38 protein-coding genes and 1 riboswitch (1 of these 39 running past the window's edge) are annotated in these 57,671 nt (G+C 59.4%); of the genes, 22 read left to right on the top strand and 16 right to left on the bottom strand.

Annotated features, from left to right (window positions below; translation table 11 throughout):
* Positions 1–63: riboswitch (Lysine riboswitch) on the bottom strand (it extends 116 nt beyond the left edge of the window).
* A gap of 234 nt (positions 64–297) precedes the next feature.
* On the top strand, positions 298–1,260 hold the full coding sequence (locus AACP59_RS08610; RefSeq protein ID WP_297317170.1) for a 3-hydroxyacyl-CoA dehydrogenase family protein: 963 nt from the start codon (positions 298–300) through the stop codon (positions 1,258–1,260).
* Positions 1,261–1,341: 81 nt separating this feature from the next.
* Here the strand turns inward: AACP59_RS08610 and AACP59_RS08605 are convergent, their stop codons facing one another.
* A complete protein-coding gene (locus AACP59_RS08605; RefSeq protein WP_297317171.1) occupies positions 1,342–2,832 on the bottom strand; it encodes an amino acid permease in 1,491 nt (496 codons plus the stop codon).
* A 339-nt stretch (positions 2,833–3,171) separates the two neighbouring features.
* On the opposite strand from AACP59_RS08605, the gene AACP59_RS08600 reads away from it, so the two are divergent.
* The 8 genes from AACP59_RS08600 (at position 3,172) to AACP59_RS08565 (ending at position 13,141) form a co-directional block, all read left to right on the top strand.
* On the top strand, positions 3,172–4,683 hold the full coding sequence (locus AACP59_RS08600) for an amino acid permease (RefSeq protein ID WP_339350856.1): 1,512 nt from the start codon (positions 3,172–3,174) through the stop codon (positions 4,681–4,683).
* Positions 4,684–4,908: 225 nt separating this feature from the next.
* A complete protein-coding gene (locus AACP59_RS08595; RefSeq protein ID WP_339350854.1) occupies positions 4,909–6,624 on the top strand; it encodes an FTR1 family iron permease in 1,716 nt (571 codons plus the stop codon).
* Between the two features lie 85 nt (positions 6,625–6,709).
* Positions 6,710–7,348, top strand: coding sequence for an iron transporter (locus AACP59_RS08590; RefSeq protein WP_297317365.1), 639 nt, complete (start codon positions 6,710–6,712; stop codon positions 7,346–7,348).
* A 151-nt stretch (positions 7,349–7,499) separates the two neighbouring features.
* The gene (locus tag AACP59_RS08585) at positions 7,500–8,774 is read left to right on the top strand and encodes a Fe-S-containing protein (RefSeq protein WP_339350852.1); all 1,275 of its coding nucleotides are present in this window, start codon (positions 7,500–7,502) and stop codon (positions 8,772–8,774) included.
* 15 nt (positions 8,775–8,789) lie between these two features.
* The gene (locus tag AACP59_RS08580; RefSeq protein WP_339350851.1) at positions 8,790–10,136 is read left to right on the top strand and encodes an ABC transporter permease; all 1,347 of its coding nucleotides are present in this window, start codon (positions 8,790–8,792) and stop codon (positions 10,134–10,136) included.
* 61 nt (positions 10,137–10,197) lie between these two features.
* On the top strand, positions 10,198–11,640 hold the full coding sequence (locus AACP59_RS08575) for an ABC transporter permease (protein ID WP_339350883.1): 1,443 nt from the start codon (positions 10,198–10,200) through the stop codon (positions 11,638–11,640).
* Between the two features lie 44 nt (positions 11,641–11,684).
* Positions 11,685–12,497, top strand: a complete 813-nt coding sequence (locus AACP59_RS08570) for an ABC transporter ATP-binding protein (RefSeq protein ID WP_297317367.1) — start codon at positions 11,685–11,687, stop codon at positions 12,495–12,497.
* A 2-nt stretch (positions 12,498–12,499) separates the two neighbouring features.
* On the top strand, positions 12,500–13,141 hold the full coding sequence (locus tag AACP59_RS08565) for an FMN-binding protein (protein WP_339350850.1): 642 nt from the start codon (positions 12,500–12,502) through the stop codon (positions 13,139–13,141).
* A 269-nt stretch (positions 13,142–13,410) separates the two neighbouring features.
* On the opposite strand, the gene AACP59_RS08560 is transcribed toward AACP59_RS08565, so the two are convergent.
* Entirely contained in the window at positions 13,411–14,700 is a 1,290-nt protein-coding gene (locus tag AACP59_RS08560) for a class I SAM-dependent methyltransferase (protein ID WP_339350849.1), read from the bottom strand.
* A 408-nt stretch (positions 14,701–15,108) separates the two neighbouring features.
* Between AACP59_RS08560 and AACP59_RS08555 the strand changes: the two genes are divergently transcribed.
* On the top strand, positions 15,109–15,492 hold the full coding sequence (locus AACP59_RS08555) for a DUF4186 domain-containing protein (RefSeq protein ID WP_339350882.1): 384 nt from the start codon (positions 15,109–15,111) through the stop codon (positions 15,490–15,492).
* 60 nt (positions 15,493–15,552) lie between these two features.
* On the opposite strand, the gene AACP59_RS08550 is transcribed toward AACP59_RS08555, so the two are convergent.
* Positions 15,553–16,620, bottom strand: coding sequence for a LacI family DNA-binding transcriptional regulator (locus tag AACP59_RS08550; RefSeq protein ID WP_339350848.1), 1,068 nt, complete (start codon positions 16,618–16,620; stop codon positions 15,553–15,555).
* A 229-nt stretch (positions 16,621–16,849) separates the two neighbouring features.
* Here AACP59_RS08550 and AACP59_RS08545 point away from each other — a divergent pair, with 229 nt between their 5' ends.
* From AACP59_RS08545 to AACP59_RS08530, 4 genes are all read left to right on the top strand, one after another.
* Positions 16,850–18,040 carry a sugar ABC transporter substrate-binding protein gene (locus tag AACP59_RS08545; protein WP_339350847.1) on the top strand — a complete coding sequence of 397 codons (1,191 nt, stop codon included), beginning with the start codon at positions 16,850–16,852 and terminating at the stop codon, positions 18,038–18,040.
* Between the two features lie 152 nt (positions 18,041–18,192).
* A complete protein-coding gene (locus AACP59_RS08540; protein WP_339352939.1) occupies positions 18,193–19,083 on the top strand; it encodes a carbohydrate ABC transporter permease in 891 nt (296 codons plus the stop codon).
* The gene (locus tag AACP59_RS08535; protein WP_297317219.1) at positions 19,083–19,895 is read left to right on the top strand and encodes a carbohydrate ABC transporter permease; all 813 of its coding nucleotides are present in this window, start codon (positions 19,083–19,085) and stop codon (positions 19,893–19,895) included. Before AACP59_RS08540 ends, AACP59_RS08535 begins: the two co-directional genes overlap by 1 nt.
* Before the next feature lie 38 nt (positions 19,896–19,933).
* Positions 19,934–22,048 carry a glycoside hydrolase family 31 protein gene (locus AACP59_RS08530; RefSeq protein WP_339350846.1) on the top strand — a complete coding sequence of 705 codons (2,115 nt, stop codon included), beginning with the start codon at positions 19,934–19,936 and terminating at the stop codon, positions 22,046–22,048.
* Between the two features lie 876 nt (positions 22,049–22,924).
* Here AACP59_RS08530 and AACP59_RS08525 read toward each other — a convergent pair.
* Both AACP59_RS08525 and AACP59_RS08520 read right to left on the bottom strand, forming a co-directional pair.
* Entirely contained in the window at positions 22,925–24,616 is a 1,692-nt protein-coding gene (locus AACP59_RS08525; RefSeq protein ID WP_339350844.1) for an MFS transporter, read from the bottom strand.
* A 227-nt stretch (positions 24,617–24,843) separates the two neighbouring features.
* Positions 24,844–25,650 carry an IclR family transcriptional regulator gene (locus AACP59_RS08520; RefSeq protein ID WP_297317216.1) on the bottom strand — a complete coding sequence of 269 codons (807 nt, stop codon included), beginning with the start codon at positions 25,648–25,650 and terminating at the stop codon, positions 24,844–24,846.
* A 262-nt stretch (positions 25,651–25,912) separates the two neighbouring features.
* Here AACP59_RS08520 and AACP59_RS08515 point away from each other — a divergent pair, with 262 nt between their 5' ends.
* Genes AACP59_RS08515 through AACP59_RS08505 form a run of 3 tightly spaced genes read left to right on the top strand, consistent with a single transcriptional unit; the run spans position 25,913 to position 31,363 of the window.
* Positions 25,913–27,202: an MFS transporter gene (locus tag AACP59_RS08515; RefSeq protein ID WP_297317215.1), complete on the top strand. Its 1,290-nt coding sequence runs from the start codon at positions 25,913–25,915 to the stop codon at positions 27,200–27,202.
* 30 nt (positions 27,203–27,232) lie between these two features.
* Entirely contained in the window at positions 27,233–30,082 is a 2,850-nt protein-coding gene (locus tag AACP59_RS08510; protein WP_339350842.1) for a family 78 glycoside hydrolase catalytic domain, read from the top strand.
* Positions 30,083–30,118: 36 nt separating this feature from the next.
* Positions 30,119–31,363: a glycoside hydrolase family 1 protein gene (locus tag AACP59_RS08505; RefSeq protein WP_297317213.1), complete on the top strand. Its 1,245-nt coding sequence runs from the start codon at positions 30,119–30,121 to the stop codon at positions 31,361–31,363.
* A gap of 98 nt (positions 31,364–31,461) precedes the next feature.
* Here the strand turns inward: AACP59_RS08505 and AACP59_RS08500 are convergent, their stop codons facing one another.
* Positions 31,462–32,355, bottom strand: a complete 894-nt coding sequence (locus AACP59_RS08500) for a 3-hydroxyacyl-CoA dehydrogenase (protein ID WP_339350841.1) — start codon at positions 32,353–32,355, stop codon at positions 31,462–31,464.
* A gap of 180 nt (positions 32,356–32,535) precedes the next feature.
* Entirely contained in the window at positions 32,536–32,931 is a 396-nt protein-coding gene (locus AACP59_RS08495) for a VOC family protein (RefSeq protein ID WP_297317211.1), read from the bottom strand.
* A 449-nt stretch (positions 32,932–33,380) separates the two neighbouring features.
* Here AACP59_RS08495 and AACP59_RS08490 point away from each other — a divergent pair, with 449 nt between their 5' ends.
* Positions 33,381–35,081 carry an anthranilate synthase component I family protein gene (locus AACP59_RS08490; RefSeq protein ID WP_339350839.1) on the top strand — a complete coding sequence of 567 codons (1,701 nt, stop codon included), beginning with the start codon at positions 33,381–33,383 and terminating at the stop codon, positions 35,079–35,081.
* Positions 35,062–35,640: an anthranilate synthase component II gene (locus tag AACP59_RS08485; protein ID WP_339350837.1), complete on the top strand. Its 579-nt coding sequence runs from the start codon at positions 35,062–35,064 to the stop codon at positions 35,638–35,640. The genes AACP59_RS08490 and AACP59_RS08485 overlap by 20 nt, the downstream gene beginning before the upstream one ends.
* A gap of 12 nt (positions 35,641–35,652) precedes the next feature.
* Here the strand turns inward: AACP59_RS08485 and AACP59_RS08480 are convergent, their stop codons facing one another.
* A complete protein-coding gene (locus tag AACP59_RS08480) occupies positions 35,653–36,051 on the bottom strand; it encodes a carboxymuconolactone decarboxylase family protein (RefSeq protein ID WP_339350835.1) in 399 nt (132 codons plus the stop codon).
* 80 nt (positions 36,052–36,131) lie between these two features.
* Between AACP59_RS08480 and AACP59_RS08475 the strand changes: the two genes are divergently transcribed.
* Positions 36,132–36,488: a MerR family transcriptional regulator gene (locus AACP59_RS08475; RefSeq protein WP_339350833.1), complete on the top strand. Its 357-nt coding sequence runs from the start codon at positions 36,132–36,134 to the stop codon at positions 36,486–36,488.
* 323 nt (positions 36,489–36,811) lie between these two features.
* Here the strand turns inward: AACP59_RS08475 and AACP59_RS08470 are convergent, their stop codons facing one another.
* The 6 genes from AACP59_RS08470 to AACP59_RS08445 all read right to left on the bottom strand — a co-directional run bounded on the left by AACP59_RS08470 (position 36,812) and on the right by AACP59_RS08445 (position 47,513).
* Positions 36,812–39,928 carry a type I restriction endonuclease subunit R gene (locus AACP59_RS08470; RefSeq protein WP_339350831.1) on the bottom strand — a complete coding sequence of 1,039 codons (3,117 nt, stop codon included), beginning with the start codon at positions 39,926–39,928 and terminating at the stop codon, positions 36,812–36,814.
* On the bottom strand, positions 39,921–41,099 hold the full coding sequence (locus AACP59_RS08465) for a restriction endonuclease subunit S (protein ID WP_339350830.1): 1,179 nt from the start codon (positions 41,097–41,099) through the stop codon (positions 39,921–39,923). The genes AACP59_RS08470 and AACP59_RS08465 overlap by 8 nt, the downstream gene beginning before the upstream one ends.
* A gap of 186 nt (positions 41,100–41,285) precedes the next feature.
* Positions 41,286–42,851, bottom strand: a complete 1,566-nt coding sequence (locus AACP59_RS08460) for a type I restriction-modification system subunit M (RefSeq protein ID WP_339350829.1) — start codon at positions 42,849–42,851, stop codon at positions 41,286–41,288.
* 291 nt (positions 42,852–43,142) lie between these two features.
* A complete protein-coding gene (locus AACP59_RS08455) occupies positions 43,143–44,432 on the bottom strand; it encodes an MFS transporter (RefSeq protein WP_339350827.1) in 1,290 nt (429 codons plus the stop codon).
* Positions 44,433–44,565: 133 nt separating this feature from the next.
* Positions 44,566–46,137, bottom strand: coding sequence for an alpha-L-rhamnosidase-related protein (locus AACP59_RS08450; RefSeq protein ID WP_339350825.1), 1,572 nt, complete (start codon positions 46,135–46,137; stop codon positions 44,566–44,568).
* An 80-nt stretch (positions 46,138–46,217) separates the two neighbouring features.
* The gene (locus AACP59_RS08445) at positions 46,218–47,513 is read right to left on the bottom strand and encodes an MFS transporter (RefSeq protein WP_339350823.1); all 1,296 of its coding nucleotides are present in this window, start codon (positions 47,511–47,513) and stop codon (positions 46,218–46,220) included.
* Positions 47,514–47,715: 202 nt separating this feature from the next.
* Here AACP59_RS08445 and AACP59_RS08440 point away from each other — a divergent pair, with 202 nt between their 5' ends.
* The gene (locus AACP59_RS08440) at positions 47,716–48,699 is read left to right on the top strand and encodes an AraC family transcriptional regulator (RefSeq protein WP_339350822.1); all 984 of its coding nucleotides are present in this window, start codon (positions 47,716–47,718) and stop codon (positions 48,697–48,699) included.
* Between the two features lie 1,413 nt (positions 48,700–50,112).
* Here AACP59_RS08440 and AACP59_RS08435 read toward each other — a convergent pair.
* Positions 50,113–52,188, bottom strand: coding sequence for an RCC1 domain-containing protein (locus AACP59_RS08435; RefSeq protein ID WP_339350821.1), 2,076 nt, complete (start codon positions 52,186–52,188; stop codon positions 50,113–50,115).
* Between the two features lie 547 nt (positions 52,189–52,735).
* Between AACP59_RS08435 and AACP59_RS08430 the strand changes: the two genes are divergently transcribed.
* Positions 52,736–53,689, top strand: a complete 954-nt coding sequence (locus tag AACP59_RS08430) for a tyrosine-type recombinase/integrase (protein WP_339350819.1) — start codon at positions 52,736–52,738, stop codon at positions 53,687–53,689.
* A 782-nt stretch (positions 53,690–54,471) separates the two neighbouring features.
* Here the strand turns inward: AACP59_RS08430 and AACP59_RS08425 are convergent.
* A partial coding sequence (locus AACP59_RS08425; protein ID WP_339352938.1) for an RCC1 domain-containing protein occupies positions 54,472–57,671 on the bottom strand: 3,200 nt, incomplete at its 5' end.

The following is a 57,671-nucleotide window of genomic DNA, read 5'->3' as shown; positions in this document are numbered from 1 at the left end:
GATGGCCGACACCACACTGTCTGACCCCGGGTACTGATAGGTTCGGCAACCTCTTCAGTGACTTGCAATCACAGGCTAGCCTAGAGTATTTCTCCGACAAGGGTCGCCCATATTCCGTATTCAGGCCCAACACTCAAAGGCGATTGTGCGGAGTGGAACCACCTTGTGGATGGCCGTGCGGCAGCCAGCCTGCCTCCGGGTGGGTTCTTTCCGTCATGCCGCCTCCCCGGCCCAAGGAACCCCGGGTCTTAGCATGAATGTGTATCTGCATAGTCCAATATCAAGGGGTGATGGTCGATGAAGGTCGAGGACATCAGGGTAATCGGCAACATAGGTGCGGGGACCATGGGGCATGCCACGGCGCTCCAGTTCGCCATGAAGGGGTATCCGGTCAGGATGGTCGACACCAGCCAGGAGTCTTTGGACCGGGGTCAGGCCCTCATCGAGCATGATCTTGGCACCTTTATCGATGCCGGTCTGGTACCGGCTGATGAGCGTGAGGCCATCCTGGCCCGCATCCATGCCGGCACAGAATACGGGGCTTTGGCTGATACCGACTTCGTCATCGAATCGGTCCTGGAGGATATGGATGTCAAACACCAGGTCTGGCGGCAGGTGGAGGCAATCGTCTCGGATCAGACCATCCTGGCCACCAATACCTCCGGTCTGAGCCCCTCCGGCATCGCCACGGTCCTCAACCATCCCGCCAGGTTCCTGGTGGCCCACTTCTGGAACCCGGCCCAACTCATGCCCCTGGTCGAGGTGGTCCCCGCCGAAGACACCGATATGGACATGGTGGATGCGACGGTCGAGCTCATGAACAGGATCGGCAAACATGCTGTGGCCCTATCCGCGGAGTCCCTTGGGTTTGTGGGTAATCGTATCCAGTCAGCGGTCATCCGCGAATGTCTGAACATCGTCAACCGCGGCATTGCCAGTCCCCAGGCCGTGGATGATATCGTCAAATACAGCCTGGGCCGTCGATGGAGCATCCTCGGCCCCATTGCCAGTGCCGACCTGGGTGGGCTTGATGTCTTCGACAACATCTCCAAGTACCTGTATGACGATTTGGATAACCAGCCCGGCGAGGATCGGACACTCAAGGCCAAGGTGGATGCCGGACAGCTCGGGGCCAAGACCGGTCAGGGGTTCTATTCCTGGGCGGGGGCGAAGAGCCGGGGCATGATTCGGGATCGCGATAGGCTGCTCCTCCAGGCTCTGGTGAGTGATGGAGAGAACCAAAGCGCCGGTCAGCATTGATTTCTGCTGAATGGAAGGCGGCTGGTCGCGCAGGGTGAATCCACTGGTGACCGGCCGGTTCTGACTCTGCTCTGTTTCCCCTTATTCGTGTCTATGTTGATGGGTCAGCCGGTAGGCCACCAGCAGGACCGCCAGCCAGATGGGCCCGGCGATGACCGCCACCCGGTAGCTGGGGGAGAAGCACATGAGCACCACCACGAAGGCCATGAAGGCCAGGACCAGCCAGGGGGTCACCCGGGCCCAGGGGAGCTTGAAGTGGAGGGCGTCCAGGGCTTCCTTCCCGGTCTTGCCGGCCAACCCGCCCGGGCCCCTGCCCTCGGCGACGGCCTTGCGGAAGTGCATCTCGGTCAGCATGATGATGGCCCAGTTGAGCATGGCCGCTATGGTGGCCACGCTCATCAGATAATTGAAGGCGAACTGGGGCCAGAGGAAGACCACCACGACGGCCAGGGCTATGACGCAGGCCGAGGTGAGGACACCGGCATAGGGCACCCCGCCCTTGGAGAGCCTGCCCAGGTAGCGGGGGGCGTTGCCCTGCTTGGCCAGGGAGTAGAGCATGCGGGAGTTGGAGTAGAGGGCGGAGTTGTAGACACTCATCACGGCCGTCAGGCAGACGAAGTTGAGAATCCCGGCCGCGGCATGGATGCCCACCGAGTCGAAGATCTGCACGAAGGGGCTGACCACCATGCCCTGGGCGTTGGGCTTGCCGATGGCATTCCAGGGAACGACGGCCATGATGACGCCGAGGGTCAGCACATAGAAGACCAGGATCCTCCAAACGACCGCATTGGTGGCCTTGGGGATGGTCCTGCGGGGGTCGGCCGTCTCGCCGGCGGTGATGCCGAGCAGCTCGGTGCCCCCGAAGCTGAACATGACCACGGCCAGGGCCATGAGCAGGCCGGTCCACTGTCCATCGGCCCCGCGTCGCATCAGTCCGTTGGGAAGGAATCCGCCGCCGACGGTGAACCAGTTCGAGAAGGAGGCCTTGAGCCCGTTTGCGGTGGGCAGGGCCAGGATGATGACCGCCAGACCTCCGATGATCATGGCGATGATGGCCACGATCTTGATGATGGCGAACCAGAATTCGAACTCGCCGAACTTGCTGACCCCCATCAGGTTGGCGGCAGTGATGATCACCAGGAAGAAGGCCGCCGACACCCAGGCCGGAATGGACGGGAACCAGAAGTTGACGAAGGTGCCCACCACCGAGAGCTCCACCATGGAGACCAGGACGTAGTTGAGCCAGTAGTTCCACCCGGACACGAACCCGGCCCGCTTGGACCAGTAGCGGGTGGCGTAGTAGCTGAAAGCACCCGCTTTGGGGTCCTCCACGCTCATCTCGCTCAGGGCTCGCACGATCATGAAGATGGCCCATCCGCCGATTAGGTAGGCGATGATGATGGCTGGACCGGCCAGGGTTATGGACTCTCCCGACCCATAGAAGAGTCCGGTGCCGATGGCCCCACCCAGTGATATGAGTTGGATATGCCGGTTTTTCAGGGTCCTGCGCAGGGCTCCATCTTCCGAGGACGCCTCTGCGCCCGCCTGGTCGACGGATGGGGTCTGAGTCATGTTGGTCGCCATTCCTTAGCTGTGAAGGCTGGTAATAGCTGTCAGCGTACCGGCCTGTGCTGACGCACCCAAGCATAGGTGTCAGCGCTCGCATCCGTCCGGCAGGGTGTTTGCATAGTGAAAAGGAATGGTCCCGAAGGCTGGGCCTTGTCGTTCACTTGTAAGCAATCGGCACGGATTAGCATGGACGTTTGTTCGCATGGATGCGGACCGGGCGGGTGGTTCGGTCCGGTCCCCGACATGCGGTCGTCGGCCCGTAACACTTGCGGGACCGGTATCGGCCTGTTCGCCGGGGTTCGGCAATGCAGGCAATGAGGAAAGGTAGGGGAGGCAGAACCGATGAGCCAAACCGGAGCAACACAGGCGACCGGGACCGGGCAGGGTACTGACGGATCCCAGGGTGCAGCCAATCAGATGGAGCGTGGTCTGAGCAACCGCCACGTTCAGTTCATCGCCATTGGCGGCACGATCGGCACCGGACTGTTCCTTGGCTCGGGCAAATCGATCGCCCTGACCGGTCCCTCGATCATCCTGGTCTACATAGGTGTCGGTCTGGTCATGTATCTGCTTATGCGGGCCATCGGCGAACTCATGTACCGCAGCCCCAACCAGCACACCTTCATCACCTTCATCACCCGGTACCTGGGCAAGGGATGGGGGTCCTTCGCAGGATGGTCCTACTGGATCGTGCTGATCCTGATAGGCATGTCGGAACTGACGGCCGTGGGCACCTATTTCGTGACCTTCTTCAGCACCTTCGGCATCAACCTTGAAGCCTGGCGCGGCCTGATCGAGGTCTTCTTCCTGGCGGCCATGGTTTCAATCAACCTGGTCGCGGTCAAGGTCTTCGGCGAGACCGAATTCTGGTTCTCCATGATCAAGATCACCCTGATCCTGGCCATGATCGTCACCGCCGTGGTCATGGTAATCGTCGGCTTCCGCTACCCCGCCGTGCAGATGCCGGGCCAGGACCAGGTGAGCCCTGCCGGCCATGCCGGACTGGACAACATTTTCAATGGGCTCTCCCTGGCCCCCAACGGCTGGATGTCCTTCTTCATGAGCTTCCAGATGGTCTTCTTCGCCTATGAGATGATCGAATTCGTCGGGGTGACGGTCTCCGAGACCAGGAACCCCCGGAAGGTCCTCCCCAAGGCCATCAACCAGATCATCATCCGGGTCCTGATCTTCTACGTGGGTGCCCTCATAGCCATCATGCTGATCGTGCCCTGGCGGTCCTTCAAGCCCAATGCCGACGGCAGCTTCGCCTCCCCCTTCGTCATGGTGTTCAGATATGCGGGTGTGAACTGGGCCGCGGCGCTGGTCTTCTTCGTCGTCATCACGGCCGCCTGCTCCTCCCTGAATTCGCTGCTCTACTCGGCAGGGCGTAACCTCTACCAGCTGGCTGCAGGTGGCAGGTCACCCGTTTTGCGCAGTCTCTATACGATCTCCCGCCGGGGCAAGGTCCCCGCCAGGGCCATCATCCTCTCCGGGGTCCTGATCCTTCTCTCGCCCATCCTGCATGCCCTGCCTGGCTTCGAGAACACCTTCGTCCTCTTCACATCGGCCTCCAGCGCAGTCATCATCTTCATCTACATCCTGACCATCCTGGCCCACCGCCGGTACCGTTCCAGCAAGGACTTCATGCCAGACGGATTCATCATGCCCGCCTACAAGGTGACCGGCACCATCGCCATCATCTTCTTCCTGGTGGTCTACCTTTCCCTCTTCTTCGCCGCCGATACCCGCGTTCCCGGCATCTTCGGCCTCTGTTGGCTGGTCGCCTTCGGCGGCATCTGCCTCTGGAGGCATCGCGACTCCGCTGAAGCGGCCGGAGTGGATGCTCGCATCTGATCAGCCGGTAGCTTCTGACCCTGTACGGGACGACCCCCGGACGGCAAAATGCCGGATGGGGGTCGTTCCATCCTGAACGGGTGCGCAAGGCTAGTCGGAAAACCGACAAAAATCAAGTCTATTTTTTCAGCCCTCCCTGCGTTACATTGGCTGATTGATAGCGCGAGAACAGAATGGTATGCGGCGGTTTGTGTACGACGGTGACTGGCGAGGGAGGGCTGTTCCATGTGTTCCAAGGCCATAGCAAGACGAGCCCTGAAGGTCGTGGGTTCGGTTCTGGCTTGCCTGGTGACCGTCATGGTTATATTCACAGCCGGTTTTCTTCCTGCACAGACTGCCGTTGCCGCCAAGAACTCGGGTTATGACACCTGGAACGACGTGTCCACCGCCATGGCCAAGGAGCTGGATTCCGGGCGTGAGGCCTATGCCCGCGGAGACAATGCGGGTGCCGCCGCGGATTTCATGTCGGCCTATAACGCGGTTTACGTGGGTTCCAGTTTTGTGACGGTCACGGCCTCCACTTTGGGGCAGGATCGGCGGTCAAGCCTGGACCAGCGCTTCCAGGCCCTCCAATCAAAGGCTTACGCGCCTGGCAACCAGGAACAGATCGATCAGGATATCCAGGCCCTGAAAACAGACTTGACCGATGTGGCAACCCAACTCGATGCGAATGGCTCCTTGGCCAAGCCACGGCAGTATGCCAAGGCCCAGGAAGAGCAGATCAAGGCGGACCGGAAGCGGTTGGATGCGGCCAAGAAGCACAAGAACAAGGGTAAGGGCGACAAGACCTGGAGCCAGGTCGCCAAGGAGATGACCCCGATTCTGGACCAGGCCTACCAAGCGGCCGCCAAGGGCGATGGCCAGGCGGGGTCCACCCTGGTCAACAAGGCCTACTACCAGTACTACGAAAAGCTGGGCTTCGAGAAGAACGTCATGAACGCCATCAGCGGCAGCCGGGTATCCCAGGTGGAATACCAGTTCAAGGAGACCCGGATGGCCATGGCCGGCGGGGAATCCCCCAAGAAGATCAAGACGCTGGTGGATGAGCTCAAGGGGATGCTGGTCACCGACGCCGGGATACTGGACGGTGGTGCGGCCGACAACGTCAACAAGTGGACCACCTTCCTGACCTCGGCATTCGGTCAGGCCTTCATCGTCCTGCTGCGTGAGGGGCTGGAGGCCATCCTGGTCGTGGCCGCCATCATCGCCTACCTGGTCAAGTCCGGGTACAAGGACAAGATCCGCTACATCTATTGGGGCATTCTGGCCGGTCTTGCCGGCAGTGGCCTGGTGGCCATACTCTTCACCCTGCTCTTCAACGGCAATGGCCCCGAGCAGGAGATCCTTGAAGGTGTCGTGGCCCTGATAGCCATGGTCATGCTCCTCTACACCAGCAACTGGATGCTGTCCAAGTCGTCGGTGGAGAGTTGGAACCAGTACATCAAGACCAAAACGGTGGCCGCCATCTCCCAAGGCAGCGTCATATCCCTGGCCCTGCTGTCCTTCCTGGCTGTGTTCAGGGAGGGGGCGGAAACGGTCATGTTCTACCAGGCCATCTTCGCCATGGCACCCAGCGGTTCCAGGGAGATATGGGCCGGGTTCGCCGCAGCGGCCGTGGTCCTGGTCATCATCTTCGTCCTGATCCGGTTCACCTCGGTCAGGATACCCATCAGGCCCTTCTTCATCATCACCAGTGCGCTGATGGCCATCATGGTGGTCATCTTCGCCGGCGGTGGTGTCCATGCCCTGATTGAGGGCGACCTGGTCCCGGCCACCTACCTGCCTGGTGTGCCGACCAGTGATTGGATCGGGCTCTATCCCTACGTGCAGTCCATCGGTGCCCAGGTGCTGGCGCTGATTCTTGTTCTTGTCTTCGCCGTGGCTTCGACCATCCGAAAGAACCGGAAGGAGTCGGTTAGGCAGCCGGAATCCAGCCACTGACGACCCTGTACGCAGGCATCCATGAATGTGCGCAAGACTCATATCCAATGAGACGGTAAAAATTGAACAAACAAAGGAAAGAGAAATGAAGAAGAGGAAACTTGCGGCCCTGGCTGCTCTGGTGCTCTCAGGGACACTGGTACTGACCGGTTGCGGTGGGGGCAAAAGCGAGGGGGCCAAGGAGGCTCCCGCTCCTGATGCATCGGCCAAGTCCGAGTCCGGTGGGGACAAGGGCGACGGCAAGGGTGCCGGGTTCGAAGAGATACCCATCCCGCCTGATGACCAGCAGAAGGGGCCCTTGAACATCGGGACGGTCTTCTTCCAGCCCATCGATATGGAGCCCGCCTCCATGGGTCTCAAGGCCGCGGATGCCAGTCTTCATTTGGAGGCCGACATACACGCCCTGGCCAACAACAACCTGGGCTATGCCAAGGGCGAGTTCATCCCCGATCTCACGGTCAATTACACGATCGAAAACAAGAACGACCCCAACGACAAGCAGGCCGGCACCTTCATGCAGATGAACGCTTCTGACGGCCCCCACTACGGTGCCAACATCAAGATGGACAAGGCCGGCTCATACAAGCTGACCTATTCCATTGAATCCCCGGAAAAGAAGGGCTGGATGCTGCACGTCGATCCCGAGACCGGTGTCAAGGGACATTTCTGGACAGAACCCATCGTTGTCAGCTGGGATTGGGACTACACTCCACATCAGTGGTGATATAAAGGTCGGGTTCGTCGCGGTCTCCAGCCCAGGGGGTGACGGCGACCCGTCCCAATGGCGGATGGCGGTATAGGCACGATTCAGGCCCTGATTCGATGCCTATGCCGCCTACCTCCATACATGAGGCAGTACAGGAAAGGCAAGCACTATGCTTGAGCAATTCGTCACGGTCCTACCGGGGACGCTTGGGCCCGCCCTCCTGGTAATGGCCCTCAGTGTGCTTCTGACTGTCGGCGAGGGAAGGGACAAGCCCTTTTCGTCTTCCTGGCGTCTGGTGGGTCTGGGTGTAGGTGTCCTGGCGGCCATCGTCTTCGCGGCCCTGAGGGCCACCGCAGTCATCAACCGCCGCACCATGGTCAACTATCCGACCCTCATAGCCTGTGTCTTGGCCGATCTGGCCCTCATATGGGTTGTTTTGGACGCTGGGCGCATAACCCGGGATTGGCATGGCCACAAGGCAGCACTGAACCTGGCCAATGGGTTGTCCGCCATCGCCGTCGCCCTGTGCGTCTTCCGGACCCTGCCGGATGTGATCCTGCAGCTTACGGCCTTCGTGGAGCCTGATTCACCGGTTTTCACCTCCGATATGCTGCTCAGGGCGCTGGGCTTCGTCCTGGCCATAGCCACGGCCGTCATCGTGGCGGCTATATTCCGCTCCATGCATCGGACCTGTTCCCGGAAGGCATTTTCGCTGGCCGCCCTCCTCGTGGTGCTTGTGACCCTCGTCCAGCATGGCACCGGCTTGCTGGCCCTCCTGCAGAATACCGGCGAATTCATCCTGCACGGCCTGCCCTTCAGGATCATGGCCTTGCTCTACAATGCCAACCTGACCCTGGTCATCGTCCAGGCCTGGGTCTTCATCATCCCTGCCGTAGCCTGCCTGGTTGCGGGTTTCCGTATGCCCCAGGATGGGCGGAATGCTGCGGTCAAAAGGCAGCACAAGGCCTTCCGCCGCCGTGCACTGGCTTCGGCGGGCTGGAGTCTGGTGGCCATGATCATCGTCACCCTGACCCTGACCGTCGGAACGGCCCAGGCCCACAAGGTGCCCGTCCTGTCACCGCCGGAAACCTACTCACTGGCCGGAGGAAAGGCCACCATCAAGTTCTCCCAGGTCAGTGACGGCCACCTTCACCGCTTCCAGTACAAGGCCAAGGACGGCACGGTCATGCGGTTCATCATCATCAAGAAGAACGGGGCGGCATACGGTATCGGCCTTGATGCCTGCGAGAACTGCGGCGATGCCGGATACTACGAGAAAGACGGCAAGATCATCTGCAAGAAGTGCGATGTGGCCATCAACCTGGCCACCATCGGCTTCAAGGGTGGTTGCAACCCGATTCCCCTGCCCTATACCACCGGTCAGGGGAGCATCCTGATTCAGACCGCCGATCTGGATGCCATGTCCGCCCACTTCAAGAGCTGAGGAGGTGCTGTTGGAATGTTTCTGATACGCATGATCGTCAGATCCTTCAGCCGTCAGTTCGGCAGAAGAATCCTCATAGCCGTTACCTTCTGCCTGTCTGCCTGCGTGGCCGTGGCCATGCTGGGGGTCGTCTTCGACGTGGGCGACAAGCTCAATGCCGAGCTCTCCACCTATGGGTCCAACATCACTGTGCAGCCCAAGTCCGACGCGGTCGTTTCCGACCTCTACGGCTCCCAGGTCTCGTCGACCGGTGTCCAGGACCAGGCATCCCAGCCGACCGCCTATCTGAAGGAATCGGACGTACCCAGGATCAAGACCATTTTCTGGGCGTACAACATCACCGATTTCGCCCCTCAACTCAACGTCAGGGCGGATGTGGACAAGGTCGGCACCCCCGTGGTGGGCACCTGGTTCAAAAAGGACATACATCTGGACAGCGGCGAGGACACCACGGTCGGGGTCAGGGGGCTCCGTTCCTGGTGGAAGGTGCAGGGTGCCTGGGCCAAGGACGGTACCGGACCCCGGACCGGGGACGCATCCGGGTCCGGTGACCAGGGCCCGGTCCAGGGGATGATGGGCAAGGATCTGGCCGCCCGACTGGGTGGCAAGCAGGTCGGCGATACCGTGGATCTGAAGGTCGGGGAACGGAACCAGCAGGTCAAGGTGGTCGGTATCTTCGATTCCGGTGATGCGGATTCATCGGCCCTGTACGTGCCGACCTGGGCCCTGCAGACCGTGGCGGGACTGCCGGACCAGATCGACAGGGTGGAGGTCAAGGCACTGACCACCCCCGAGAATGACCTGGCCAGGAAGGCGGCGCGCAATCCGGCCGCCCTCTCCCAGGACGAATGGGAGACCTGGTACTGCACGGCCTATCCGTCGGCCATCGCATACCAGATCGAGGAGGCCATACCAGGGTCCGTGGCCAAGCAGGTCCGCCAGGTGGCTGCACTCCAGGGCGATGTGCTTCAAAAGACCCAGGCCGTCATGATTCTGATGACCGTTCTGAGTCTTTTGGCGGCAGCCATAGCCGTGGCCAATCTGATGGCCGCCTCCATATCGGAACGCTCCGCCGAGTTCGCGCTGCTGAAGGCTCTGGGGGCCACCGATGGAGCCGTCTCCCGTCTGGTCCTGGCCGAGACCGCCCTGATCAGTCTGGTAGGCGCGCTGGTGGGGGCCGTACTGGGGTCGGGGGTGGCCCAGATCGTCGGTCATGTGGTCTTCGGATCCGGCATCACCATGAGACCCATGGTCTTCGTCCTGGTCTTCGTCCTCCTGGCCCTGACCGTCCTGATTGCTTCCATTTCATCCATACGTTCCATTTTGAGACTGCGTCCGGCGGAGGTGCTCCATGGCAGGTGAGCCCAAGCGGGGGAGCACGACTGGCAACCGGTCGGACAAACCAACCGGGCGTCATGCCCCCATGACCAACACCCGTATGTTCCTGACCATGTTGTTCGGGGCGATCTTCAGGCGGCGGGGCAGGGCCTCCATGGCTGTGGTCGCCTCCATGGTCGGGGCCGCGACCCTCTTCTGCCTGGCTGCCGTGTGCCTTGAGGTTCCCCGGCAGATGAACCAGGAGATGCGCGCCTATGGAGCCAACCTGGTCGTGACCCCAATCCAGCAGCCGGGTCAGTCGCGGCAGGGCATCGACCCGGCCGTGGTCACCCATACCACGGAGATGGTCACGGCCAAGGCCTCGGCCAAGCATGCCACCTACCGGTACGAATCGGTCAGGGTCAACGCCGGGTCCCATATGATGGCCGGGATCGACGCCGACCAGGTCCACCAGCTCAACCATCACTGGAACGTCGATGGGCAGTGGCCCAAGGACGGTTCCGTCATGGTCGGGCGTGATCTGGCGGATTCGCTGGGTCTGAAGCCTGGCCGCAGAATCACCATCAGCTATCGGGCATCGGACAACGCCGAGGGGGCCACCGGCACAGAGGGTGTATCCGGTGCCGGTCGGACGGGTGGAGGGCAGTCCACCCAGGAAGGCTCAACCGGGCGCTCAAACCATGTGCACGGCTCTGCCACCATGTCGGATGATGCCGGTCGGCCAGGTCAACTGCATCATGCCGGGAACCCCTCCGGGCAGTCCGGGTCCCAAACCCAGCCGGTGGTCCTGACTGCTCGACCCGCCCAAGCCGATGCTTCCTCCCCGGCGGGCCCGACCATGGGCAGTGCCCCGGTAGACGGATCCATCGCCCAGGATGCCCAGGAAAAAGGCATGGAACTGCGGGTGGGCGGCATCGTCGATACGGGGGGCTCCGAGGACCAGATCATCTACTCCAGCATGCACGACATCGAGGCATTGACCGGGTTCAAGCGCGGATCCGACGTGATTGAATACTCGGTCAACACGATGGGTCCGAACCTGACGGCCATCGCCAGGAGCATCAACGACATGACCAGCATGGGTGTCAAGGCGCAGACGGTCACCAGGATCACCTCCGGCGACACCCACACCATCGCCATGCTCCAGACCCTCTTCTGGCTGGTTTCGATCGTCGTCCTGGTGTTGACCTTCGTAGGTGTCGGAACCACCATGGCCTCGATAGTCTCGCAAAGACGCAGCGAAATCGGTCTGCGCAAGGCCCTCGGGGCCACCTCGGGCAGCATCGGAGCGGAGTTCTATGCCGAGTCCGCCTTCTACGGACTCCTGGGCGGCCTGATCGGCACGGTCCTGGGTTACATCTTCGCCCGCCTGCTCTGCACCTCGGTCTTCCAGCGCTCGCTCGGCTTCAACTGGTGGCTGGCCCTGGCCTCGGTCCTGCTGAGCACCATCATATCGGTAGTCGCATCAATCCGGCCCGTGCGTAGGGCATCACGCATCGACCCGGCACTGGTTCTCAGGGAGGAGTAATCATGGAGGATCACGAAACAGTCCAGGAGGAGAAGAGCGGGGCAATGCTGCTGGATCTGGATCACGTATCCAAGATCTACGGTGACCTGCACGCGCTGGATGACCTGAACCTGAGCATCCCCCAGGGGCAGTGGCTGGCCGTGGTCGGGTCATCCGGTTCGGGCAAGACAACCCTGATGAACATCCTGGGATGCATGGACACCCCCTCATCGGGTTCCGTCCGACTCGAGGGACGGACCCTGGAGGATCTCAACCCCTCGCAGCTGGCGGACGTGCGCAAGAACGTAATCGGGCTGGTCTTTCAGAAGTTCTATCTCGTGCCCCACCTGACGGCCATCGAGAATGTGATGGTGGCCCAGTACTACCACTCGGTGGTGGATGAGGAACAGGCCATGCAGGCCCTGGACCGGGTCGGTCTGGCGGACAGGGCGCGCCACCTGCCCAGTCAGCTCTCGGGAGGCGAGCAGCAACGTGTCTGCGTGGCACGTGCCCTCATCAACGACCCCAAGTTGATCTTGGCCGACGAGCCGACAGGCAACCTGGATGAGACCAACGAAAAGATCGTCCTGGATCTTTTCCGCCAGTTGCACGACCAGGGCACCTCCCTGATCGTTGTGACCCACGATGCCCTGGTGGCCTCATGCGCACAACGTGAGATAATGCTCAACCATGGTGTCCTGGTGGGTGAACAATGGAATGACGAGGATGCCCGCCGGGCCTATGAAGAAGCCGGTGGCCGGCCCGCCTTCAGTGGCAGTGCCGGCAAGGAGGCACAGTCGGGCGATGTCCCTGTCGGGTTCCAGGACCCGACCAAGGCGGCCAAGACCGGCGACGGAAATCGGATGGAGTGGCAATAGAGATGACGGAGGTCCCGATGAAGAACGAGGAGAGGGAGGAACCCGGCCAGGATTCCCGCGCCATGGCTGATACGGCTGGATCCCTGGGGATGAAAGCCGCACAATCCAAGTCGCGCAGACTGGCCGGAATGTCGGCCACCCTGGCGGGCCTGGTCGCCGTCGGTTCCCTCCTGGGCGGGTGCGGCCACAGCGATACCAAGCCCATGGACGACGAGTACGCAGGGACGGAATCCAGCAGTGCTCCCAGCAATGGGAAGGATTCGGGCCCCGAGGCTGGTGAGGGCACCCCCAGTGCCTCTTCACGCGACGGGAAACAGGCGGCCGCCTCAGACAGCGGGCAGTATCAGGATGGGGCGTACGCCCTGACCGGCCACTATGGCAAGGACGGTTCCGACAGCATCGACGTGGACCTGGAAGTGTCGGGCGGCAAGGTGCAGTCGGTCAGGGTATCCGGGAAGTCCAGCTCCCCGGTCTCCAGGAAGCACATCGGCGAGTTCGCCAAGGCCGTGCCCGGAGTGGTGGAGGGCAAGCCTCTCAAGGACCTGAAGGTCAGCAAGGTGGCCGGTGCCAGTTGGACCTCGGATGCCTTCAACAAGGCCCTGGACCTGGCTCGGCAGGAGGCCTCGGTCTCGCAGCGGCAGTGAGCGGCTGGTCGGTCCGGGCCTCTCAAGAGGCGCATCGGCGGCCGAGGTTTAGTCCTTTATGACGCGATCGTAGGGCTGGCCTGAATCCTGGACCCCGCCAGCTGAGGCCGTTCACCGTACTGGGGAGCCGCCTGAAGGATACGGGTTATGCAGGTAGGCGCAGCACATACAAGGGTGCCTGGCACGGGTTGAATTCCGTGCCAGGCCCTTGTATACCCTGGGCTGGTCAGGCATTCACCTGTTCGGTCCGGGTCCATCCCCATCCGCAACTAGCGGTCCCACCAGGGGCGGAGCGGATAGGTGTCCGTGCCTGTGGCGGGGTCGGGCTTGATGCACTGGAACTGGTGCACCTGGATGGTGTTGATTTCGAAGTTCAGACGGGATCCTGCCATGTAGAGGCCCCAGAGACGTGCCTTGGGTTCGCCGACCATGGTCTTGGCCTGGTCCCAGTTGTCCTGGAGGTTCTCGGTCCAGTGCTTCAGGGTCAGGGCATAGTGCTGGCGGAGGTTCTCCTGGGTCATGACCTCGAAGCCGGTGTCCTGGATGGCCAGTTCGATCTCTGCCGGGCTGGCCAGCTCCCCGTCGGGGAAGATATACCGGTCGATGAAACCGCCGGCCCTCTTGTGGTCGTGGGAATTGGTCCTGGTGATCTGGTGGTTGAGGAGGATCCCGCCGGGACGCAGCTTGTCCATCATCTCCTTGAAGTAGGAGGGGTACTGCTTGTATCCCACATGCTCCATCATGCCGATCGAGCAGATGCCGTCGAATCCGGATTCGGGCACGTCGCGGTAGTCCATCAGACGGACCTCGGCCAGATCGCTCAGGCCCTCCTTCTTGATCCACTCCTGGCCCCACTCGACCTGCTCCTCGGCCAGGGTGACGCCGATGACGTGGATGCCACGCTTGGCGGCGGCCACCTCCATGGAGCCCCATCCGCAGCCGACATCCAGGAGCCGGTCGCCCTTCTTCAGGTTCATCTTGTCGAGGACCATGTTGAGCTTGTGCTCCTGTGCGGCCTCGAGGGTGTCGGTCGGCTTCTCGAAGACCGCGCAGGTGTAGGTCATGGAGGGCCCGAGGAAGATCCGATAGAAATCGTTGGACTGGTCGTAGTGATAGCTGACCGTGGCCGCATCGCCCTTGCGGGTGTGGGGGCGCAGGCCCTCGGTCAGGCGCTTGGCCAGGGAGGGACCCTCTATGGCCGGGGGTTCAGGAACGTGAATCCCGTGCGAGAAGATGGCTGCGACCGTCCGCGCAAGGTCGGTCTTGCCGGGCTTCCTGATGTACTTCTTCAGGGCAACCAGGTCCTTGAAGACCTGATAGGGGTTGCCCGGCTGCAGGTCCGGCGAATCCAGGTCGCCCTGCAGGTAGGCCCGAGCCAGGCCCAGGTCGTTGGGGTTCTCCGCGACATAGTACATCGCGCGCGAGTTCTTGATCTCCAGATGGAGCGGTGCGGTCGAATCACCGAAATGCGATCCATCGAAGGCGGTTACCTGAACCGGCGCCTCGGGCTCCAGGAAAAGTCCGATCATTTCAGCAACGGTCATTGTGCTTCTGGCCATGAAGCCCCCTTATCTAACGCCCCGGTTGCGAATACGCATGACAAACCAGGCCGTTTGTGGTTGTTTTCTGCTTTTACCCTACCCCTCGCACTGGTCCACCACGGTATTCTCCTGGTGAATTTAACCCGATCACCAACGTGATTCGTGCCTGCTTCCAACCCTCTTCGGTTGGAGGCGCTTTGCCGGAGAATTCCGGTTTTCCGAAGCCAACCAGGCTGATGACGAATTGCAGCTTATGGACGATTTCCGTTCGTGACGGTCTGCCCTGGGCTGATGGAGATATTTGGTTCCTTGCCTGATCCGACCTTCGCTGGTATTGCTGATGCTGAAAGCGAGGTAATCGTGGTTGACGATGATGCGCAAGGAGGTCGGCTGACGGATTCCGATGACAGCCGATCGCCGGGAAATCTGCGCGAGGAGGATGTGCCCGCCTGGGTCGGCAGGACCCTGGCCCGCCTGGGGCGCTCGCATTTTCGCGCCGGGTTCAGCCTGTCGGCCAAGGACCGTTCCTATGCCCGGGCCAAGGGGAAGGCTACCATCAATCGTCATGCACACGAGATGCTGGCCAAACGGGTCGGTCCGGCCCAGCCCCTCAAGGATGGCAAACAGACGCCTTATCGGGGTCATCCCGTCTTTACCGCCCAGCACGCCACCGGCACCTGCTGCCGCGGTTGCATCCAACGCTGGCACCATATCCCCAAGGGCCGCCCACTGACCGACATGGAGGTCGACCGGTTGGCCACCCTGGTCATGGCCTGGATCGAGCGCGATCTGGTACACCATCCGGATTGAGTTAACACCAGGCCTGACCAAACTTCTGACCGGGTGCTTAAGGGAGTCCTGGGTTGACGGTCAACAGGAGGGAGTTCTTCCGCCTGCGGTTCTACAGGTCCGGGTAGGGGAACCGGTCTTCGGTGAGATTGGCGCAACGGTATCACGGTCAACATATTGCCCCTGCAGGAGCTTGAATTGAGGCCTGCGGTTGGGGTGTTTGATGTGGTTGATGAGTGTTCTCAGCGCCGTCTCAGTGACGAGTTTCACGTCGTTCTGCAAGGCTGAAAATGGCATGTAGAGTGCATCGGACATCTGTTTTTCGCATGAGACCACGACAGAATACTGCTGCGGAACAGGTATGTTGTTGGTCTCCAGGAGATGGTGGAAGACCAGGATGGCAGACTCATTCTGAATGACATACGCGGTTGTTTCGGTCTGCGTGGACAGGATGTCAGCAACTTCATTTTCGATGTTTTCCGCATCGGTGGTGCATGTGCGGATGCTGAGAGCGAGGTGAAGTCGTTGCGATGTCCTTTTGGCCGATTGAATGAATCTGAAGGTGTCGTTGAGTTTCTGATCCAAGATGGGCTGGGGGAGAGTGATCAGGCAGATATTAGTGTGACCTTCTGATGCGAGTTTTCCGATGATGCTTGAAGCGGCATGCCCGAAATCAGTATCAACCACGTCCAGATCCATCCAATCATCCGGAACACCCAGACAGACGGTCGGTATTCCCGACTTGGCGGCGAATGGGATTCGTGGGTCTTGTCGGCGAACGTCCAGAAAGATGAGGCCATCGGCCTTGTGGGATTGGCAGACGTTGGCTGTTGCTGTCCCATCCGGGTCATTGACGATGAGCATATCGTATCCGGCATTGGTTGCGGCTTTGGAGAGCCAGTTGATGTAAGTCCCTCTAGCCAGCTCGAAGTATGCTCCTTGCCGGTTGCTGGTAATGACCCCTATGGTGTTCGTTTTGGAGGTTGACAGGCTTTGGGCGGAGTGATTGGCCACATATCCCAACTTGTCCATGGCCGCACGAACCTTGGCCTCGGTTTCTTTCGATACTGGCCGGAAACCTGTAAGCACAAAGGAAACGGTTGTTTTCGAGACACCGGCCTCTTTGGCCACATCATTGATGGTGGACACTGTGCCGTTCCTTTCAACCATTTCGGGATCATCCCTCATGATATCCCGGAGGCTTAGATAAATCCTGATCCAGCGTGGAAGAACGCCTTGTTTCCCGTAGTTGATTTGCGGGAAGGATGAGTGCGGTATATAGTGATGTAAACCGGTTTGTAAAACCGGTTTACATAGTGGTTGCAGTACGCAGGCATCCACGATGACGACTGAGCGGAATACTCAAGGAGGAGTTTATATGCGACGTATAAAGACGGCGATGGTCAAGGCGATGGCGCTTTCATGCGTTTGCGCAATGGCTGTTGGGGTAAGTGCTTGTGGTTCCTCGTCACAAGAGGCCAGCAAGGATGACAAGACCATTCAGTTCTGGGATGACTGGACGCGTCACACCAATGGATCCGAGTTCGACAAGCTGGTCAAATCCTGTGCTCCGGAGGGATACACCATCAAGCGCCAGGCCATTGCCACTTCCGACTTGTTGAATAACTTGACCACTGCTGTCAAGGAAGACAACGGCCCGGATGTGGCAGTGATCGATAACCCCATGATTCCCTCGGCAGTGGATGCTGCCCTGGTGGCAGGCGGGGATGAGACCGGTCTGAAATCGACTGGCTATGACACCAATCTCGAGGCGCCGGGCATTGTGAATAAGGTGACATACGGAGTGCCCCTGGGGGGCTCCAATACGCTGGGTCTCATTTATAATCCCAAGATTGTCGGTGAAGCCGGGGTTGACGTTTCAAGCATCAAGGATTGGGATTCGTTAAACAAGGCGATTGAAGCGGTGGTCGCCTCCGGGCACAAGGGGATTGCCTTCTCCGGAATATCCGGCGAGGAAGGCGTATTCCAGTTCCTGCCTTGGTTCTGGGGTGCAAAAGGAAACTTGAAGCATACGGATTCACAGGCACGAACTGATGCGGAGAATCTGCTGTCCGGTTGGATCCAGAAGGGCTGGGCGCCTAAGTCCGCAACCACCGATACGCAGTCCGCCGCATGGGATCTTTTCCTTGCCGGAGATTATGGCTTCGTTGAGATAGGAACCTGGATGCAGGCAGAGGCTGACAAGGCGAATGCCAAGATGATTCCGATTCCCGCCAAGGATGGCGGTGTGGCCCCGGTCCCGACCGGTGGAGAATTCGCCATGGTGGCAACTCACAAGAAGAATGCCAAGGAACATTATGACAAGGCCGTAAAGGTCATTTCCTGCCTTTCCCAGCCTGAGAAACTCCTCAAGGTAAATAATGCCTTGAGCAACCTGTCCGCCAAGAAGAGCGTGCGTGATCGCCAAGTCAAGGAGAACGCCGGCCTTGCTCAGTGGGAGGCTTCAATTGAAAAGGCGCAAGGGCGCACCTCTGACCTCGGTCTCAAGTATGAAGAGACCTCTGCGTCCCTGTCCGAGTCTCTGTTGGCTGCCTTGAACAAGCAGTGAAGTGACGTGATGATCCTCGGCAATGCAAGACAGTTACAGATCTTGCATTGCCGAGGAGTGAACTCTGAAAGGCAATACGTGAGAAGGACTCCATGAAACGCAAAGCTAGTGAAATGACTGCGGTATCGACACAGCCGGATGGTCGACGCGGCATGCTTGACAGGTTAAATGGGCAGATGGCAGCAATCGGTTTCGTGTTGCCGTTGATTATATATCTGCTGATCTTCTATGCAGCGCCGCTCCTTCAGAACATGTCGATGAGCCTGCATCGGTACACCAGACGAACCTTCGTTACAGGAGATGCTCCCTTTGTCGGTTTGGACATCTACCGCGAGGTCATCGGCTCATCGGAATTCTGGCCTGTGGTTCTGCAGACCCTGATTTTCGTCGTGGTATCTCTGATTTTCCAATATGCCATCGGTCTTGCCCTGGCGGTCTTCTTTAACGACAACTTTAAGTTGTCGGGGCTTCTGCGTGGCATCATGCTGATTCCCTGGCTCCTGCCCCTGATTGTTTCGGGAACAACATGGCAATGGATGATGAATCCTGACAGCGGAATTCTCAACAAATTCCTGGGTCTGTTCGGCATCAATCCGATTTGGTGGTTGCAGGCCGATCACTCGCTCTGGGCGGTCATCATCGCCAATATCTGGCTGGGGATTCCTTTTAATCTGGTTATCCTGTATTCAGGACTGCAGAATATCAGCGCCGACCTGTATGAGGCCGCCGCCTTGGATGGTTGTAACGCGTGGAATCGTTTCTGGAACATTACCTTCCCGCTGTTGCGCCCGGTCACATCCATCACCCTGTTGCTCGGTTTCGTATACACCTTGAAGGTCGTGGATGTGATCTGGGTGATGAGCATGGGCACAGGTAGTTCGAAGACTTTGGCGACTTGGGCTTATTCCATGGCCTTCGGTAAGGGGACATCGGCCACGATCAAGTACTCCCAGGCGGCCGTTTTGGGCAGCATCCTGATACTGGTGGCTCTGATATTCGGTTTCATCTACCTGCGGGTGCAGAAGGCTCAGGAGGAGAACTGATGATGCACAGACATTCCGGTCTCAAGACCGCACTGGGGATATTCTTCACGGCCATCATGCTTTTCCCTGTTTACTGGATGGTCAATATCTCTTTCACGGCAAAAGGTTCCATCAGATCCGGTGACGTGATTCCCATGGACTTCACGCTGGATAATTACGCCAGGGTGCTCGATATCCAGCTACCCAACCTGGCCACTTCAATCGTTCTGGCTCTGTGCTGCGTGATTCTGACCCTGGTCATAGCGCTGCCCTCAGCCTATGCCCTTTCGCTGTTGCGTGTCCGGGGTTCCAGAGTAATCAGCTTTCTGTTGATTGTGGCACAGATGATTCCGGCCGTGGTCATCACCCTGGGGTTCTATGAGATCTACAACAAGGTTGGTTTGCTTGATACGATTCCTGGACTGGTGCTTGCCGATTCGACCATAGCCGTTCCCTTTGCGGTCATGCTTCTGACGTCCTTTATGGAAAGTATTCCGAAGTCTCTCTTGGAGGCTGCAGAAGTGGATGGTGCAACAAGGCTGAGGCGGTTCACCAGCATCGTGATACCTCTTTCGCGCAATTCCATAGTTACAGTCAGCCTGTTCGCTTTCCTGTGGGCGTGGTCGGACTTCCTCTTCGCCAGTACTCTGGATGGTGGAGGCAGCAGGCGCCCGATTACCCTGGGGCTCTATGCCTATATTGGAGCCCAGACGCAGGAATGGGGGCCGATGATGGCCACTGCCGTTCTTTCATCGATTCCGGCGACGATATTGCTGGTCTTCGCCCAGAGGTATGTGGCGGCAGGGGTTACGGCTGGGGCCGTTAAGGACTGAGACTGCGGAACCACGAAGGAAGTCACAAAGGAGACAAGGTGTACGAGGATTTTCAAATCGGACCGGATTATCTGATCTGGACCGGCGACGGAGAGACGCTCCGTATCGAAGCTTGGGGACGGAACAGTATTCGGGTGAGGTCCACCCGTAACGATGCCTTCAATCCCCACGAATGGGCTCTGCTCCCCAAAGACAAGGTGATTGAGGCGAATCATCGGACAATGACCTACCGGAATGCGGGTGAGGAGGCGGCTGCCGATTCCTGTCATACCAGCTTCGACCAGGATCGGGGAGAAGCGGAATTGACCAACGGTTCAATCACCGTGAAGGCTTGCTCATCGCATCATCATGTTGGCAGCGCCGGCTACGAGGTGTTCGGATGCGAACTGAGTTTCTGGAACGACCAGGGGCGATGCCTCATGCGCGAAACCCCAGAGGGCGGCTCCTTGATGCTCAAAGCCAGGCAGTATGAACCCATAGCCGGCGGTAGTTACAGCCTCGAGGCATCATTCGTCTCAGTTCCGGATGAGCACTTGTATGGCATGGGGGAATACCAGCAGGATAACTTGGACATCAAGGGCTGCACTTTCGAGCTTGCTCATCGTAATTCCCAAGCCAGCGTACCCTTCGTTGTATCTTCAGCAGGTTATGGCTTCCTCTGGCACAATCCCGCCGTCGGCAGGGCCACTTTCGGGAAAAACAGGACAGAATGGGAGGCACGATCCAGCGATCAAATAGATTATTGGATTACCGCGGGTGATACCTTTGCACAGATTGAGTCGCAGTATGCAGACGCCACCGGTCATGCCCCGGTCATGCCCGAATGGGGGCTTGGATTTTGGCAAAGCAAGCTGCGGTATTGGAACCAGGATCAGGTGGTGAAGGTTGCTCGTGGTTTCAAAGACAGGGGCATACCGCTGGATCTTCTGGTGGTCGACTTCTTCCACTGGCCACATATGGGGGACTACCGCTTCGAAGATGAATTCTGGCCGGATCCGGCGGCTATGATCGAGGAGCTGGACAAGCTGGGCATCAAACTCATGGTGTCTGTATGGCCACAGGTTTCGATAGCATCCGAGAACTTTGTAGAAATGAAGAAGCGGAACTACCTGACCAGCACAGAGTCCGGACTGAACTTGGACATGATGTTCGAGGAACCAAGCGTCAATTACGATGCGACCAACCCCGGCGCCCGGGATTTCGTATGGAACCTTTGCAAGGAGAACTACTGGGACAAGGGCGTACGGGCCTTCTGGCTCGATGAGGCCGAACCGGAATATGGAGTATATGATTTCCGTAACTATCGGTATAGCCTGGGCAGCGATCTGAATGTGGGCAATATATATCCGCAACTCTACAACAAGGGATTTTATGACGGTCAGGCAGCTGAGGGAGCAGAAGGCGAAATTGTCAATCTGACCAGATGTGCCTGGGCCGGTTCGCAGCGGTATGGATCGCTTGTTTGGTCGGGTGATGTCGGCTCGACATTCGATGATATGCGCTCGCAAATTACCTGCGCCATACATATGGGGATGGCCGGCATTCCTTGGTTTACCACGGATATGGGCGGTTTCCACGACGGCATTGTCGATACGGGCGGTTTCCGTGAGCTTCTTTCCAGGTGGTGTGCCTTCTCTTGCTTCCTGCCAGTAATGCGCAATCACGGTGACCGCAGTCTTCATTCCGTCGACGGCAAGGAGAGCGTAACGACAGCTGATGGGCAGCACCGTTCGCCTTCGGGTGCTGACAACGAACCTTGGAGTTATGGGTTACAGGTCGAAGAGGTCTTCCGCAAGTTCATCAAGGTCAGAGAAGCGATGAGGCCCTATACTCGCAGTCTCTTCCATGAGGCCCACAAGCTTGGTCTTCCTCTTGTCCGAGGACTTTTCTTCGAGTTCCCCGAAGATACGAGGGCGGCGGATATATCGGATGAGTACATGTTCGGCCCTGATTTGCTGGTTGCTCCTGTTGTCGAAGCAGGTGCCGAGGTAAGGGAAGTCTGGCTGCCGGGTGATGAGAATCTGCGCTGGCTTGATTTGCATACAGGTGAGGAGTTCCACGGTGGTCAGGCAGTTCAGGTCCGTACCCCGATTGACGTTATTCCGGTCTTTGCCCGTAACGGGAAGGATCATGGGCTCCAAGGGCTGATCTGAGTATTGCTTATGTCCCTTATTGCCTTGAGGCACACAAGGCGCGCGAGGCCATATTGTCCACCACCTGCTGATCGGAATAGCGACCTGGATATTCATACGCTCTGAACAATAGCGGTCTTGGATATTCAGCAGGGGTCCAAACCGGAAGCACATATTTCGTGGTGTTTCCGGATTGGACCCCTATGGTGGACTGGCCTTTACGTATCAACGGACGAGTGGATTTGCTCTGCGATTATCCGCCGTCTGTGAATTATCAGATCTGCACGCTTGCGTCATGAATCAACGTGGGGAGTGATCCGGTCTGAATAGGGTTCCCACGGGTAGGGTGGGCGATTCATTCCTATGGTGATGCTCCGGCTGGTTGTAACCGTTGCGCAGTCCCGAAACCTTGCAGGGCTTCAAAGCCGGCCAGAACACATACCACTAGTTCTGGCTGTTGAATTCTGCCGTGCAGTCGACCGGACCGCACGAGATGGTCTGATCGCCCCCGGTAGATATACCGATTGCGGATGGGGGAAGCCCCAAGGTGTTCGTTTTCATCAGCCCACATGTGGGCGAGACTGGTGGCCTGCTTCAGGAGACCAGCATGGGGGTTACCCGACCGATAGACCGTATATCGTTGTGGGACTCCTCAATGGTCAAGGCCTGGGTGCTTTTTTCTCTCTCTCGGAATAACCGCCTGCGTTGATGCGGCCAAGAGTATTCGACCTGCTTACCTCGGTTATACACAGAGCAACGACATAAATACGACCAAGCAGATCAGGTCGAGTAAGAAGGAGCCCCCCCCACCCACCGGGCCAAGGGTTTTCCGCCTCTGCATATACTTCCTATTGACAGGCGGGGGGGGGGGCGTTAGACGCAGAGACGACTGAGCGTCTAGTCTTTCCCGGAATTCGCTGAGGGATCGGTACTCGTCAGCTGATCCACTCCCAGCTTCTTCTCGGCTTCGGCCATCAGCATCTCGGGGGTCTTGCGGGTGCCGTTTTCTTCGGCGTCCTTGATGATGGTCTTGACGTCCAGGTCCGGATTCTGGTCCTGGGTGGCCACCAGGTCGCGGGCCTCCTGGCGGTTGAGGACCGTGGGCATGGTGCCCGGCATGGGCTTGCGGGCGGTCTCGGCAAGGAAGAGGACGGTCACCAGGCCACAGGTCGAGGTGAACATGATCCAGTAGGCGGGGGCCAGGCTCTTGCCGGTGGCTGCAACCAGGGCCTCCATGATCAGGGGCGCTGTTCCTCCGAAGACGGCAACCGCCAGATTGTAGGAGAGCCCCATACCGCCGTACCGCGAGGCTGTGGGGAAGAGGGCCGGCAGGGTCGAGGCCAGGTTGGCCACAAAGAAGATGACCGGTATGGCCAGAAGGACCAGTCCGGTGAAGACCGCGCCAGTGGTGTCCCGTTCCAGGATCTTGAAGGCCGGCAGGGAGAGGCAGAGGCCGGTGACGGCGCCCATGAAGAGGATCTTCTTTCGCCCGAAGCGGTCGGAGAGCGCCCCGGTGATGGGAATGCAGAAAGCCACCAGAAGGAGGACCGGCAGGGAGAGGAGGTTGGCCTGGGCCGTGTTGTAGTGGAGGGTGCCCGTCAGGTAGGTTGGCATGTAAGCCGTCAGGGTGTAGCCAAGGGTGTTGGCCGCGGCCACCAGGATGAAGGCCATGACCAGTTCCTTCCAGTACCCACGGATCAGGTCGATCAGGCCCTTATGTTCGCTCTTGGTCTTCTCGGCCGTGGCGGCTTGTGCCTGCTCAAAGGCCGGGGTGTCCTGCACCTTGGCCCTGAAGTAGACGGCAATGGCCGCCAGGGGGAGGGCGATGATGAAGGGGATGCGCCAACCCCAGGCCAGCATGGCTTCGGGCGAGAGTTGGAACTCCAGAAGGGAGACCAGGCCCGCGCCGAAGGCATAGCCCAGGTAGGAGCCCACGTCCAGAAGAGAGGCGAAGAAGCCGCGGTGCCGGTCGGGGGCATACTCGGTGACCATGGTCGATGCACCGGCGTATTCACCGCCGGTCGAGAAGCCCTGGACCAGTTTGAGCAGAATCAGGAGGATGGGAGCCAGCGGGCCCACGGCCGCGTATCCGGGCATGATGCCGATCAGCAGGGTGGCGGCCGACATGCTCAGGAGGGTGAAGGCCAGGATCCGTTGGCGGCCCAGCTTGTCACCCAGCTGGCCCAACACTATGCCGCCCAAGGGGCGGGCGATGAAGGTCACGGCGAAGACGCCCAGGGAGAAGAGACGTTGGATGGCATCCGATGCGTCGGAGAGGAAGACCCGTCCGATGGTCACAGCCAGATATCCGTAAACCCCGACATCGTACCATTCCATGAAATTGCCGACCGCCGTGCCGGCGATGGCCCGCTTCAGGGTTGACGCATCTACTACGTTGATGTCGGTGAGATGCAGACGCTGATTCCAGGTCCGGTGTGGACGCTGGTTGTGTTTCCGGGACCTGCGTTTGACGGTGGTGTCGGCCTTGCCGGCCTTCCCGGCCTTCCCGGTCTGCTTCGGTTCACGCTTCTTATCGGAACTGGTATCAGAAGCGTTTCCGTCGGTTGAACTTGTTTCCGTGTGTGCCATATATTCCTTCTCCGGCTCCTGGCCGTTGTGTGTATCGAGGGTCTTCGTATGCCCCAGTAGTCTCCCATCGGATCGTCTTCACGAAAATGTCATAAATAACCATCGTATCACTGTGGCGTTTTTGAGCCATTTGAGAGTGAGCCCCGCCTGTGGGGAAGGCCATCCAGCGGGGCCATGTGCGGGCGGATTAGTGCCGTGAATTTCTCTGGTCAGGAGGTGCGCCCTCTTCAGTTTCCGTCCCAGGGTGGCAGGACCCTGCAGGGCTTCGGACTGGTGACGCGACGCGTTATCGCCCGGGCGCCTGCCTTGATGATGGGCACATAGCTCTCCAGCTGATGCTCGCTGGCGTTGACCACGATGCCGATTGCGGCGATTACCGACCCGGTTTTCCCGAAGATGGGAGAGGCGACCGAATGGACGGCAGCATCTGGGACCTTCAGAAGGGCGACCTGCTGGTGCCGAATGCGTTCCAGATCCCGACGAACCAGACCAGCTGGGGGCCTGGGCGTCTGCCAGGTGGGCCAGGTGAATTGCTCATCATTCAGGATGAGGTCGATTGTTTTCGTGGAGGCATAGGCCAGAAGGGTCCTGCCCACGGCCGTGGGCACCAATGGAAGGCGATCGCCGATATGGTAGTAAATCGGTAACTTGTGTTTTCCTTCCCGCCTGTCCAGTACGGTCATCTCCAGACCGTCCAGGGTGCCCAGTTGTATGTGTTCGTCTGTCATGCTGGCCAGTTCGTCGAGGATCGGTGAGGCCAGTTCCCTGATGTTGAGCATGGGTTGGGCGTATTGGGCGATTTCCATCAACCGGGTGCCGATCGAGTAGGCTCCGAACCGGTCCCGCGTCAGGGCCTGGTTGGCGGTCAGCTCTTTGAGCAGCCTGCTTGTGGTGCTGGCTGGGAGGCCGGTGCGTCGCATGATCTGGGTCAGGGTCAATGTCGGTTGTTCGGATGTGAAGCAGTCAAGGATGGCGAAAGCCCGCTTAAGCACACCACGTCGCGGGACTTTGCCGGAATCTTGAGTTGCTGCCATAGCCGTATGCTCCCATATCCACTATGTGAAATGCTAATGAATGGGCATAGGGCTCTCCAATGACTTTTCCGTTGAGTGGAAGTTGAGTTTTCGACCGGGTCCAGAGGCGGATAAAAACAATAACGCCCCTGGTGAAGTCGGAATCGGAAGGAGCGCTTGGCGAGTTTCCGTGCGAAGCCGCGTCGGATGAATCCTCGCCGAGTATCCCCGTTCGGATGTGCCAAGGGGAATACAGGTTTTTACAGTCCAAAGGAGGACCAACATGACTGAACAAGACAGTCAGACCCTTGAGGCCGGTGGTCAGACAGACCACGATCCGGGCTATCTGCCGCCCGAGTACCCCAGCCCTGGCAGGACCATCGCATTGGTGCTGATCGCTGCAGTCGGCTTGTACATCATGTGCATGAGTCTGGGAACGGCACTTTCCCTGCGCGTGGCAGCCGTCATGCCCGACCAGAAGGATGCCGTTTACAGTCGTATAACCTCGGTGGGCTCCCTGCTGATGCTGTTCGTCATTCCCCTGGTCGGAGGTCTTTCCGACAGGACCACCAGCAGGTTCGGCCGCCGCCGTCCCTGGATTGTCGGTTGCCTCCTGGTTTCGTTGGTGACCGCCGCCTTGGTGGGTCTGTCCGATAACGCCTGGGTGATGGGTGCCGCTTACGTCATTTCGGTTGTGGCCATGCAGGCCGGTTTCAATGCCTACTCGGTCATTGCCGTTGAGGGTGTGCCGGAGAATCGCCGCGGCACGGTCATGGGCCTGATGGGTCTCTTTGGTGCCCTCGCCTTCTCGGCAGGTACCTACCTGACCGGTGCCCTGGTCGGTAATGGTCTCCTCCTGATGACCGTACCGATCCTGCTGGGTTTGATCGCCTCAATTCCGCTGCTCCTCATGTACCGCGATCCGGTCAAGGACCGCAGCGAGGTTCCCCCGCTCAGCGTGAAGAAGCTCTTCGGTGGATTCTTTGTTAATCCCCGGAAACACCCGAATTTCGGATGGACCTGGTTGTCCCGCTTCCTGGTGGGCCTGGCCATGGCCTCCATGCAGACCTATTTCGTGTATTACCTGATTTCCGGCCTGCACACCCCCTTGAACCAGGTGGGCAACAGGGCGGGTCTGCTCACCCTCTGCTCGGCCCCCATCTCGGTCATCTTCTTCTCCTGCTCCGGTTTCCTCACCGATCGTCTGGGCAGGAAGAAGCCCTTCGTGATCGCGGCCGCCGTTATCATGGCCTTTGCCCTGATTCTGGCGGGCTCCTCCCATAGCTTCACCCAGTTCCTGGTTGCCTGGGAGTTATTCTGTGTGGGCCAGGCCATGTATCTGACTGTCGATCTGGCTCTTTGCGCCGCGGTTCTTCCCGAGAGCAAGGACGCCGGCAAGGACATGGGTGTCTTCGGGTTGGCCCTGAACGGTGCCAATGTTCTGGTTCCGGCGGTGGCTCCCTTCATCATCAACACTGCAAGCGGCAACAACTACCCCCTGCTCTGGCTGATTGGTGCGATACTCAGCCTCTGCAGTGTTCTGATCATGCCGCTCATTAAGGGTGTCAAGTAGGATGCCGAAGCGACGGGAAGGTAGGCGGCCATGACATCGGTGGTGGTTTCCAAGGCGCGTTTTGGCTTGCACCAAGCGGGTGAGCAGGTTTTGGGGTATGAGGATGCAAGGCCCTCCCTGTCCTGGAAGGTTCTTTCGGCTCCCGAAGGTTGGGAGCAGACCAGGGCCCAGGTGGAGATCGCGTCGGGGCGTACCCAGACGGAGGTATGCGACCTGGAGGGTTCCAATCAGGTCTGTGTGGCTTGGCCAGGCAGTCCCCTGGGCTCGCATCAGGCCTGCCGTGTACGGGTCCGGGTCGCGGGTGGTGATGGGGTCTGGTCGGCCTGGTCGGACCCTGCCATGGTGGAGACCGGTCTGCTCGACAACGCCGACTGGGGCGGCCGTCCCATTACCCCCGATCCTGCAGTCGGTCGTGAAGAGGCCTCTCCCATCATGGTGCGTGATTTCATGGTGCGGGAGGACTGCGACCTGGCTCGCCTGGATCTGACCGCAGGGGGTATTTTCGTGGCCTATCTGGATGGGCGCCGTGTCGGGTCCGACCAGTTGGCCCCGGGGTGGACCGATTACCATCACCGTTTGAACGCCCTGACCTATGACCTGACCCACATGCTGACACCGGGTCGGCATGAGCTGGCGATCATTCTGGGCAATGGCTGGTACCGCGGGCAGCTTTCGTGGACCTGCCGTACCGACGTCTACGGGAGTGCTCTCTGGGTCCTGGCCAACCTGCTCTGGCATGACAGGGATGGGGAACATACTCTGGTGACGGATCAGGCCTGGACCTGGCGTCCGTCCTCGATCCTGGCCAATGACCTGTACGATGGTCAGACCCAGGATATGCGTTTCCCCCTTCTGAATCCCCAGGGACAGGCCCATCACGTCCGTGAGCTCCCCATGCCGTCATCCCGAATCAGGCCCCAGGAATCCGCACCGGCCCGGATCGTCGACCGTCTGCCCGGACAGGAGATCATCGTCACCCCCTCAGGGAAACGAATTGTGGATTTCGGACAGAATCTCTCGGGCTGGGTCCGCATGCATGTCAGTAGCGGACATGCCGGTCGGCGTGTGGTCCTGAAGCATGCGGAGGTCCTGGAGAAGGGCGAGCTGGGCACACGGCCCCTTCGCAATGCCAGGGCGACTGATTGTTTCATCCTCTCCGGTCAGGAGGAAGACCTGGAGCCGATGTTCACCCAGCATGGCTTCAGGTATGTCCAGGTGGAGGGGATTGACGATTTCCGGGCAGAGGACCTGCAGGCCTGTCTGGTTTCGGCCCGGATGGAGCCCCTGGCCACCTTCCGGTCCTCGGATGCCGATCTGAATCGCCTGTTCCAGAACGCCCGCTGGTCCACCATGGATAACTTCATCACCGTGCCCACGGATTGTCCGCAGCGTGATGAACGGCTGGGTTGGACGGGTGATATCGCCATGTTCGCACCCACCGCGCTCGACCTTTTCGACGCCGGCGGTTTTCTCTCCTCCTGGTTGGTCGATATGGCCCAGGCTCAGGCGCAGGATGGCGGTATCCCGGTGGTGGTCCCCGATGTGCTGGACGGCCCCAAGCTGACCTGCGGATGGGGTGATGCGGCCGTGCTGGTGCCCTGGGCCGTTTACCGCTCTACCGGGGATGCCGGTGTGCTACGCCGTTTCCTGCCGATGATGGATGGGTTCGTAAACGGGGTGGCGGCTCGATGCGGCGACTCCTACCTCTGGCGGGGAGGTTTCCAATTCGGCGACTGGCTGGATCCGGATGCACCGCCGGACAACCCCGGGGGTTCCAAGGCCGATCCCGATGTGGTGGCTACGGCCTACTTTGCCCATTCCACCCGCCTGGTGGCTCGGGCCCATGCTGCCCTGGGGCAGACGGATGAGGCCAAGCGGTATGACCGGCTGGCCGACAAGGTGGCTCAGGCTTTCCGCCACGAATACGTCACCGACAATGGAGCCATCCTCTCCGATTGCGCCTCGGTCTATGCCATGGCCCTGGTCTGGGATCTTCTGGAGACCCCGCAAGAGCGAAAAGGTGCCGGTGACCGGCTGGCGGACATCGTGCGGGTCAGCGGTTTCCGCATCTCCACAGGTTTCCTGGGGACCCCCCTGGTCTGCCCCGCCCTGGTCAAGAGCGGGCATCCTCATCTGGCCGTCCGTCTTCTGCTCCAGCGTCACTGCCCGAGCTGGCTCTATCCAGTGAGCATGGGTGCCACCACCATCTGGGAACGTTGGGATTCCATGCTTCCTGACGGGTCCATCAACCCCGGGGAGATGACCTCATTCAACCACTATGCCCTGGGAGCCATCGTTCATTGGATGCTCGCCGGACTGGCCGGGGTGGCAATGGAGGAGCCGGGGTGGCGGAAGGTCCGCATCGCACCGGTCTTCGATGCGGCCCTGACCGGTATCGACATGAACCAGCAGACCCCGTACGGGTTGATCGCCCTGTCCTGGCGAATGGATGCGGATACCGTCCATCTCGACTTGGATATACCGGTCGGTGTCGAAGCCAGGGTGTCCCTGCCAGGTGAGGAGGAACGCGCCTGGACGCATGGGCACCATTCCTGGGACCTGCCCAGTAGCCAGGTCTGCCCCGGCCCGGGACCGATTCGTACCATCCGTGACCTTATCGATTCGGATGAGGCCATGGCCGGTCTGGTCCAGGCGCTGACCGCCTCCGGGTCGCCCATCTATCAGGGTGATCAGGCGGATGTCGCCTTCACCAAGGCTGCAAAACCTTGGTTGGGCGCAAGTCTGGACCTCCTGCCCGAGGTCGCTTCCCAGCAGGGGTACGTGCCTGGGGCCGGCGACATCGTCGAGGCCTGCAAGAGGTTTCTGTCCGAAAGAACCACAGGCGAAACCGCATCGTGCGGTTTCACCGACAAGAAATAAGACCCAATCTGTTGCCAAACAAAAAGGAGCAATCACATGACAGCAATTCTGCCCGATCATTTTCTGTGGGGTGCCTCGACCGCTGGGCACCAGGTGGATGGCGGCGATACCGCAGCCGATACCACCTTCCTGGAGGGCGTGACCCCCAGCGTCTTCAAAGAGCCTGCCGGCAAGGCCTGCAACAGTTGGGAGCGTTGGGAGGATGACCTCGACCTGGTCAAGAAGATAGGTCTGAATTCCTACCGCTTCTCCGTGGAGTGGGCCCGGATCGAGCCCGAAGAGGGGAAGATCGACCAGTCCGCCCTGGACCACTACGACCGGATGGTTGACGGCTGCCTGGAGCGGGGCATTGACCCGGCCATAACCCTGTGCCACTTCACCATTCCCAGCTGGTTTGCGGCCAAGGGCGGCTGGCTGAACCATGATGCCCCCTCCATGTTCGCCGACGAGTGCGTACGTGTGCTGGATCGTATCGGTGATCGTGCCGTCCTTGCCGTCACCTTCAACGAGCCGGATCTGCCCCGTATCCTAGACAATGGCAGTCTGCCCCAGGAGGCGGTCGACCTGCAGCGTGCCTGCATCGATGCAGCCACCAAGAAGGCCGGCGTTGAGCGGTACCGTTCCGGTAACGTCGTCATTCCCGAAGAGGTCACCCAGCTGGAGTACGGCTTCATTCGCGCACACCGCACAGCCGTTCAGGCGGTGCGTTCCGTCTGCCCGACCCTTCCCGTGGGCCTCTCCCTGGCAGTCATCGACGAGAGTTACTCGACCGAAAGGGGCAAGGAGCTGGCCCTGGCCAAGCGTGAGTCCTGCTATGGGCCCTGGGCTGCAGCAGTACAGGGTGACGACTTCGTGGGTGTGCAGAACTACGAACGTGAGGTCTTCGATGACAATGGGCCGATTCCGGCTCAGCCCGGCGAGGATGTGAATGAGAGCGGCTCCCCGCTTCATCCCGAGTCGCTGGCCAACTCCGTGACCTACATCCATCATCTGACCGGTCTTCCCGTTGTCGTGACCGAGCATGGCGTCTCCACCCCGGATGACGACCTGCGCTGCCGATTCATCAAGGCTTCGATTCCGCCCCTGGTCGAGCTGGTCCGTGACAATGTGCCCGTACTGGGATACTTCCACTGGTCGCTCATGGATAACTACGAGTGGATCAGCGCCTTCGACGTTCACTTCGGGCTGTGCTCGGTTGAGCGCGAGAACGGCACCTACGACCGCAAGCCCAAGGGAAGCGCCGCGGTCTACCGCGACATCGTGGCCTCCACTGTCCTCTGACGGCCGTTAGGACTCGCGAAAAACCAATGTCGAGTTCCACGGATTTCCCGTGGGAAGCCTGTGGAACTCGACGTATAGGTAGAGCAGCCTGATGACTCTCAGGCTTTCAGGAAGTCGGGGTTCTCGAACTCGGGATTCGGATACTCGTAGAAGCCCCGGCCTGTCTCGATGCCAACCGTATCCGCGTCGATCATCTGTTGGATTTTGTCCAGGAACGGCTGGAAATCAGGGTTGCTGCCCTGCTGCTCCGCTGTGATATTGAAAGCGGTGCGCAGCCCAACCGTATCGAAGATGCCGAAGGGGCCGGTGGAGGCTCCGGTGGCGATCATCCAAGTCCTGTCGATGGTCTCCGGGTCGGCGATGTCGTGGCCCCAGAGGTAGCCTGCCGCGTTCAGAAGCGGAATCAGCAGGGTGTTGAGAACGTAACCGGGTTGCTCCTTCTTGAGGATGATCGGAACCATGCCGATCTCCTCGGCGAATTCGACGACCGTCTGGAAGACCTGGGGGTCGGTCTGGTCGGTGCCCATGATTTCCGCGGTGTTGTAGAGCCAGACCTTGTTGGCGAAGTGGAGGTTGAGGAACTTGTCTGGTCTGCCGGTGTCCGGCGCGAAGACGCTGGGTACATAGGTCGATGAGTTGCTGGCGAAGATGGTCCCTGCCGGAGCCAGTTCGGCCAGATTCCGGTAGAAGTCATGCTTGATGGTCGGTTTCTCCGGCACGGCTTCGATGACGAGGTCGGCATCTTTGACGGCTTCGGCCATATCGGCTGTGTAGGTCAGATTCTTCAGACCGGCGTCGAACTGTTCCTCGGTGGCATCGATGTCGTGCTTATAGGCATCCCACCTGGCCCTGATGCGCTTCTCCGCTGCTGCAACGGCGTCGTCATTGATATCGTAAACGGTAACTTTCTTGCCCTTGAAGGCTGATTGGAAGGCGATCTGGCTCCCCAGCACACCACCGCCGGCCACTGTGACTTTCGCAATGTTCGTCATGAGGAATCTCTTTCTTGGTTGGTACCCCCCGTTGGGTACACCAACAATGATAGTGGTATTCCAGATTCGAATAATCGTCGCATTACCTTGGAAATCCGCTGTTTTCCAGTCTTTTGAGAGTATCGCAGGCGATTATATGTAGCATTTATCACACATCGGCACGGCTGATCGTGGCCGGGTTCACAGAATCTGGCAGAATTCGATTGTTTCCCTGTTGGGCCCGAAGATGTTGAAGTAGCGGATGCCCTTGTCCCAGAAAGCGGGAATGGACTGGATGCCATCCTCCTTGATCTCCAGTCCCAACTCCTGGGCGTTCCTGTAGGCGGCCTCGATATCCGGGGCATCCAAGGCCAGGTGGTTGATGGCTCCCGTCATCATGGGGGCCTCCTCCCCCTCCCAGGTTTCAATGGTCAGATGCCCGTACCGCAGGAAGGCGCAGCGGTTTTCCCCATTGGGGAAGATGCCGGCCACCTCGAAGCCGAGCTTCCGAGTGTAGAAATCGATGGTCTCATCCAGATTCCGGGCGATTATGCCCGAGTGCTGAAGGTCTGTGGTGAATGCGGACATGGGTTGCATGGGTCACTCCTTTGCATGTGCGCATGTGGTGCGCGGCAGCCTGATGCTTTTCAGGATACTGCTGCACGGCCGGACCGGAAGTACTCGGACAGGGTAAGTCCGCATGCTGGATGTTGATTGTGCGGAAGCCATCTGGTGCTCTAGCATCGTGCCCATGAAGAAAACGACATCACGGCAGGTCTGGTTGCCCAAGGGTGTCTTTTTCTATGTCGATGCTCGATGGTGTTGATGCTTCCGGCCTGAAGGGCCAGAACCGGTTCGGTTCTTCTTCTATTCGCATATCCGCCTCATTTCTTGAGACCCCTTTTCTCCTCATTTGCGGGCATGACCTATCCGATGATTCATCCCCTGGAATGCCGTATACCTGGCTTGGTCTGGGTACGTTCGGCACCGGGTGAGGGCTCATTCCCGTTTTTCGAACCGCAGCATCCGACAAAGGAAGTATCGGTATGACCATCAACGCAACCATGGAATCCCGTCAGTTCGCCAGCGACCTTGACGCCCTGGCCATCTACAGGCGTCTGCGGACCAGGTACCGGGAGGACCAGCTCTTCCTTCTGGAGTCCCTGAGCGGCCCAGACCCGGACCGGAACCGCTCCGTGATCGGCTTCGAGCCCATCCTGACCCTGAGCGTGACGGACCGTGTCATGACCATCGACCCCCTGGGCAATAGCCAGCTGACCAGCGTCCTGGAGCCCTTTGGACAGATTGAGCAGGGGGTGATTCGCCACCCGGTCCCCGATATCCAGGAGGTCTTCGCGGTGCTGAGACGGATCGAGTCCTCCTTCATCATCAGCGGTGGCCATGCGGGACCTTTCGGGATGGGCTGGTTCGGCTACTTCGGGTATGACACCATCTTCATGATTGAGGACCTGGAGGCGCGCATACCCAGGGATACCGCCCTGCCTGTCATCTCGCTGACCCTCTATCGGGGGATCATCAACCTGGACCTGAAGGCCGGCGGGCATTCCGCCACCGTGATTCACTTGGATGACGGCTCTGGCGAGCGGGGCGGAGAGGAGGGTGCCTGCAATGGTCAGCATGACGATGGCCGCGCCACGGAGAGTGATGTGGATGGCCGCAATGCTGTGGCGGCGTGCGACGCATTCGATGCGCAGACCGGCAGGGAGGATTCCGGTCGTGAATCCTATCTGCTTGAGGACGTACTGGGATTGCTCCAATCCGATGCGCTCGCTGAAGAAATCGCGGGCGCGCGTGATTCCGGGCGCGCCGGGGTTGCCGATTCCGGTTTGACGAATCATGCGGATTCGGATGGGATTGGGCCCGACTATCCATACAGTGCCCATGACACGATAGGTCGGGACCGCTTCTATCGGTGGTTCGCCGGGGGCAAGGAGCATATAGCCCAGGGCGATGTGTACCAGCTCCAACTTGGGCATGAGATCCAGGTGGATTCCCGGATTCCGCCCTTCCGGGTCTACCGGCGCCTGCGGCACCAGGACCCGTCGCCCTATATGTATTACTTCGTGACCCCACAGGGTGTGCATGTCATCGGTGCCAGTCCCGAGCTCTTCATCGGACTGACCCCTGACGGCGACATCACCTTGCGGCCCATCGCCGGGACGGTCGGCAATCCCGGCGAGGGGGAGGCGCGCCGGGCGGCCATCAGGCAGCTGACCGGAGACCCCAAGGAGCGGGCCGAACACCTGATGCTGGTGGACCTGGGACGGAACGATGTGGCCAGGTGCTGCACCCCGGAGTCCCTGAAGGTCGACCGGTTGATGACCACCGAGGTCTACTCCCACGTCATTCATATGGTTTCGGATGTGGTCGGTCGAATCCGGCCCGGCCTGGACAAGTATGACGTTTTCGCGGCCGCCTTCCCGGCCGGCACCATGACCGGAACCCCCAAGGTCCGTGCGGTGGAGATCATCGAGGAGACCGAGGTCAGCCCCCGCGGGGTCTACGCCGGTGCGGTAGGCTTCCTGGGCTTCGACGGGATGGTCCTGACCGCCCTGTGCATACGGACCGCCTCCTACCACTCGGGCAGCTACCACCTGCGTGCCTCGGCCGGGATCGTTGAGGATTCCCAGCCTGAGAGCGAATGGCAGGAAACCATGAAGAAGATGAGTTCGGCCTACCTGGCCATCACCGGAAGGGAGCTGGCCCATGAACGCCTTGCTGATTGACGCCTTCGACAGTTTCGTCCATGTGGTCAAGAACTATGTGGACCTGCTGGGCGTGGATACGACCATCGTCCGGGTCAACCACCTTGCGCAGGTTGATCCACTCACCTTCGATGCGGTCATTCTGGGTCCCGGTCCGGGCCGCCCCGAGGACTGCGGTTACCTGGAGGTCCTGGACCGGGTGGCGGGCCGGAAGCCGGTATTCGGCATCTGCCTGGGCATGCAGGCCATAGCCCGGTACGCCGATGCCGACGTGGTCAGGGCCTCCAGCCGACAGCACGGCAAGGTGAGCCTGATCAGGAACGACGGGAAGGGCTGCTTCACAGGGCTGCCCACTACCTTCGAAGTGACCCGCTACCACTCCCTGGTCGCTGATGAGGCTTCGTCCGAAGCCGCACCCGACCTGGAGGTGAGCGCCCGCTCCCTCCTGGATGGATACGTCATGGGACTGCGGAACACCCGTGTCCCCATGGAGGGCGTGCAGTTCCACCCCGAAAGCATCGGGAGCCGATACGGACACCAACTGATCGGCAACTTCTTCGACCAGTACTGCAGTCGGTGACTGGGGCCGCCGTCAGCTTTGGGTGGGTGCGTCACCGGTCTCCTGATTCCGAAAGACCTCCCTGGCAACGTTGACGGCGTTGATGACCCTGGGGAAACCTACATAGGGAGCCGTCTGGAGAATGGCCTGAACCACCTCCGACCTGGTGAGGCCCACATGCAGGGCCGCGCCTATATGCACCCTGAGCTGGGGGGCGGTATCACCCTGGGTCACCAAACTGCCCAAGGTGACCAGTTCCCGCTGCCGGGCATCCAGGGTCGGGTCGGCATACACGTCGCCAAAGGCGAACTCGACGATCCACTTGCCCAGATCGGGCGCAATGTCCTGCAGGGATTCGACGACCGCCTGACCGCCCTCCCCATCGATCGATGCCAGTATCCTTGAGCCTCGCTCGAATCGTGACTCAGCCATGGCCCGCTCCTTTTCGGTAGAAGATTGAATGATTCTGAGCGTAAAGTATGAACCATGGTTCAGGGCAAGTGGAGGCGAACATGAGAATCGGGCAGGTATCGGAAAGAGTGGGGCTCCCCATATCCACACTTCGATATTACGAACGGAGAGGAATCATCCGGCCCGGGCGCTCGCCGGAGGGGTATCGGGACTACACGGAACAGGACCTGGCCTGGATAGCCTTCGTTCAGCGGTTGCTGGCGACCGGCATGCCCCTGGCCCAGGTTCAGGAGTATGCCCGACTCAGGCATGAGGGCGACTCAACCGTTCCGCAACGCCTGGAGATGCTCTATCAGCACCGGGGCGCACTTGAGGCCAGGATGAAGGAATTGCAGGAGCAGATGGGCTTCCTGGATCAGAAGATACAGGTATATCTCGGCATGTTGGAGAAGCAGTGAAACACTCGGTTTGAAGATTATGCCCCAGGAAGGCCTGGTCCAAGATCATCCAGGTATTGGGCAAAGCGACGATTGATTTCAGCTATTCGGTATCGAGCAATATTGGAGAGTTGCCTGTGTGTGGGCCTGAATCGTGAGTTGGCCATGATAGGTGGCCGAAGAGGCAACAGTCGTTTTTAATTCTCTATGGTTTGTGCGCCTGTGCAATATTATGAATGACCGAATCCCTATATTCCTCAAGGCAGCAGCGGGATGACGGTGTGTTCAAAATCAGTGTGAGTCGTTCCAGGCCTGTCTCGTAGAATCTACCGCGTTTGAAAAGACTAGTCCTGGTTTTCCCCTAGTCCTCTGAATCTTCCGAAGAATCTGGAAAGTTTGTCGATTACCTGTTGCTTCTTTTCGCCATGACCGCCTTGCGGGATGAACCTGGACACAGGTGGAAGAATGGTGGTGATTGCCGTGCCGCCGGTCTGCAGTGTTCCATCGCGGAATGCCTCGTCCATGAACCGTTCAGTCGGCTGGGGTTTGAGTCCTTCCTCCCTGATGATGGTCTGTAATTCCTCATCGCGTCTATGGTCGATGAACTCCCGCCATTGGTCATCCACGGTCCCCTTCATTGAAACCGTGTCGACGAAGTCGTCAATCAGGTCCTTCTTGTTGCGCAGGGAGGGGCTTGCCGAGACAGCCTTGTTGATCTCTGTGCGGATCTCCTTGTCCTCGCCGTTGCCATGCTTCTGACGGTACTGCTCCACCAGCATCAGGATATAGTCGACATTGATCTCGACCTGTTTGACCAGTTCGATCTCGAAGGTCAGATCATCATTGATGTTCTCCTTATCGGCCTCCCCGGCCTTTCGGTACTCGGCATACAGATCCAAATAGATGCTGCGATAATCCTGGCTTTGACGCTCGGACAGGATCTCGTTGCCTGCGAAGTCATCGAAGCTGTTGAGGATGTTCTGCAACCTGAGGATGTTCCCGAAGAGGGTTATGAAGTCCTTCTGTGCCTGCTCTCCAGAGATGGGTTGACCGATGGGGTAGGAATCAAGCAGTTCGGCAACCTTGTCTGCGTACTCCTTGTGATACTCCCGGTAGGGTTTGAGCAGGACGATCCCGCATGCTTCCTTGTTCCCGAACAGTTCCAGAGCCTCGTTGGTCTCCTGTTCCAGGTTTCTGAAGGAGACGATGTTGCCGTAGGTCTTGACCGAGTTGAGGATGCGGTTGGTCCTTGAGAAGGCTTGGAGGAGTCCGTGCATTCTCAGGTTCTTGTCCACGAACAGGGTGTTCAGGGTTTTGGCGTCGAACCCCGTCAGGAACATGTTGACCACGATCACCATGTCGATCTCACGGTTCTTGAGCCGCATGGAGAGGTCCTTGTAGTAGTTCTGGAACTTCTCGGCACTGGTGTCGTAACTGGTCCCGAACATATGGTTGTAATCGTCGATCACATCTTCGAGGAAGTCCCGATCATCCTTATGCAGGTCCTGAGTGCTGAAATCCTCGTCATCCAGTATTCCGTCAGTCTGTGGTCCGTTGGGGGCGTATGAGTATATGAGACCGATCTTCAGTCTTTCATCGGGGACCAGATCGGCCTGCTGATGTTGGAACTCGATATAGTACCGCTTGGCGGCTTCAATCGAGGCGGTGGCAAAGAGGGCATTGAACCCATGCACGCGGCGAGATTGCTTGACTTCCTCGACCTTGCGCCGTGATGAGACCACATCCTGGACGTTGGTAACAAATGATTGCTGGTAGGAGTCGAGTCTCCGGGTCTTCTGCGCAAAATGCTCGAGAGCGTATTTAACGATCTGGTAGATGCGGCGGTCAGACAAGAGGGCCTTTTCGGTATCGATGCCATGGACGGTGGCAGTGGAGTCGATAGTGTTGTTCTCACCCAGGCTATCTACATAGTCGATGCGGAAGGGGAGAACGTTCTTGTCGTTGATGGCATCCACGATCGTGTAGGTGTGCAGCTTGTCTCCAAAGGCCTGCTCAGTGGTCCTGAGTTTGGGATTCTTGCCGCTGCCGGCGTTCCTGGCGAAGATGGGGGTTCCTGTGAAACCAAAGAGGTTATAGCGTTTGAAGGAGCGGGTGATCATCGTATGCATGTCACCGAACTGGGATCGGTGGCACTCGTCGAAGATGATGACCACATGCTTCCCATATACAGGGTGGTCGGGGTTGGTATGGATGAAGGTGGACAGCTTCTGGATGGTGGTGATGATGATTCGCGCCTTGGGATCTTCCAGCTGACGTTTCAGCACCCTGGTTGAAGTGTTGGAATTGGCGGCACCCTTCTGGAAGCGGTCGTACTCACGCATGGTCTGGTAGTCCAGGTCCTTGCGGTCGACCACGAAGAGAACCTTGTCGACACCCTCCATTTGGGTTGCCAGCTGTGCGGTCTTGAAGCTGGTCAGGGTCTTGCCTGATCCGGTCGTGTGCCAGATGTAACCGCCCGCCTTGACCGTACCCAGTTGATGGGCGTTGGTGGAGACGAGGATGCGTTGGAGGATGCGCTCGGTGGCCACAATCTGGTAGGGGCGCATCACCATCAGGGTATCGTCTGCCGTCAGCACGCAGTATCGGGTCAGGATGTTCAGAATCGTGTGCTTGGCGAAGAAGGTCCTGGTGAAGGCCCTAAGATCCATGATCGGCTTGTTGGCGGCATCGGCCCACCAACTGGTGAACTCGAAGCTGTTAGATGCCTGGCTCCGTATAGTCTTCCGCTGCTTGACGGCTTCGTTGATGTGCTGCTGGCGGGTGGTGTTGGAGTAGTACTTGGTCAGGGTGCCATTGCTGATGACAAAGAGCTGGACGTACTCGAAAAGGCCGGAGTCTGCCCAGAAGGAGTCACGCTGGTAACGGTCGATCTGGTTGAATGCCTCGCGCAGGTCCACGCCGCGTCGCTTCAGTTCCACATGAACCATGGGCAGACCGTTGACCAGGATTGTCACGTCATAGCGGTTGGAGTACCTGGCCGTGCCTCCCTCGGTCCTGCCCGGCACCACATACTGGTTGATGACCTGGAGACTGTTGTTGTGTATGTCCTTCTTGTCGATCAGCATGACGTTCTTGGTGGAGCCGTCATCACGGTGGAGCACCTGGACGTTGTCCTGCTGAATGCGGATGGTCTTCTCCCTGATGCCGTCGTTGCTGGCGGCAATCTTATCTTTGAAGAATTGTCCCCATTCCTCATCAGTGAAGGTCATATTGTTGAGCTCTTCGAGCTGAGTACGCAGGTTGCCAACTAGATCGCCCTCGGTATGGATGGGCAGATACTCATATGCCTGGGATTCCAACAGTGTGATGAGGGACTTCTCCAGGTCGGCCTCCGACTGGTACTCCGTCTGTTCAGATTCGGGAGCCTTATATTCGGCAACCACCGTACTCTCTGATGAAAGGGCGATCGGATTGAACGTGCGAGTTGCCGCTTCACTCATGATTCAGCTCCTTGAAGGTCAGTGAACGGTTCCGGTAGTACTCATACTGCTTATGGCGTGCCTCGATCTCAGCGGGCAGGCCAGAATAAAGACTGTTGGCAAGAACGTCGAACTTATCAAGTTCAGTCGCAATATTCTCTTGGATTTCCCTATCAGGTATGGGAATCATAACTTTCGCTAATCTAGATTTTGAAACATTAAATCTTGTCACCCCACTAGCGGTACGAATCAATTGGCGTCGTATAGGTGCTGAGCGGAAAAGGTGTTTGGCAAAATCTAAATCCAGTAAAGGTTGCTTGGGGCGAATTCCTATAGTGAAACTGTTCAGATATAGCGGGTTGTCTACAGGCTTCGTGATGACAGAAGAAAGAGCAACCTCATTAGGAGTTTCTGACGAACCAGTTAATAGAATGTCTCCTTGTTGCAGCGTGTTTTGATGCTCGGCTGGGTCTATTTGTACATATGAGTGGGCAGTTATATCTGTTGCTTTGTTGTTATATACGTTTGAATATGTGACATAAGGTTCGCCTACATTTCCAAAGTCAGCTTTTGATTTACCTGTTAGACCACCAAATACTGTTCCAAAGTCACCTAAAGTCATAAAACTAGTGTTGTGGAGGTCGAAGATCATAGAATTATCACGATAGTAGTTGTATTGTTCCCGTCTAGATGCCAGTTCTGCTTCCAGTTCTGCTTCCAGTGAGGTGAAAGAGTCAAGGATCCGTACAATTTCTTCTTGTATATGAAGAGGCGGTACTGGAACATAAAAAGCCAGGAATGCTTTTGTGTTGAGATTTTTTTGTGCGCCCTGGCTTGTGCATGAAAAAATACGGTCTTGAGAATTTAAAAGCCAATAGGCTATGTAGTCTTTTGAAATGGAATTGTTCAACGGACTAAATGTAAAACCGGAATCAAGTAGCCAAAATTTACCGTTGACTTTCCGCACACACTCTCTAGACATGGCAAAACGTGATACCACATATTCGTTTTGTCGATTAAATTCATCAGTTCTGAAACTCTCTCCGCCGCCTCCGTAAACAGGGTAGAGAGAACCAGCATTATGTAGCTTTGTGATCCGTTCTCCGAAATTAAGCTGTATTAACTTTGCAAGCGGTTCAAACTTGACTCCGTTGGGGCATAGGTCCTGTATTAGCTTATTTAATCTGCTCATGCGATATAACCCTCGTCAATCAGGTCAATATGAGAGGTAACGTTATTCACATAGAAGGCGGCTCCTCGGTAGCTTTCCTTAGTGATATTTGTTACTTGCTCTATAAACTCGTGTACTTGTAAAGTGCTGCTGTTTGAGAGAGCCTGAAGCGCTAAACGGATAATTGCTCCCAGGTGAGTAGATCGTTCATTGCGTATCCTCCAGATCGGCCACGATGGCATCGATCTGCGTGCGCAGCTCCTGCTCGCGCTTGACGATGCCTTCGATGCGTTGGTTGAGTTCGTGGATGTCGACCTTTTCACTGGTGTCCTCGGGTTGCACGTAGCTGGAGACGGCGATGTTGTATTCGTTTTCGCCGATTTCCGAGTTCTGGACCAGCTTGGTCCGGTGTTCCACATCCTGGCGCTGGGTGAACCAGTCCAGAATCTGCTGGCGGTTGTCGGCATCAAGCTGGTTCTTGTTCCCCGAGTGGGTGAACTGGTCGGATGCGTCGATGAAGAGTACGGCGTTGTCCTTTTTGGACTTCTTAAGCACGATGATGCAGGTGGCAATCGTGGTGCCGAAGAAGAGGTTGGGTGGCAGTTGGATCACCGCATCGACATAGTTGTTGTCGATCAGGTACTTGCGGATCTTTTGCTCGGCCCCGCCACGGTAGAGTACACCGGGAAATTCGACGATGGCCGCCGTCCCGTTCACAGCCAACCAGGAGAGGATATGCATGGTGAAGGCCAGGTCGGCCTTGGAGGGAGGGGCCAGCACCCCGGCCGGAGAGAACCGCTCATCATTGATGAGCAGTGGGTTGTTCTTGCCCTCCCAGTGGATGGAGTAGGGAGGGTTGGAGACGATGGCTTCGAATGGCTCCACATCGCCGTGTGCTGGAGACGTCAGGGTGTCTCCATGAGCGATGTCGAACTGTTCGTAGTTGATGTCGTGCAGGAACATGTTGATGCGGGCCAGGTTGTAGGTGGTCAGGTTAATTTCCTGCCCGTAGAACCCACCCACCTTCTCCTTGCCCAGGACCTTGTCGAACTGGAGCAGGAGGGAACCCGAACCACAGGCCGGGTCATATACCTTGTCGACACGGGTCTTGCCCACTACAGCGATCCTGGTCAGCAGCTCGGAAACCTCCTGGGGGGTGAAGAACTCGCCGCCTGACTTGCCGGCCTGCGAGGCATACATGGTCATCAGGTACTCGTATGCATCGCCGAAGGTGTCGATCTGCGTTCCCTCGCTGATTCCCAGCTGCATGTCTCCTATGGCATCCAGCAGGCGGACCAGTTTCTTATTGCGGTCGGCAACCGTCGGGCCTAGCTTGTTGCTGTTGACATCAAGATCGTCGAAGAGCCCCTTGAGGTCGTCCTCACTAGCCGTGCCCACGGCTGATCCTTCGATGTGTTTGAAGACGCGTTCCAGGGTTTCATTCAGGTTTTCATCATGAGGGGCTCTGGCCCTTACATTGATGAAGAGCTCCGAGGGAATGATATAGAAGCCTTTCTCCTGCACTGTGTCAGGACGTCCCAATTCCGCCTGGTCGTCGGGCAATTTGGTGTAGTCGAAATCGGTGTCGTCTGCTTCGTGCTCGCCGCGATTTATGTAGGTGGTCAGGTTTTCGGAAATGAACCGGTAGAAGAGCAGACCCAGTACATAGGATTTGAAGTCCCAGCCATCCACGGAACCGCGCAGTTCATTGGCCATCCTCCATATGGTCTTATGGAGTTCTGAACGTTGCGCTTCTTTGGATTCTGCCGGCATACTGCTTTCTCCTTTATATGCGTAGTGCAATCCCCTTGAGCGTATGCTACTGATTGAGCCGCGCAGAATTGCAGTGCTGTTCATCATTCTATAGGAATATGCGTGGCTGCTTTCTGGCGTGGTCTATCCTCGGCTTGGGTAAGTCAGTGGCGCATACCTATCCGCTAGGGAATTTCGGGGAGGATCCCTGATACGTCCTAAGGTCAAACGCGTATATACAAAAGGCCCGGTCCCAACGCGCGCCGGTTGTAAAGTGCGTTGGGACCGGGCCCTGGTCTTGCTTTCCTCCCCCTACTTCACCTTCTTAATCGTGAGGATGATGAAGGCCCCGGCCATCACCGCGACTGCTGCGATGGGGAAGACCAGGAAGTACCCACCGGTCGCCGCGACGATGGGCGAAACGACCATGGGGGCGATGACCTGGCCCAGGGTGTTGGCCAGGTTGAGGATGCCCAGGTCCTTGCCGGCCTCATCGGGGTTGGGCAGTACGTCGATGTTCAGTGCCTGGTCCACGGCCATGTAGCCGCCATACCCCAGGCCCATCAGCGCGGCATAGATGAGCATGGCCGTCTTGGTAGGCCAGACCCATGGAATGATGATGCCCACGGCGATGATGATCGAGGCGACGAAGACCGGGAGTTTGCGCCTGCCCAGCCTGTCGGAGATGGGTCCGGAAAGCAGGGATATGATCAGGGATATGATCATGGTGATCATTGCCATGGATGATACGGTTGCGGCGGCGTTCTTCTGGTTCTGGCCGATATAACGCATGCATACGTACAGCTGGAATCCGACGATCATGTTATACCCTAGGATCAGAAGCAGGCGACCGACGAGTGCCTTGTAAAAGTCCGTGGCACCATGTGTCGGTGGGCGAAACTGCAGGGCCACCTGCCTGAGGCTGAACCTCCGTGCCGAATCGTTGGCTGCGGAGAGTTCGCGAGGCATGATGATGACGGTGATCAGACCTATCAACAGCCAGCAGATCGTACCGATGGCGAAACCGACCCTTGGTGAATCGATCAAGGCCGATCCAATGATGGTGCCCAGGGACTGTCCCACAATCTGTCCGGCGCCATAGAAGGCACTCATGGTACCCCGGAATCGTTGCGGAACCCGGTCGGAGAGGATTGCCACGCAGGAGGCCAGCATGCAGTTCAAGCCGACCTGCAGCAGTGACCACCAGGCCACGATGCCTACCAGGGTGGTGGAAACGGAGGTCATGTAATAGGCCAGTGCGGCAACGGGGGCACCCAGAAGGATCCATGGTGTGCGCTTGCCGAAGCGGCTGTGCGAGGCATCGGAGAGTGCGCCGAAGATGACATTGGCAATCAGGGCGAAGATGATGCTCACGGAGTTCATCGTGCCCAGGATGGTTTCGCCCTTGCCGATGCCGAGTGTATTGAACCGTGCCGGGAGCAGAACCGATGACGCGATGCCTCCCGCGGCCATGAAGGCGACGTTGAAGAATATGAAGCCGGCCCCGAATCGGGCAAGACGTGCCTTGCTGACCGGTCTGCCGGTATCGGGCGCCAGCTCATCACTGTTGATTTCCGCTGCCTTGGCAGTAACTGAACCCATGCGAACCTTCTTTGGTGATTGATGGAAAGATGATTGGAATCAGGCCCGGGCGGACCGGATCCCCGAAGTGGCGTTCGAAGGCTCCTGAATTCAGGTGACCGGTTCGGGGCCCCCGAACGCCTAAGGCAACAACCTACCTGCCCATGGGCAGGTATTTCTTGATCAGGTAGACGGGGGTGCAGCTCCAGGCGTGGCAGTAGCTGTTGATGAGGGTGCTGCCGTAGGGGGAGTACTCCGGCTGGTCGGGGTCGAAGGCCTCCCAGTAGGTGTCGGCGCCCAGGGCGATCATCCTGCCCCAATAGGACTTCAGGAGCTTGATGGCCTCCTCCTTGAGGCCTGCCACGAAGAGTGCCTCGACAACGTGGTGGTACATGTAGGGTGTGGCGATGCCCGTGACGGGGAAGAGCTCGTGCACCGTGGTGGACATGAGATCGTGGTTGCCCTGGTCGTCGAGGACCCGGGCCAGGACCATCCATGTCTGACTGGCGATGTTGAATTCGTGGTCGGGGCCGGAGGTGAATAGTCCCCTCTCCTTGTCGAAGAGGTGGTCCTTGGCGTACTGGATCAGGGCGGACAACTTGGCTTCGTAGGGCCGTGCGTCCTCGCCGGCTTTGACGGTCAGGTCGATGAACTGACGGAGTGCATAGACCAGGACCCCGTGGATGGCCGTGGCCTTGTCGAAATCGTTGGACCAGTCCACGAAGACCGGGGTATCCCCGAGCGTGAGCTCGCCGTCATCGCCTACCAGATCCAGATCCACATCCATCTGCTTTTTGGCGATCGGGTACAGATCGTGGAGCACCTCCATGTCTTGTTCATGGTTCATGAGGTCGCTCAGGGTGGAGATGAAGAAGAGGCCATAGTCGAAGAGGAAGGTGTCATCGGGGGTGTCGGGATCAACGAAGACGTTGGCCGAGATGCGTCCATCCGTGGTGCTCATGCCGGCGAAGAGGTAGAGGCACCGCTTGATCAGGGTGGTGTCGTTGAAGGTGGCATAGTCTGCCAGGGCCTGGAGGCGCAGGTCGCCGGTCCACAGCCTGCGATCGCGCTTGGGGCCGTCCTCGAAGACCTCCTGCATGCAGTCCCGGAGCGTCTTGCAGCCGACCTGATAGATCCTCTGGATTTCCGGGTCATCGCTCACGGGCTCCTGGGGCAGGGATTCGACGGCGCTCACGGTCTGTACCCTGGCATCGCTGAAAACGGCCTGCCACTTGGGGGAGGTGTCGATCACCTTGATCTCTGCATAACGGAAGCTGTATCGTCTGGGCATTTCGAGGTCGACGGGAAGGGAATCCAGGTGGATGGTCTCCTCCTGAATCCAGGACTTGCTCAGCCAGCCGTCGTAGGTTGAGCTTTCCTGGGAGAGCTCAACGGGGAGCTCGGCGAACTTGAGACGCAGGGTCAAAGGTGCGTCCATGGGTGAGCCGACCGACTCGATATGGATGGAGAAGTGTCCGACCATATGGTCGCCGAAGTCCAGGATCAGCGAATCCCCTCGCTTCATGGGCTTGGATTGTCTGGCTGTGGAGGCGTCCGTTGTCACGGTCACCCCGCCCAATGATTCGGGGTCGGCGGTCAAGGTGCCTTCGCCCACCGGTTCCATGGTGCCGGTACGGAGCTTGGGGCGCAGTGCCTCGGCCTTGGCGAGCAGACGCTCGTCATGATTGAATGTGACGTCGTTGTTGATCTGGAACGTGAATCCCATTGTCTTACCTTTCAAAAATGCAGGGGCGTAGGGAGGTGGCCGAAGCGGCCGCCCTCACACCCCTGCATGGCATCGTCCCGTCAGACTTCCGCCTCGCGGACGCCGTACTTCTTCTGCATGGCAATCATGACCAGACCGCCGATCAGGCCGACGGTCAGGAGGGCCGCAAACCCGAACATGGTTCCGCGGATGGCCGAGGGGACGACCAGGGCCGGGGTGATCAGGGCGAAGAGACCGCAGCAGAAACGGGAGAAACCGTTGATGAAGCCCTGGACCGAGGCGCGGACCTCCACCGGGAAGGACTCCTGGGTCCAGACCTTGTACATGGCCTCGCCGGCGAGGTTATTGCCGATGTTGTAGAAGCCGATGGCGATGACGATGGGCCAGAGCGAGGAGCTGCTCAGGGCCAGGCCAAGCATGGCGGCGATCTGGATGATCTGTGCGATGACGAAGACGATGTTGCGCCACTTTCCTCCGGAGAGGGAGGCGAAGATGGATGTGGTCACCAGGCCGAGCAGGTTGAGGACGATGCCGGCACCCGTGGCGAAGGTCTGGCTGGCGTGGGCCTGGACCAGGGTGAAGGTCTGGAACTGGCCGAAGGTGTTGGCCAGGAGGTTCCATGCCAGATAGAAGACCATGATGCAGGTGAAGAAGAGAACATACCTTGAGCTTCCCTTGCTGAAGAAGACACTGCGGATGTTGACCCTGTCGCCTTCGCCGACCACGGTATGCCCGCTTGCGGCCTCTTCCCTCCGTTCCTCGGCGATGCGCTGATCGGCCTCTTTATGGAAAATCCGGAACCTGGCGGATGAGAGGCGCCACAGCCAGGTGATTACAGCCACGATGGCCAGCAGGGCGAAGACGATCCGGGCCCCGGTGGCTCCGCTGACCTTGGAGACCAGGAAGGCGGCCACATAAGAACTGAGTACGCCCACCTGCCAGAAAATCTGTGTGGAAGAGACCAGCTGGGCCGAGGTCTTCTCGTTGGGGGAATCATGCGAGATCACGGTCAGACTGATCGGCAGATCGGCACCCGACGCAAGGCCTGCGATGATGACGCCAGCCAGCAGCATGGCGTAGTTGCCGGAGAAAACACAGACCAGAACGCCGATGGCGTAGAGGAAGTTGAGCCAGTTGAATGAACGGATCAGGCCTGCATGTTTGGTGATTTGACCGGAGAGGAGCGATCCGGCGGCAATGGCGAATGTTAAGGCACCGGAGATGATGCCTACCTGGCCATTGGTCAACCCCAGCCCCTGCTGCCAAACGGTAATCGTGGCCGAGAGTCCCACAATGATCCCGGATCCGAGAATAGATCCAATTCCCGCTGCAATGGCCAGAGGCCGATACCTGGTGAATTCCGATGTCTGTTCCATGTTCCCTGTCCTCGTTGATTGAGAAACCGTGTACCGCAACGTAGATTTATCGTAACGAGGTATGGATGGGGTTACAAGACGCACGGAATCGCACTTTATTTGCAAATTCACAGATTGTGTGCATGAATGGTGGGGGTTGCAGTGTACGAACGTAGGGGATACCGGCCGGGTTCCTTGTCCCCGTCAGGCTTGGAAGGGTTCCATGTTCTCGCAACGACTTGATCGCATCCTTCATGAACACAATGAGGTCGAACGTCGCCAGCTCAGTACGGTCAGCAACTTCAATTACATGAACCTGGATTTCTCCCATGGTGCCGTGCCCCAGATGCCCGAGTGGATTTTCTTCAAGGATGGCAGCATAGCCGTCACCAAGAGCAACCGCTTCTCCTATGTGCCCGAGCACACTCACAGTTTCATCGAAATGAACTACATGTATTCCGGGAGGTGCACGCAATACATCAACAATGAGCTTGTCGAGCTGCATCAGGGCAGCCTGGTCATGCTGGACAAGGCCGTACCCCACCGAATCTCGTATACCGATGAGGACGATATCCTGGTGAACATCCTTGTTCAGGAGCATGCGGACATCACCTCCATGTTCACCATGGTCCCGGAGTCGCTCAATGTGATCTCCCAGCTCATCGCCAACGTGGGCAACGCCTCGACCCTGCATGACAACCTCATCGTCTTCGACCTGCAAGGGCACGCCGTGCCCACCAACCTGATCGAGGTGCTCATCGAGCAAGGGTTGGCTGGCCGGCCGACCGTTGGCCGGAACCGGGCCATGGAGCTGGTGCTTTCCGCACTGGTCATTGAATTGAAGGCATTGATTTCCAAAAGCGTCATCGATTTCGGCAACATCCAGGCCGAGCAGGTGGCTCCGATCATCTCATATATTAACCGGCACTATGCCACGGTGAGTCTGGTATCCGTCGCCGACCGGTTCGGTTACAACCCCAACTACCTGAGCAACAAACTGAAAAAGGCCACAGGGGAAGGTTTCCAGGAGCTGTTGGATCGCCGCAGACTGATCGAGGCGCAGAAAATGATGAACGGCACCGACTGTTCGAACCAGGAAATCAGCGAGGCGATCGGCTACCGCAATGTGACATCACTCTTTCGGCTGTTCAACAAATATCTGGGTGCGACCCCCGATGATTACCGCAGCAAGAACCGCCAGCTCTAGTATTCCGGTTCCTGCCCCTCTTGTGGACAATTGAATACAACCACGGATATGCGTGAATGCCGATTTCCGCTGCACCGCCTCAGGGAGGTACCGAGCATGTGGAGCGGGGAGGGGGGCATCGGGGACTCAATAGGGTATGAAGCGCCTGTCCATAATGACCGGACCGCATATGGAACACCAACAGCGCTCATCAAGGATACCCGTGGGGACGAACAGCAAACTGAAGGGTACGGTAAGCGCCGCCTACTCGCGGTCAAATAAACCGGGCTGCGCAACCCTGGTCGACATATCCGGCCTGTTCAAGGAGAACGTCGATGGGCGAGGTGTGGATTCACCGCCGATGCAGCTGCGTCTGCGGAACGTACCCATACTGAATTCGCCATACAGGACGCCGACCAACAAGGGGGGCAGGTAAGGGCGAAACAGCTGCCATCAACAATAATGGAGACGAGCTTGACACCGATTCCGCATCCAGGCCCATCTCCTGAAAAGCCTCGCCGATTCCGTATCGGAGACATGTCCTGGTTTATCCTGTGAGGTTAGCGGGCCAGGACACGCCTCCAGAGTTCGATGAAGTGCACGTGTCGGTCAGTCGGAGAGTTACCGGTATGCTCCAAACGCGTACTGGTGCAGATTGCAGCTATCAGAACGGTGGGAGGCGCGACGATCCATACGTTCTACCACGGCTTTTTCAGGCTCTTCATGGGAATGCGCACCATGACGGTTGATCGGGGGGGGGGGGGGCAATCGCCTGTCACCGCCATTGGCGAAGACCGCACTTAAAGGTGACTTCGGCTTGCCGAGGTCAGTTGTCATAGGGAAGAGACGATGGGCGGCATCGGTCTTGAGGAGTCGGGACAGGGTTCTTGCGATTCGTGAGTAGCTCACGATGGTACCGAAGCTGATATGCGCGGGGGATCTGGAAATGTATCGATCTGTGCTGATGGGGTCTCAGTGCGAAGCCGTCGCGACGGCCCCTGCGAAAGGCATGGTACCGCCTGATGTCATCGGTACGCACCTCCGATAGGCTCTATGTCGATGCGTGAACCTCTACGTCGGAGACGGCAATCAAGCGTAGCGTTCATGCCGGTATCAAGCTCAGGGTTTCCTGCACGGTCCGGTGATCTCTCGTGGGGCTTGAGCCCATAACCCATGATTCGCGAGGAAACGGTGGCAATTAGTCCTGCTGAATGCGGGATGTCGTGTCTCTGCTCGCTTCTGCGACACTGATGATTCCGCGTCGGCTTCCCGTCGGGGAGGAGACCCGGGACCGCTGAGCGGTGTCGGGTTTTGTGGGGCCGGGCGTATAACCGATGTCTGTTTGTATGGAGGAGGGCCGGTTACCGGGAGACGGCGCTGCGTGTTTCCCGATAACCGGTCCTCCTCGTGTGTGGCGGGTCGGTTACCGTTCTTCTACTTGGTGGAGGAGCCGTGTGCGATCCTTCGTCCGGTGCGAATGCTCACCAGGGTCAGGATTCCCGCGGCCAGGGTCAGGATTCCCGCGGCCAGGATGGGGGCGGTGTCGCTGCCCGTGCTGGACAGGACGCCGGACGGATTCGGGTTATCGGCCGGGCCGGTCAGCTGCTGTGTATGGTCGATTGGCTTTTGTGTGGGGTCGGTCGGCTTGGTGGGTTTCTGTACGGGTTTGGCGGGCCTGGTGGGTTTCTGTGTGGGGGTGGTGGGTTTCTGTGTGGGGGTGGTGGGTTTCTGTGTGGGGGTGGTCGGTTTCTCGTCGGCACTGCGGGTCCAGTGGGCGGTGAGGGTCAGGTCGCCGGTGACGGGCTGGTCGAAGCCGTAGGGGTCCGTTCCGTTGAACCAGCCGTTGAACCGGTAGCCGTCCCTGGTCGGGTCGGCGGGTCTGACGGCCTTCTGCCCGTCCATGACCCGTTGGGCCGAGACGGCCGAACCGCCAGCCGGGTCGAAGGCGACGGTACGGGTGGCCACCGGGGCCTCATACGTGTAAGTCAGGTGCTCGTCAGGCTGGGCCACCCCGTTCAGGGTCCAGGTGACGGTGACTGTGACCGTGCCGGCCGCATGCGAGGGGGTGGACACGCTCCAGGTGCCGTCCGTCTTGGCGGTCAGGTCCACGCCCGCAATTCCGTCGAACCGCACGCCGACGAGCCCGACCTGATCGGGGAAGGCCACCCGCCCCGGCCTCCCATTCGGGGAGACGCTGTCGGTGTCGCGTCCCAGCGCGCCGAGAAGACTGTATCCCCAGGTGTAGAGGTTGCCGTCCGAGTCAGTGGCCAGGGAGTAGTTTTCGCCTGCATCGGCCCGGGTCCATTTGTCGACGCCTGCCGGCTTGGTCACCATGCCGGGTGTCGCGTCCTGACCGGCGCTGCCGGTGTCGCGTCCCAGCTTGCCGTCGCTGTTCCTTCCCCAGGTGTAGAGGTTGCCGTCCGAGCCGATTGCCAGGGAATGGCTGTATCCTGCGTCGGCCTCGGTCCATTTGTCAACGCCTGCCGGCTTGGTCACCATGCCGGGTCTGTTGGACGGTGTGGTGTTGGTGTCGCGTCCCAGCTTGTCGAAGTAGTTGTTTCCCCAGGTGTAGAGGTTGCCGTCCGAGCCGATTGCCAGGGAGTAGTTTTCGCCTGCATCGGCCTGGATCCATTTGTCAACGCCTGCCGGCTTGGTCACCATGCCGGGTGTCGCGTCCTGACCGGCGCTGCCGGTGTCGCGTCCCAGCTTGCCGTCGCTGTTGTTTCCCCAGGTGTAGAGGTTGCCGTCTGAGCCGATTGCCAGGGAATGGTTGTATCCCGCGTCGGCCTGGATCCATTTGTCAACGCCTGCCGGCTTGGTCACCATGCCGGGTGTCGCGTCCTGACCGGCGCTGCCGGTGTCGCGTCCCAGCTCGCCGTCGCTGTTGTTTCCCCAGGTGTAGAGGTTGCCGTCTGAGCCGATTGCCAGGGAATGGCTGTATCCCGCGTCGGCCTGGGTCCACCTGTCCATGCCTGCCGGCTTGGTCACCATGCCGGGTCTGTTGGACGGTGTGGTGTTGGTGTCGCGTCCCAGCTTGTCGAAGTAGTTGTTTCCCCAGGTGTAGAGGTTGCCGTCCGAGCCGATTGCCAGGGAATGGCTGTATCCCGCGTCGGCCTGGGTCCACCTGTCCATGCCTGCCGGCTTGGTCACCATGCCGGGTCTGTTGGACGGTGTGGTGTTGGTGTCGCGTCCCAGCTCGTCGAAGTAGTTGTTTCCCCAGGTGTAGAGGTTGCCGTTCGAATCGATTGCCACGGGGTAGTTTCCGCCAGCGCTGATCTGTGTGATTCGACCGGTTTTAGGTGGGGTGAGGGTAATGGTAGTGCCGCCGGCATCTGGCCCGTGGTCGAGATCGATGGCCCACTGCCGGCCTGCCGTTTGCGTCTGAATAGTCGAAGTGGATGGCGTAGATTCGCCCGTAGCGGCGGAGGCGGCACTACCACCGGTCAGACATAAGCCGACCAGTAGGGCGGTTGCCGTCAATGAGCGGCCGTGATGGATGAAACTAGACATTGACTACAGATCCTTTCCTTTTGTTATACGTACCACAGTGTGTTGGGTTCCCGCCCCTCCCTCAAGAGGGCAATACGCGCACACATACACATCGTAGAAAAATACAACGAAAACACAACTAAAAGAATAGTAAAGAATACAAGAACAGTTTGTATCGTTCTCATTTGGCTAAGATATGTGTGTGACATTATGAGGATAAATTCTATGAATATCTTGACAGAGGGAAGGCCCTGATGTCCGGGGCGGAGCAGTTGCCGATGGCGTTCTGAGGAAGCAGATGGCGCACAAGAATACTGAAGGCACCTTGATCGGTTCCGGACCGAGGTGCCTTGTTCAGCCTGTGCCCCTCGTGGGACTCGAACCCACAACCCACGACTTGAAAGATTGCGGGGTGAAGCAGAGGGGACTGACCTGGCCCGAAATGGAGTTGAGAGTAATGCTCATTGCTCTCAGACTGATTATCCCTGTACGATGATCATTTTGATGCCTCGTAGCGATTTAGCCGGCTATGCCGGCTTTTTTTATGTGTATGGCAAGGAGAGCCGGCATGGAGTTTTCTGGGCACAGGCAGCCGCCGAGCGGATGGGTCAGTCGTGTGGATGGTTGGGTGGCCTCGCTGCGGGCTCACGGAGACACTCCAGCCACGGTGGAGCACTGGTGGTATCTCGTGACCCAGTTCGCCATCTTCATCAGGATGAACCCCGAAGACGTTCAGACCCAGGACATCCTTGACTGGTTGACCAGGGGGGTTTCAACCAGCGCGATCAGATCCGACGTCAACTCCCTGAGATCCTTCTATGGATGGCTGTACAGGGATGGCGTCATACGGGTCAATCCGATGGATGGCGTTCCCGCGGTCAAGCGGCGACGCAAGAAGCAGAAGCCCGCCCCGCAGGCGGCCGTCGACCGGGGGCTGAACCATATTGATCCCCGGGTGCGGCTCCTGGTCAGGCTGTTCTGTGAAGCGGGGCTGCGAAGATCCGAGGCCATAGCCGCCAGGACGGATGACCTCGTGGAGGACCTGGCCGGCATGAGCCTGCTGGTCCACGGCAAGGGCGGCAAGGACAGGATGGTGCCCCTGGGCGATGGGCTGGCCCGTGAGCTTTCAGCCCTGCCGCGCGGGTACTTCTTTCCCGGCCGGCATGAGGGGCATGTCTGTTCCGATACGGCCTATGTCCTGGTCAAGAAGGGGACGGGTTGGCCGCCTCACTCCTTCAGGCGACGGTTCGCCACGGACGTGTGGAAGGCCACGGGTGATGTGGTCAAGGTGCAGTCGCTCCTTGGCCACGAGTCCCTGGCGACGACACAGGCCTACATCTATGACAGCGCCGACGATCTCAGACAGGCAGTCGACAGCATGCTCTCATACCGGAGCCGTAAAGGTGTGCGTGTGGTGCAGCCTGGGAGGATCCTGGAGGCCTATGGGCTGCCCATGCCCCTGATCGACAGGATACTGGCCGGCAAGAATGACGAATACCGGCAGGATCCACTATTCTGCTGACTTGGGCAGGGTTGCAATGAAGCCTAAAAGGAAGTCTCTTTTACAAAAGCGGCCGTTTACCGGAATTCCGGACAGTGGTCCTCGAGGATGCCCGGTCGGCGTCGGAAGTGTCGGGGAGGTCCTCCTGTAATCAGTGTACGGGGATTCTCCGGTGTTCATGGGTTGTCGGATGGGGTGGGGCCTGGAGTCATGAGAGTTGCACGGAGCCTTATTTGGTAGTACCGGAGATGCGGGGTCATTGGTTTTCTTGAGTGTGCCGGCAGGCACGGCTGCACGGCAGGTGGTGTGGGCGATGCCATGGCCCATCTCTCCTGGGCCAGGAGGGGGTTCGGCCGGTCGTGGGCGGTGTGCAGGGCGGACCCGGCCCTGTGGGTGGGGCCGGCCGTGGACGGTGGCCCTATCGGGGTGATGGTCCATATCGGTCCGATCCGTGACGTGGTGGTCTTCCGTTGCATGCGGCCGGGGGGCGGATTCAGACGGCTCATGGAAGGGGCGGAGACGCCATACGCAGGCTCGACGGACGTGATCCGGCCGGGTGGGCGATGCGCATGGCCGGCGGACCCTCCCCGGTGGTCTTATTCCCCCGTGCCGTTGGGCCCGTCGCCGTGTGGGTGGCCGGGTGTCCTGGCTGCGGGCTTGTGGTGATGCTTCCGTGCCGCTGGGCCGTTCCCGTCGCGGGTTGTGGTTGTGGTGGGGGTGGTCCCGTCCCTGTTGGGGGCGGGGGCGGGGCCACCTGGTGGTCCGTGCCGTCGTTTGGGGAATGTGTGGCGGTGCGGGCCTGCTTACTCGTGTGAAGTGTGTGTGGGGTGTCGGTGTCGTCTGGCCGCGTCGGTGGCGGCCATGAGGGTCAGGCCGATGGCGGCGAGCAGGAGGATGCCGTGGCTTCCGGTCAGGGGCAGGCTGCCGATGGTGACGTACCGGTACGTGTTGCCGGTGTCGTCGGCCTGGGGTGCCCCGTCGAGGGTCCAGCTGATGGTGACGGGCACCCCTCCGGCCGTGTGGGCGGGTGTGGTGACCGTCCACGTGTCGTCGGCGCCGGCCGTGGGAACGGTGCTTTCGACCCGGTCGAACAGCACCCGGGTGGGTATGCCGCGCGAGGGGAAGACCACCCGACCGGGCCGGCCGTCCGTGCTGCTGCCGCCGGTGTCGCGTCCCAGTTTGCCGTTGTAGTTGTTTCCCCAGGTGTAGAGGTTCCCGTCGGAGCCGATCGCCATGGAATAGTATTCCCCTGCGATGGCCTGGGTGAAGGTGATGCCGGTGGGTGGTGTGACCCGTCCGGGCCGGCCGTCCGTGCTGCTGCTGCCGGTGATGGTGGTGTAGCGTCCCAGCTGGCCGTCGAGGTTGTCTCCCCAGGTGTAAAGGTTCCCGTCGGAGCCGATCGCCATCGAATGGTCGTATCCTGCGCTGGCCTGGGTGAAGGTGATGCCGGTGGGTGGTGTGACCCGTCCGGGCCGGTCGGCGGGTGTGCCGGTGGTGTCGCGTCCCAGCTGGCCGTAGGCGTTGTCTCCCCAGGTGTAGAGGTTCCCGTCGGAGCCGATCGCCATCGAATGGTCGTATCCTGCGCTGGCCTGGGTGAAGGTGATGCCGGTGGGTGGTGTGACCCGTCCGGGCCGGTTGGCGGGTGTGCCGGTGGTGTCGCGTCCCAGTCGGCCGTAGGAGTTGCTTCCCCAGGTGTAGAGGTTCCCGTCGGAGCCGATCGCCATGGAATAGTATTCCCCTGCGATGGCCTGGGTGAAGGTGATGCCGGTGGGTGGTGTGACCCGTCCGGGCCGGTCGGCGGGCGTGGTGCCGGTGTCGCGTCCCAGCTGGCCGTCGAGGTTGTCTCCCCAGGTGTAGAGGTTCCCGTCGGAGCCGATCGCCATGGAATGGCTGTTTCCTGCGCTGGCCTGGGTGAAGGTGATGCCGGTGGGTGGTGTGACCCGTCCGGGCCGGTTGTAAGGCGTGCCGGTGGTGTCGCGTCCCAGCTGGCCGTAGGAGTTCCATCCCCAGGTGTAGAGGTTCCCGTCGGAGCCGATCGCCATCGAATGGTCGTATCCTGCGCTGGCCTGGGTGAAGGTGACGCCGGTGGGTGCTGTGACCCGTCCGGGCCGGTTGGCGGGTGTGCCGGTGGTGTCGCGTCCCAGCTGGCCGCTGCCGTTGTATCCCCAGGTGTAGAGGTCCCCTTTGGAGTCGATGCCCAGGGAATGCCAGTCTCCTGCGCTGGTCTGGCTGAATCTGATGCCGCGTGCGGGTGGCGGGGTGAGGGTGACGGTGGTGCCTCCCGTGTCTGGTCCGTGGTCGGGGCTGATGGTCCACTGCCCGTCGCCCTTGGTCCAGTGGGCGGTGATGGTGATGCTTTGGGTGACGGGCCGGGTGAAGTCGTAGGCGACGGGCGTGGTGCCGGTGAACCATCCGTCGAACCGGTATCCGTCCCTGGCGGGGTCGGTGGCGGGCCGTGTGGCCGTGTCCCCCTCGGTGACCTGTTGGGTCCGGGTGGCGGGTGTGCCGCCGTTGGCGTCGAAGGTGACGGTGTAGGCGGGGCGGTCGTACCGGTAGGTGCTGCTCGTGTCGTCGGCCTGGGGTGTCCCGTCGAGGGTCCAGCTGATGGTGACGGGCACCACTCCGGCCGCGTGGGCGGGTGTGGTGACCGTCCATGTGCCGTCGGCGCCGGGCATGAGTCCGGTGCCGACGGCATGGTCGAAGAGCACCCCGGTGGGTTTGCCACGCGAGGGGAAGACCACCCGTCCGGGCCGGCCGTCCTGGATGTTGGCGGTGTCGCGTCCCAGTTGGCCGTAGTTGTTGTTTCCCCAGGTGTAGAGGTTCCCGTCGGAGCCGAACGCCATGGAAATCATATTGCCGCCTTCGCTGCTTTGGGTGAAGGTGATGCCGGCGGGTGCTGTGACCCGTCCGGGTTTTATGTCTGCGTTGACTCCGTTGATGGTGGTGTTGGTCTCGCGCCCCAGCTGGCCTAGGTCGTTGGCCCCCCAGGTGTAGAGGTTCCTGTCGGATCCAAGCGCCATGGAATAGCGACTTCCTGCGTTGGCCTGGGTGAAGGAGGTGACGCCGGTGGGTGGTGTGACCCGTCCGGGCCGTCCGTCATACCCGCTGCTGCCGGTGTCTCGTCCCAGCTGGCCGCTGCTGTTGTCTCCCCAGGTGTAGAGGTTCCCGTCGGAGCCGAGCGCCATCGAATAGGTGCCATTTGCGCTGATCTGGGTGAGGGTGACGCCGGTGGGTGGTGTGACCCGTCCGGGCCGGTCGTATGGTGTGCCGGTGGTGTCTCGTCCCAGCTGGCCTTTGCTGTTGTCTCCCCAGGTGTAGAGGTTCCCGTCGGAGCCGATCGCCATGGAATGGTAGTCACCTCCGGCGAACTGTGTGAGGGTGACGCCGGTGGGTGGTGTGACCCGTCCGGGCCGGTCGTATGGTGTGCCGGTGGTGTCTCGTCCCAGCTGGCCGCCGCTGTTGTCTCCCCAGGTGTAGAGGTTCCCGTCGGAGCCGAACGCCATGGAATAACCGTATCTGGCGCTGGCCTGGGTGAAGGTGACGCCGGTGGGTGGTGTGACCCGTCCGGGCCGGTTGGCGGGTGTGCCGGTGGTGTCGCGGCCCAGTTGACCGTCATAATTGTCTCCCCAGGTGTAGAGGTTCCCGTCGGAACCGATCGCCATGGAATGCATGTCTCCTGCGCTGGCCTGGGTGAAGGAGGTGATGCCGGTGGGTGGTGTGACCCGTCCGGGCCGGCCGTCATACTCGCTGCTGCCGGTGTCGCGTCCCAGCTCGCCGAAGAGGTTGTCTCCCCAGGTGTAGAGGTCCCCTTTGGAGTCGATACCCATGGAACACATGTCTCCTGCGCTGGTCTGGCTGAATCTGATGCCGCTTGCGGGTGGCGGGGTGAGGGTGACGGTGGTGCCGCCGGCCTTGGGTCCGTGGTCGGGGCTGATGGTCCATTGGCCGGTCTTGGTCCAGTGGGCGGTGATGGTGGTGTCTTGGGTGACGGGTCGGGTGAAGT

This window comes from Bifidobacterium indicum (assembly GCF_036987015.1).
GTDB lineage: Bacteria > Actinomycetota > Actinomycetes > Actinomycetales > Bifidobacteriaceae > Bombiscardovia > Bombiscardovia indica.
The sequence above is the reverse complement of the archived record's forward strand: the minus strand, read 5'-3'. Positions and strand labels throughout refer to the sequence as shown.

Coding starts and splice junctions, on each gene's coding strand:
- AACP59_RS08610 (WP_297317170.1), top strand. CDS start 298: ATGAAGGTCGAGGACATCAGGGTAATCGGCAACATAGGTGCGGGGACC.
- AACP59_RS08605 (WP_297317171.1), bottom strand. CDS start 2,832: ATGACTCAGACCCCATCCGTCGACCAGGCGGGCGCAGAGGCGTCCTCG.
- AACP59_RS08600 (WP_339350856.1), top strand. CDS start 3,172: ATGAGCCAAACCGGAGCAACACAGGCGACCGGGACCGGGCAGGGTACT.
- AACP59_RS08595 (WP_339350854.1), top strand. CDS start 4,909: ATGTGTTCCAAGGCCATAGCAAGACGAGCCCTGAAGGTCGTGGGTTCG.
- AACP59_RS08590 (WP_297317365.1), top strand. CDS start 6,710: ATGAAGAAGAGGAAACTTGCGGCCCTGGCTGCTCTGGTGCTCTCAGGG.
- AACP59_RS08585 (WP_339350852.1), top strand. CDS start 7,500: ATGCTTGAGCAATTCGTCACGGTCCTACCGGGGACGCTTGGGCCCGCC.
- AACP59_RS08580 (WP_339350851.1), top strand. CDS start 8,790: ATGTTTCTGATACGCATGATCGTCAGATCCTTCAGCCGTCAGTTCGGC.
- AACP59_RS08575 (WP_339350883.1), top strand. CDS start 10,198: ATGACCAACACCCGTATGTTCCTGACCATGTTGTTCGGGGCGATCTTC.
- AACP59_RS08570 (WP_297317367.1), top strand. CDS start 11,685: ATGCTGCTGGATCTGGATCACGTATCCAAGATCTACGGTGACCTGCAC.
- AACP59_RS08565 (WP_339350850.1), top strand. CDS start 12,500: ATGACGGAGGTCCCGATGAAGAACGAGGAGAGGGAGGAACCCGGCCAG.
- AACP59_RS08560 (WP_339350849.1), bottom strand. CDS start 14,700: ATGGCCAGAAGCACAATGACCGTTGCTGAAATGATCGGACTTTTCCTG.
- AACP59_RS08545 (WP_339350847.1), top strand. CDS start 16,850: ATGCGACGTATAAAGACGGCGATGGTCAAGGCGATGGCGCTTTCATGC.
- AACP59_RS08540 (WP_339352939.1), top strand. CDS start 18,193: ATGCTTGACAGGTTAAATGGGCAGATGGCAGCAATCGGTTTCGTGTTG.
- AACP59_RS08535 (WP_297317219.1), top strand. CDS start 19,083: ATGATGCACAGACATTCCGGTCTCAAGACCGCACTGGGGATATTCTTC.
- AACP59_RS08525 (WP_339350844.1), bottom strand. CDS start 24,616: ATGGCACACACGGAAACAAGTTCAACCGACGGAAACGCTTCTGATACC.
- AACP59_RS08520 (WP_297317216.1), bottom strand. CDS start 25,650: ATGGCAGCAACTCAAGATTCCGGCAAAGTCCCGCGACGTGGTGTGCTT.
- AACP59_RS08515 (WP_297317215.1), top strand. CDS start 25,913: ATGACTGAACAAGACAGTCAGACCCTTGAGGCCGGTGGTCAGACAGAC.
- AACP59_RS08510 (WP_339350842.1), top strand. CDS start 27,233: ATGACATCGGTGGTGGTTTCCAAGGCGCGTTTTGGCTTGCACCAAGCG.
- AACP59_RS08505 (WP_297317213.1), top strand. CDS start 30,119: ATGACAGCAATTCTGCCCGATCATTTTCTGTGGGGTGCCTCGACCGCT.
- AACP59_RS08500 (WP_339350841.1), bottom strand. CDS start 32,355: ATGACGAACATTGCGAAAGTCACAGTGGCCGGCGGTGGTGTGCTGGGG.
- AACP59_RS08495 (WP_297317211.1), bottom strand. CDS start 32,931: ATGCAACCCATGTCCGCATTCACCACAGACCTTCAGCACTCGGGCATA.
- AACP59_RS08490 (WP_339350839.1), top strand. CDS start 33,381: ATGACCATCAACGCAACCATGGAATCCCGTCAGTTCGCCAGCGACCTT.
- AACP59_RS08485 (WP_339350837.1), top strand. CDS start 35,062: ATGAACGCCTTGCTGATTGACGCCTTCGACAGTTTCGTCCATGTGGTC.
- AACP59_RS08480 (WP_339350835.1), bottom strand. CDS start 36,051: ATGGCTGAGTCACGATTCGAGCGAGGCTCAAGGATACTGGCATCGATC.
- AACP59_RS08475 (WP_339350833.1), top strand. CDS start 36,132: ATGAGAATCGGGCAGGTATCGGAAAGAGTGGGGCTCCCCATATCCACA.
- AACP59_RS08470 (WP_339350831.1), bottom strand. CDS start 39,928: ATGAGTGAAGCGGCAACTCGCACGTTCAATCCGATCGCCCTTTCATCA.
- AACP59_RS08465 (WP_339350830.1), bottom strand. CDS start 41,099: ATGAGCAGATTAAATAAGCTAATACAGGACCTATGCCCCAACGGAGTC.
- AACP59_RS08460 (WP_339350829.1), bottom strand. CDS start 42,851: ATGCCGGCAGAATCCAAAGAAGCGCAACGTTCAGAACTCCATAAGACC.
- AACP59_RS08455 (WP_339350827.1), bottom strand. CDS start 44,432: ATGGGTTCAGTTACTGCCAAGGCAGCGGAAATCAACAGTGATGAGCTG.
- AACP59_RS08450 (WP_339350825.1), bottom strand. CDS start 46,137: ATGGGATTCACGTTCCAGATCAACAACGACGTCACATTCAATCATGAC.
- AACP59_RS08445 (WP_339350823.1), bottom strand. CDS start 47,513: ATGGAACAGACATCGGAATTCACCAGGTATCGGCCTCTGGCCATTGCA.
- AACP59_RS08440 (WP_339350822.1), top strand. CDS start 47,716: ATGTTCTCGCAACGACTTGATCGCATCCTTCATGAACACAATGAGGTC.
- AACP59_RS08435 (WP_339350821.1), bottom strand. CDS start 52,188: ATGTCTAGTTTCATCCATCACGGCCGCTCATTGACGGCAACCGCCCTA.
- AACP59_RS08430 (WP_339350819.1), top strand. CDS start 52,736: ATGGAGTTTTCTGGGCACAGGCAGCCGCCGAGCGGATGGGTCAGTCGT.